Here is a 57,671-nt window from a genome sequence, read left to right as displayed (position 1 = left end):
CCGCCCGGCCCCGCTGATGCGGCTTCAGCGACGAGATCACCCGCCCGTCGAACTCGACCGTTCCCGTACAGCGGTTGTATCCGCTGATCGCGTCGAGCAGGGTGGTCTTCCCGGCACCGTTCGGGCCGATCACCCCGACGATCTCGCCCGAGCGCACGTCGAAGGACACCGAATCGACCGCCACCACGCCGCCGTAACGCACCCCGATGTCGCGCACCGACAGCACCACGTCGCCCGGAGCGGGAACCGGCGGGCGGGGGGACGGTGCCGTCCCGGTCGGAACATCGGCGTCCTGGCCGTCTGCGGTGTCGATGGCGGGCCGCCGCCGGCGCCGTAGCCCGTCCATCAGTTCGTGCGCCGGACCGACGATGCCTTCCGGGTTCGTGATCACGGTGAGCACCAGGCCGATGCCCATGATCACGCCATACCACTCCCCCATGGACAGTGCCCGGTCCAGCAGAACGGGCAGCACGCCTCCGGCCCCCATCACACCGGCCACGAGGCCGCCGGACAGCGCGGTGATGCCCGCCAGGTACGCGGTGGCGAACAAGCCCAGACCGCCGATCGCGGTGAACATCTGGGCGTCGGCGACGGTCTGCTGGTAGCCCAGCAGAGCACCCCCGAGCCCGGCGACGAACGCTCCGATCGCGAAGGCGATGATCTTCGTACGGGCGACGTCGATCCCCGCCGCGGCGGCCGACCGCTCGTTGGCACGCACGGCCAGCATCGCCGCACCGAGCCGGCTGCGGCGCAGCCACGCCACACCCAGGCCGACCAGCAACAGCACCACCAGGCACAGCAACGCGAACGGGATGCGCGGGTAGTCCTCGCCGGCACCGATGCCCAGGTCCATCCCGAACAGGTGTGGCGAGGGGACCTTCGAGCCGTCCATGCCGCCGTTGAGTTCGGTGTTGCGGAACCAGAAGGCCTCGAGAGCCACCGCCAGTGCGACCGTGACCACCGCTGCCGGCAGGCCGCGGATGCGCAGGGCGGGAAGCCCGATCACGACGCCGATCACCATCGCCACCACGGCCGCCAGCAGCGGCGCCAGCGGGAAGGGGACCCCCCACCCCGCACTCAGCTTGCTGAGGCTGAACGCACCGACCCCGGCCAGGGTCAGCTGGGCCAGGGAGATCTGGCCGGCGAACCCGGTGACGACCACCAGCGACAGTGAGACCACCGCCAGGGTCAGCGAGGTGATCACCGCGGCGCGGATGCTTCCGCGGGTGGCGAAGAGAACGACGACACCCAGGGCCGTGCTCACGACAGCCGGGACCAGGATGCGGTCGGGCCGCGGTGCGCGGCCCAACGCCTGCTGGACCAGCGAACCGCGGGTGGGCAGGGGTCTCCCGCGGACCACGAGGTAGGCCATGATGACGGCCAGCGGTACCAGTTCCGCCAAGCCGGTCTGAGGCAGCCACGACCACTTTCCCTGCACGAACTGCAGCTCCGACTGCAGCATCCCGATGACAAGGCCGGCTCCCACGGCCGGTAGCAGCGCGGTGAAGTTGCCGACCAGCGCCGCGGCGAGGGCCGGCACGATGAACAGGGTGTACGAGATAGGGACCAGGGGCACGATCGGTGCGATCAGAATGCCGGACAGGCCGGCGATGGCTGAACTCAGCGCCCAGTTCGCCACCGCGATCCGCTCCGGCGACAACCCGCTGACCAGTGCGCCCTTCTCCGATTCCGCCGCCGCCCTGGCCGCAAGGCCGAACCGGGTCAGCCGGAACACCAGCGCCAGCGCGACGGTCAGTACGACGATCACGGCCGCGAACCACAGCCGGTCGCCGGGAATACGCGACCCTCCCCATTCCACCGGGTCGTTCGGCAGGATGGCCCTGACGGACACCTGCGCCGTGCCCACCCGCGCGGCGAGCACGGCCTGGATCACCAGCATCACCCCGATCGAGGCGACGGCTTTCGCCACCGGCGGTGCGGACCGCAGCTGCCGGAAGACCAGCCCGTACAGCGCTGTTCCGAACACTGCGGCGAGCATCAGCGAGATCACCATGGACGGGACAAGCCCGAGCGGTCCGCCGGTCCCGACGGTTGTCGGCAGGCCCGGCAGCGGCACCAGTAGCTCACCCCGACGCAGGAACGCGTAGGTGTACGCGCTGTACAGGGCGATCGTCCCGGTGGCGAAGTTGACCACCCCGGAACTGCGGTAGGTCAGGACCAGTGCCAGCGCGAGCGCGCCGAACACCGCCCCACTCCCCAGTCCCAGCAACAGAAACACGACGTACTGGCTCATCGGAGAGACCGTCCCTTCCGGTTGTTCCGACTACCGCGCGAACAAGGGACTGGGATCGATGACCCGCACCTTCTCCAGCTTGCCGCCGGAGACCGTTCCGGTGATCAACTGCGCCGAGCAGGCCGCCTTCAGTCCCGGTACCGCCGAGGAGTCACAGGTGAACGTGGAGCCGTGGCCCGCGGGCAACACGACGTTCTTGGCCGAGCGCAGGGCCGTGGCGATCGTCTTGGGCGTGACCTCACCCGTCAGACCGTGCAGCGCACGCACCAGACCGAGCACGCCCTGGTACCCGACCGCCGCGTACCCCTGGGTCGGTGTGTCCGGGCTGTACCGCTTCATCACCTGCCGGTAGAGCTGCGCCTCGATGTCGTCACTGGCGGTGTCGAAGCCGCTGAAGACCTGCGTGCCGTCCATGCCCGCGCCTACGGCGTCGAGGACCTCAGGGGCCACACACGACTGGACGGTCATCCGCGGGGTGTCGCCGCCGAGCGTGCCCATCGCCTGGAGCACGGAGGTGCACACGGTCGACTCTCCGATGACGGCGACGGCATCGGGCTTGTTCCCAAGCGCGGCACTCACCTGAGGCGACGCGTCCGGCGTGCCCGCCGCTATCGCCACGATCTGCAGGCCGATGCCCGCCTTGACGAAGACCGGCTTGCCGATGGCCTCGACACCGCCGACCACGGCCGGCGCGTCGATCACGAACGCGGCGACCTTCTTGTACCCCTTCTCCTTCGCGTACGCGGCCATCGACGTCATGGTCGCCGGGAAACCGCCCGTCCAGGAGAAGGAGTCGGTGCTGGTGGCCTCAGCGTTGCTGGCGGCCACAGCACTCGTCCAGGGAATGCCGGCCTGGGTCACGATCGGCACCATGGAGTCACCCATGGCGCTGCTCGTCAGTACGACCGCGTCGACTTTCTGCTCGACCATCTGGTTCGCGCAGTCCCGTGCCGTCGCCGGTTCTTCCTTGGTCTTGCAGACCACGAACTTGATCGGTCTGCCCGCGATCCCGCCGAGGTTGTCATTGGCGTACTTCCGGGCCGCGTCGGCGGCCTCCCTGTTCTCGGGCTGGCTGGTGCTGGCGCCGCCCTCGTTGGTGATCAGGCCGATCCTCACCGGCGTACCGGTGGCTTTGCTGCCCGGGAACGCGCTCGCCAGCGCGGTCGGTATCGCCGTGCTGTCCGAGGTGACGGCACCACCACCGTCTCCGCATCCCGCAAGCAGGACCGCGGTCGACATCAGCGCGGCCGATGCCCGTGACCGGGGCGAGGAGAAGACTCGTCTGGCCGACTCAATCATGTTTGCTTCCCAAGGGGTCGGCGAGTGTCCGGCACTCGCTGCGATCAGCGACCGGCAGCGCCCCGGTTGGAGCCGCGGCTACGCTGCCGTCCGAGAAAGTGAAGAAGAGCCGCAGACGTATTTCGAAGGGCACGAAGGCCGGACGCCGCGGCAAACCATGCCGGCCGGGGTGGCGAGGACCTCACGACCGGCGATGAGTCCGACCTGCTCCCACTGGGCGGGTCACCCGATCCTCGCGATCGGTAACGGGTTCGTGGGCAAGGGGGCGGCGGGTCGGAGGGTCAGACCGCCGTCGGTCTTCGGTTGGACGAACTCCGGCACGGACATGCACCGCGGGACCTCCAGGGCCCGCACGCCCTCCATCGGTCGGTGCACTCCGACCGCCTCCTTGTCGACTTCGTTGAGATGCCGCCTGGGCAGGACACGGGCGTCGGGTGCGCGAGCGGAGTTCGGTCTTCCGAAGGGAAGGGGCAAGTGACGGCCGAACGTCACTCGACGGTGACTGCCTGCTCCAGGCAGGCCGTGGCGCCGAGGTTCTCAGGCCCGTCATGGGCCGCGGCCGGTAACTTCGAGAGAGCGACGCCCGTGTCGGCCGCAGTGGTCCGGCCGCTCGCCGGCAGCCGTTCCGGCATTGGCTCGCCGGTCTGCCCGGTGACGAGGAACCCGGCCGTTCCGGCAGAACTCGAACGTGAGGCGACGTCGCCGCCGGGCAGTGTGCCCATCTCCGCTCCTTCGCGACGAGATGCTGTGACACCGCAGGCCGAAGTTGTACGGTCACTCCATGTAGCCTCGGCGGCCCGCAAGGCAGAAGAGTATACGCATTTGCTTCCTACCGGAATGGGGTGCGCAGCCCCTGCGGTACGGCTCGCACGAACCCCGGCTGTTGCTACGCGGCCTTCGTTCGGCATCGCTGCCGCTCCAACCACCTGGACTGCGGCACGCCACAACTGGGCACCCACCCCTGGAATGAGGAGTCGGAATATATGGGGGCGGGCAGAGATCGGCCCTCGCCGGGACGCGCGAACGGTTGACAGGCAGATACGCGGGTGTGACTCTGATTAGAGGCTACTGATTACAAGCCAAATATGCCTATATCGGGCACACTTATCAGTGAAGTCTGATTCGAGGACACTTTCAGTACCCTGAATGGGAGGGTGGCAGCCGTGTTCACCAACCCGGCACGGGGTGCGTCGGCCATGCCGATGGAATCGATCATCGCCCCTCGGCGCTGCCCGGAACGTACCGTCCTCGGACGGGTCGCCTCGATCATGGAGGCCTTCAACACCGGTCAGCAGGTGCTGAGTCTGGGCGACCTCAGCGAGCGCACGGGGCTGCCGAAGTCGACCCTGCATCGCTTGGCCGACCAGCTCTGCGACATCGGATGGGTTGAACGCGACCCCGGCGGCTATCGCGTCGGCATGCGGCTGTTCGAGCTGGGGACCCTGGCGGTCGAGGGGAACCGGTTGCAGGAAGCCGCCTTCCCGCACCTGCAGTCCCTGGCGAACAAGACCGGAATGTCCGCGCAACTCGCCATCCTCGACGAGACGGAGGTCGTGTACCTCGATCGCATTGCGGTGGGCCCGTTCCGGCTGCCGACCCGGCGCGGTGGACGCAAGCCCGCCTACTGCACCGCGTTGGGCAAGGCGATGGCCGCGTTCGACGACGAAGCCATACGAGTGGTGACCTCCTCCCGGATGCCACGGAAGACGGCGAACACGATCACGGATCCTCTCGTCCTGCGGACGGAGCTCAACCGGGTTCGCGAGGTGGGAGTGGCGTTCGACCGGGGCGAGGCCTACGCGGAACTCGTCTGCGTCGCCGCGCCGATCCGCGGCTCGGGGTGTGCCGTCGGGGCGGTGTCCGTCACCGGGCCGGCCGGTCGGATGAGATGGAGCATGGCGAGCGAGGCCGTACACGACACGGCCGTCGCGATCTGGAACGCGAGTCTCAGGTTCAGGAGTGCCGGCCCCCGGACGTAGCGGCCGCTTCCTCCGTGTCGCCCGCGCGAGAGCACCTGCCGCCGCGACCGGTCAGTGACGGCGGTGGACCCAGCCCGCATCGTGCCAGTACGTCTCGAGGTTCTCCATCGGTTCGGGCCAGGTCTCGATGTAGGTGACGCCCTCGGGTCCGGCCGTCATGAGATAGGGAGTCCCGGCCTCGCTGATCCAGAATTCGCCCGGACCGACGGTCCGGCTGCCCTCCTCCCCGTCCTTGCCCCAGGCGACGTGGAACTGTCCGCCGAAAACGATGATCAACTCATCGAGGTTGTGGTGGTGGCGGGGCACCGGGAAGTTCGGGGCGCACCGCAGCCCGTTCACATTGAATGCCGCGTCCACCTTGGTCGAGAACCACATATTTCCTTTGAAGGTCTGCTCCATGTCGACCGGCGCATCGGCGAGGAGGCCACCTTCGTGCCACAAGTACGAGGGAGCGGACTGATCGACCGGCAACTCGATCCAGCCCTCATCGGACAGCAGACTGAAGAACTCGATTCCCATGCCCCTGATTCTGTGGAACGGGGTAGGGCGTGTCATCAGCAAATCCCGTTGGGCGGGACGGGAGTTGTGGTCAGGGACCAGGAGGTACGTCCCAATGAGCGGAACATACCGACGACACGACGGTCGGCCGCCCGTACGGTCGCGGTGTGACTCTTACTTTCGGTGATCTGGTGGAAGACGCGGACTGGGTCCCCATGGACCTGGACCAGCAGCAGCATCCGAATTACTTCTGGAAGGACGGTGGTCTGCTGCGGGACGCACCGGTGGACTTCCGGGCGACGTTCGACGGGGCGATGTGGGTGACCACCAAACCGATCGACATGCCGCGCTTCAACCGCAATCCCCTGCGCGTGCGCCCGAACTTCACGGTGCCCCGCCACCACCACAACGTGGACGAGATGCTCTTCGTCTTCGCGGGCGAGTACGACATCGAGCACTACGAGGCGGGCGAGCCGCAGACCGTGCGAGTGGGGCCGGGGGACTTCTTCCTCAGCCGTGCCGGCACGCCGTACACGATGACGGCCGGACCCGAGGGAGTCACCTATATCGAGACCTGGCCGAAGCCGGTGACCCACCTCGAAACGTATTGGCACGACGTCGGCTGGGTCCGGCGGTGAGCCTTTGATCGCCGGCCGGCGGCTCTTGTGGCGGACCGGCCAGTCGACGCCTCTGGGAGTCCGGCCTGGCCGATTGCCCGTCCAGGCCGGATCATCGGGATCTGAGTCCCGGCCGCTGAGGGCCGGGCCCGCGAGTCAGTCCGTCCAGAGGAACCGGTCGGCGACACGGTGGTGGTTGTAGATGGTCATCTCCTGCTCTTCGCTCAGCCGGTGCCCGTCGAAGCTGGGTGAGTGCATCCCCACGGTGACCTCCTTGGCGTTCATCAGATCCTGGGTGAAGATCTCGCCGAGGTCGGCGTCGCGGAAGTCCTCGAAGAACTGGGGCTGGAAGTCCCTCTTCTTGTCGTAGTCGGCGACGGGGACCTGGTCCAGGCTGAAGATCTCGAAGAGGCAGCTGTCCGGGTCGAGTCCGTTGGGCCGCGCCCGGTATCCGAACGCCGAACCCTGGTTGGGCAGCAGGATCGTGTTCGGGAACACGTTCCACGCCGTACCGGCCTCCGCCCACTGCTGGGGGGTGATGACCGGCCAGTCGTAACCCTCGGCGAGCGACAGCTCCCGGTACAGCTGGAGGAAGTACTCGCCGGCGGTCGCCCCCTCCGGTACGTCCGCGGTCTTGAGCGCCTCGGCGGCGCGCCAGCTCCGCTCGTTCTCGAGGCCGCGCATGTCGTCGGCGATGTACTGCACACTCAGTGCGACGCTGAGCCGCTCGTCGGTCACTCCCCCCGTGCCCCGGTTGGTCGGATCCTTGGCCGAGTTGTCGGCAGACGTCTCCTTCTTCTGACCGACGCTCGAGTAGTGCGCGTGCCGCTCGTACACGGTCGTGGGCGCCCATGCCCGCGCCTCGAGTTCCTTCATCGAGGCGATGTTCGTGTTCGACTTGTCGAACCTGTAGAGCTGCGGATGCGTCCCCGCCACGTGGTATGCCTCGAGGAATCCGTCCAACGCGGTCTTCCAGTTGCACGGCAGCAACACGCTCTTGTGCCACCGGTACCGCATGTTCTCGAACTGGAACGGCGCGAAAATCCTCGGGATCGGGTCGAGGTATTCGAGGAGCGGCTTGGCATGGGGGTCCATGGTGATGAACACGAACCCACCCCACTGCTCCGCCCGTACCTGGACCAGGCCCAGGTCGTCGTCCGAGCGGGGCACGAACTCCTCACGGTCGAGTACCAGCCTGATCGAGCCGTCAAGATTCCACCGCCAGCCGTGGAACGGACAGATGAGCGAACCGACGCGACCCCGTCCTCGCGCAAGGCGGGTACCGCGGTGCCGGCACGCGTTGTGATAGGCACGGATCGAGTTCTTGGCCTCTCGCACGACCAGGATCGAATGCCCACCGATCTCGTACTCGACGAAACATCCGACTCCCGGCAGTTCCTCGGTGCGGCAGGCCATGAGCCATGTGCGAGTGAACATCTTCTCGAGTTCCCACTTCAGGAACGCGGGGTCCAGGTACCGGCTCTTGGGTACGTAGGCACGGGAAAGCCGGTATTTCTCCGGAACCCTCTCGGCGGGGACATCGCCCTCGAACCAAGGAACTCGACGGTCCAGTTGGGGCTCGATTACCGCAGACACCGAAAACCACTCCTCCACTTGTCGTGCGCGTACGGCTCCAGGTGGGAGCAAGGTGATGTCAGCCCGCGTCAGGGCCCGCGACCTCGGCCCCGTCGTCGCGCCGCACCACGTGGATGCAGTTGCCCGGGCACTCGTCGGCGGCGTCGATCACGTCCAGGCGCAGTCCGTCCGAGACATCGGCCTGCGAGCCTTCCGACGTCAGCAGTTCCCCGTCGGCGGCACTCTTGACGTAGGCCAGCCCGTCGTCGCCGAACTCGAAGACGTCGGGCGCGTACTGGGTACACAGACCGTCACCGGTGCACAGTTTCTGGTCGATCCACACCCGTACTTCGTCGCTCATGAGCCTCGCCCTTCCTGGTCCCTGTGAAAGCCGCGCGTCATCGCCATTCGCCCATCAGCAGTGGCGGTGAAAACGACTCTCCACGCGGCGTCTCGGGTCGTCCACCGACCGTCCCATCAGACGGGACAAGAGCTGACGGCCCGGCTCCGGCGCGCCCTACACTCAACCGGCCCGCGTGGGTGACCGGCCATGCACCCGCGTCAGATACACATCCCCATCCCCATCCCTGGGGGCGGCAGCTCACGGTGCGCGACATGCCCGTTGACGGGACGCACCGTCCGTAGCCGGGCGAGGAGCCCCGCTGTCCACTCTCTCTCCATCACTCCCAGGAGGTCGGCCCGTGGCCGAGACCGTGACCACAGACATCCTCATCGTCGGCGCAGGCCCGATCGGGCTCTTCGGCGCCTACTGCGCGGGCTTCCGCGGGCTGCGGACCGTCCTGGTGGACGCGTTGCCGCAGTGCGGCGGCCAGATCACCGCGCTCTACCCGGAGAAGGAGATCCGGGACATCGCAGCCGTCCCCGGTGCCCGCGGTCGCGACGTCGTCACCGCCCTCAAGGACCAGGCCGACGCGTTCGACCCGACCTACCTGCTGGGCCGTCAGGCGGTCGATCTCAGCCACTCGCCCGACGGACGCCCGCAGGTCACCCTCTCCGACGGCACCACGGTCGACACCGGCGCGGTCGTACTGACCGCCGGGATAGGCACGTTCACCCCGCGCTCCCTCCCTGCCGGGGAGGAGTTCCTCGGCCGCGGGCTGAGCTACTTCGTCCCGGACCCGGCGGAGTACTCCGACCACGACGTCCTCGTCGTCGGCGGTGGGGACAGCGCGGTCGACTGGGCGTTGGCCCTGCACCCGATCGCCCGCTCGGTGACCCTCGTGCACCGCCGCGGCACGTTCCGGGCACACGCGGCGAGCGTGCGCGAGCTGCATGGATGCGGCGTCGGTATCGTCACCAACGCCAAGGTGGAAGCCCTGGCCGGCGACGACCGGCTGCGCCGGGCGCACCTCCGGGTCGACGGCGAGGACGAGTCCCGGGTGCTGAAGGTGGACGCGGTCGTGGCCGCGCTCGGCTTCGTCAGCAACCTCGGGCCACTGGCCGACTGGGGCGTCGAACTGGACCGGCGCACGATCGTCGTCGACACCCGGATGCGCACCACCGTCGACCGGATCTACGCCGCGGGCGATGTCACCGCGTACCCCGGCAAGGTCCGCCTGATGTCCGTCGGGTTCGGGGAGGTCGCGACCGCGGTCAACAACGCCGCGGTCGCCCTCGACCCCGCGCTGTCTCTCTTTCCCGGTCACTCGACCGAGTCCGCCTGATCGCCGACGCCCTCTCGAAGTGACTCTCCTCGAGAGGGCGTTGAGCGGACTTCGGCCTACGGGGTCTCGTCGGCCATGTCGAGGGCGGCGAGGTAGGAGAACGCCATGGACGAGCCCACGGGGCCTCCCGCGCCGGGGTAGATCCGGCCGGACATCGGCGCCATCGTGTTCCCCGATGCGTACAGGCCGGTGATGACCGAGCCGTCGGGCCTCAGGACGCGCGCGTGGTCGTCCGTCTTGAGGCCCCCCTTGGTCCCCAGGTCGGACAGTACGATCGTGGCCGCGTAGAACGGCGGCTTGTCGATCACGCCCAGGCAGGGGTTCGGCCCGTCGGTGTGGGCCCCCGCCATGTGCGTGATCATGAGGTCCCAGGGATCCTCACCGCGACCGAAGCGCTCGTCCTTGCCGCTGCGGGCGTAACCGTTGAACTGCTCGACGCTCTCGGTGAGGGCACCTGCGGGCAGGCCGATGAGTTGCGCGAGTTCCTCGAGCGTGTCGGCCCGCTTCAGCACACCCGCGTCGATGAATGTGTCGACGTCGAACCATCCGGGGACCTGCGGCGCGACGGGCAGCGCGGCGAAAGCCCTTTCGTTGTCGATCTGGCGCTGGTCGAACACCCAGTGTGTGGGAAGGTGCGACACGTCCGAGGATCTGTGCGCCCGGAGCATCTCGTGGCCGGCCCGGTCGTACGGGAGACGTTCGTTCATGTAGCGCTGTCCGGCGGCGTTGACCCAGATGCCGCTCCAGACCGACGTGTAGAACACCGGGCGCGTGTCGGGCACGACGAGGCCCGGCGCGAACCACGACTCCTCGAGCAGGTCGGTCGCCGCGCCGATGTCGATGCCCGCGGTGAGGGCATCGCCGGTGTTGCCCTCGCAGCCCTGGGTCCATTCGTCGGTGAGTTCGGGCTGGAACCGCTGACGGAGCGTGCCGTTCCGCTCGTAACCGCCTGCCGCGAGGAGTACGCCCCGGCCGGCGCGGAACGTCACCCTCTCTCCCTCGCTCAGGGCCTCGATCCCGACGACCGCTCCGTCCTCGACGATGAGGCGCTCCAGTCGGGTGTTCGTCCGCACGGTGCCGTTGCCTGTCTCCATGAACGCGAGCAGCGCGCGCCCGATGAGGGCCTGCCCGCCGATCATCACCGAGCCGGGATCGACACCCCAGCGCTCCGTCCACAGCGGCCTGCGCACCAGGGGCTCCAGATCGCCGAGTTCGGACCGGTCGAAGTCCTGAGGGAAGATGGTTCGTCCCTGGGGCAGGCTCCCCGGCCGGTCGGCGAAGTAGTCGGGCACCCCCTGCCAGATGAACTGGCCGAACCTCGGATTCTTCTCCAGTTCGTCGATCAGGGGAGGCCCCGCCTGAAGGAATGCCTCACGCAGTGAAGCCGCCGAGTCCTCGCCGACGATCGCGTCGAGGTAGGGACGTGCGGCGTCGGGACTGTCCTCAATCCCGGCTCGCTGCTCGGCCGCGTTGCCGGGCAGCCAGATTCCGGCACCGGAGTAGGCCGTGGTCCCGCCGACGTACTCGGTCTTCTCGATGACCAGCGTGCGCAGCCCGCGAGACGCCGCGGCGTAGGCGCCGACGAGCCCCGCTCCTGAGCCGACGACGATGACATCGTAGGAATCAGCTGTGCTTTCGCGGCTCATGATGGTTCCTCTCGGGATGTGTCGAGCATTGGACGGACACGGCCCGACTCACAACGGAGAGCGCCGTGCCGAAGGAAGCAGCGCCTCAGTCCCGGCCCGCGTTCGAGGCTGCTTCGAGCTGCGCGAACCCCTGGGCGGCGGCCTCGTCGAGCTCCATGATTTCGACGAAGTGACCCAGCTCGGCGGTCATGTCGAGATACCCGAAACGGATGGCTCCGCTGTCCCCGAACTGCTTCCAGGTCCTGCCGCTCGCGGCGACGATCGCGGACGCCTCGTCGAAGTCGTCGACGCGGAAGCCCAGATGATGCAGCGTCGCCGGCTCCCCGGGCCTGATGGCGTCCCGATAGAGGTCGACCATGCCGCCCACCGGACGAATGATCTCCAGATTGGTCGGACCGGCGTTGACCAGGGCGACGTCGATGACCCACTCGTCAGCAGGCTCACCGTCCACCACCACGAAGGTGGTTCGCGGGTCGCCGGCACCGGTCCGCGGACGGCCGCCGCCCAGCGACGACTTGAAGTGTCTGACGCACTCCACCGTCCCCACCTTCGACTCGAGGAACGACGCCGCGGCGTCGATGTCGTCCGTCACGTATCCGAGCTGCATGAAATTGCGGAAGAGGTCGCTCAAAGACCGCATTCCGCACCCCCCTTGCCGTGGTTGTTCCGGTTGTTCCGGCGAATGGTGCCGCGCGTCACTGCGGTGTGTCGGCACTGCAGACCAGCACGTGGCATGACTGTCCACCTGACATCCGCGGTCGTCCATCGGGTGTCCCATCAGACGGGATCGGCCACGACCGGCACGAGCCGGCTCCCCGATGCGCGACGGTCACAGATCACCCCAGGTGTGGCACGATGCGGCGATGACCACATCGAGTGAAGGGGCGGGGCAGCTGCGGGAAGCGGCGCGGGTGGCCGCGGCCCGCTCGGGAGACGGTCGACCGGTGCCCCCGGCCCTGGACCGGGCCTCGATCGAGCACAGGCTCATCACGATGCGCAAGTCGGTCGGGCAACTCGACTCCCTCGGACCGGTGGGCCGCGCGCGTCTGGAGAGCGATCCGGAAACCGGGCTCGTCGTCGAGCGGATCCTGGCGCTCCTGATCGACCTGGCCTTCGCGATCAACAGACACGTCTCCGCGGCGGTGCTGGGTGAAGAGCCGCGGACACCCGCCGCCTCGTTCGGCGCGGCCGAGAAGGCCGGCCTGATCGACGCCGAGCTGGCGACCCACCTCACGCCGCCGGACGGCCCGCACAACGTCCTCGTGCAGCTGTACCTGGACACCGAACCCGAGGAGGTCACCGCGGTCGTGTCCGCCGCGCGGTCCGGATACCGGGAGTACGTGCGGCAGGTGGCCGACTGGATCACGGCCCGTACCCCGGCGGGCTGAACTCCTTCGAGGAGAACGTGGTCGGGTCGGCCTCGCGCAGGGCGCGTGGCAAGCCGGGCACGCGTTCGGCGAGAAGGTCGATCACGGCCGGCTTCGACCAGCGAGGGTACCGCCGAGGCCAGTCGCACTACTGGGTGGCCGGCATCGTGTCCCAGAACGAGCACTGGTGTTCCGTTGAGAACCGGTCGTCGTCGATCAGGACACTCCTGCCTCCCGCCCGCAGCGACAGCGTCAGGCCCTTGCCGCTGTGGTAGCCGGGCCAGGCCGTCTGCCGGGCGGCGTCCGGGCGGCCGGTCTTCGTGAACGCGCCCCAGTACCGGGTCATCTCGCGGGCGAGCCGGCGCTCGTCGGCGTCGAACAGCGGGGCTATGGGTGTGCCGTTGTCGAAGCTGGGCCAGATGTAGGCGAGTTCCGCGGCGTGGCCGGCTCCCCAGACGTAGCCGGGGATCTGCGTCAGGCCGGGACCGGTCCGGTGGTCGAACCGGTACGCGTAGGTGGGGGTGTACCGCTCGAAGGTCCGGGTGAGCGAGCGGAGTTCGCACCCGCCGATCCCCGCGATCATCCCCGAGTCGGTCATGATCGCGCCGATGAGGTACGCCGCGGTGTAGCGGTCGGACGTCTCGGGCCAGGGGTAGCGGGCGAGGACCTCGTCGGCGCGGTCCCCTGCGGTGCCCTGGACGAAGGCGAGGTAGGCCTCCTTGCCCGCGCCTGTGTAGCCCGCGGAGAAGGTGCGGCCCTCGTCACGGGTGGCGCCGACGACCACGGGTACGCGGGCGAACCGCCCGCTGTCCAGCGCCTCACGTGCCGGGATCGGGAACGTCGGAGTGCCGTCCACGAAGCCGGACGAGAAGGTCCCGCTCGCGTCGAGGAGCGTGCCCGCCGAGGCGGACCGCAGGCAGTCGAGGACGGCAGCCCGGTCGGTGCCGTCGCAGCCCGCCGCCCGGGCGAAGGCCGTCCCGGCGGCCTCCGCCCGGGCCTGCGGACCGCTGGGACAGGACCCGCTCTGGATCATGGCGCGGGCGAACAGCCCGCGTGAGCCGGGCGACACCAGATGACCGCAGACGGACCAGCCGCCCGCGGACTCGCCGTCGATGGTGACCTCACGGGGGTTCCCGCCGAAGGCGGCGATGTTGCGCTGCACCCAGCGCAGCGCGGCCTGCTGGTCCATGAACCCGTAGTTGCCGGACTCGCCGCCCTCCTCGGTGAGCGCGGGCAGGCCGAGGAAGCCGAAGGCGCCGAGCCGGTAGTTGAGCGAGACGCCGATGACACCGGTCTCCCTGACGAGTTTCGACTCGTCGTTCTGCGAGCCGCTGCCGTTGGTCAGGCCACCGCCGTGGATGAACACGTGCACCGGAAGACGGGCGCCGGCCCGCACGCCCGAAGGCCGCCACACATTGACGTCGAGGCAGTCCTCGGTCTCGCTGCGTGGTCCGTTGCCGCTGGGCAGTACGGGGCAGGGGTCGCCGAAGTCGGTGGCCTCCCGTACGCCGGTCCACCGCGCCGGGGACTGCGGCGGCTTCCAGCGCAGGGAGCCCGTGGGCGCCGCCGCGTAGGGGATGCCGAGGAACCGCTCGACGCCGTACGCGGTGGCGCCGCGCACGGCGCCCTTGTCGGTGGACACCACGGCCGGCGCACTCGCGGACGCCGTCGCGGGCAGCAGCCCGACGACGGCGAGGCACAGGGCCGACGCGCCGCCCAGGACAGTACGGATCCTGCTGGCAGTCATGGGGACCTCTCTGGCCGGGTGCGGGCCGCAGCGGTAGGGCGGCCCGCACCCGTGGTGGTGGGGGGGGGCAGGTGCGGGACGGGCCGTCGTCAGCGGGTGACGTGGACGCTGCCGTGGAGAGGGAGCGTCCGCGACGAGGAGCCGACCCACACGTCCCGCTTCCCGGTGCCGAGCGCCCAGCCGTGGGAGGAGGTGTTCCAGTACTTCAACTGCTGGGCGTCGACCCGGATGCGTACGGTCTTGGACTGACCGGCGCGCAGATGCACCTTCTGGTAGCCGCCCAGCGAGCGCACCGCCTGCGGCGCGGTGGTCCTCGGGCTCGCACCGACGTAGACCTGGGCGACCTCGTCACCGTCGCGGGTGCCGGTGTTCTTCAGGGTGAACGAAACGGTCAGCTCGCCGTGACTCTGCCGTACCGCCAGGTCGCGGTAGGCGAAGGAGGTGTACGACAGGCCGTGGCCGAAGGGGAACAGCGGGGCCGCCTTCTCCTTGTCGTACCAGCGGTAGCCCACGTAGACGCCCTCGGAGTAGTTCTCCTGGTTGTCCACTCCCGGGTACCTGAGCGGGTCGCCGGCGACCGGTGTGACGGACTCACTCGCGGGGAACGTCTGGGAGAGCTTTCCCGACGGGTTCACGTCGCCGTAGAGCAGCCGGGCGGTGGCCTCGGCCCCGTTCTGCCCGGGGTAGTACATGTCGAGCACCGCCTTGACCTTGGGCAGCCACGGCATGGTGATCGACGATCCGGTGTTGAGGACGACGATCGTGTTCGGGTTGGCGTCGGCCACGGCGGAGATGAGCCCGTCCTGGTCGGCCGGCAGGGAGAGGTTCTTCCGGTCGAAGCCCTCGGTGCCGTCGTCGTAGGCGAAGACGATGGGGGTCTTCACCTGGCGGGCCAGGGCCACGGCCTGCTCCCGGGCGGCCTGCGCGGCCTGCGGGGTGACCCAGTTCAGCCGGATCTTCGTCGGTCCGCCCTGGATCGCGAGGGCGCCGGCGGCGAAGGTGTGCGTTCCCGCCGTGAGACGCACGGTGGCGCTGCTCGCGCCGAGGAAGCCGGTGATGACGCTGTTGCCGTCGATCTTCAGGATGCCGTACGCGGCGGGAAGGTCGTAGACGAAGGAGTAGTCGCCGTCGGCCGGCACGGTGAGGGTGCCGCTGTAGTCGAAGGCGGCGTCCGGTGTGACGGTGATCGTGCCGTCCGGGTCGACCGGCAGGGCGGGGCTGAGGACCGTCGCGGGGATGGGGGCGCCGGTGTGGTCGCCGCCGGCCGCGTAGCGCACCGTGGCATGACGGCCGGCCCGCTGCGTGATGGTGTCCAGCGGCGAGGCCGCGGAGTCCGGTACGACGTTGGAGCTGCCGCCGCCGGTGACCTTCGGTGTCTTCGCGGTCGGGCCGATGAGTCCGATGCTGGTGTCCTTACCGGTCAGCGGAAGCACGTTGCCGGTGTTCTTCAGCAGGACCGCGCCGGACTCGGCCACCTTCTGCGCGGCCTTGGCGCCGCCCTCGGGGTCGCGTGCGGGCCGCGGGCGCGCTGTGCCGTCGAGAAGGCCGAATTTCTTCATCTGGCCCAGAATGCGCGCGACCGAATCATTCAGCTCGGAAACCGGAATGGTGCCGTTCGTGATGGCGGTCCTCAGTTCTTCGCCGAGGAAGACGCCGGTCGGCATCTCCTGGTCGAGACCGTTCACGATGTCGGTCGTCGCATGGGTCGCGCCCCAGTCCGACATGACCCAGCCCTTGAAGCCCCACTGCTCTTTGAGGATCGAGTTGAGCAGTTCGTCGCTGCCGCAGCCGGGACTGCCGTTCACCGAGTTGTACGAGCACATCACCGCACCGGCGCCGGCCTTGACGGCGGCCTCGAAGGCGGGCAGCTCGATCTGACGCAGGGTCTGCTCGTCGACGGTGACGTTCACCCCCATGCGGTTGTCTTCCTGGTTGTTCTCCGCGTAGTGCTTGACGGTCGCGATCAGGCCCTGGCTCTGGATGCCCTCGATCTCCCCGGCCACCATGCGGGAGCTGAGCAGCGGGTCCTCGCTGAAGGTCTCGAAGTTCCGCCCCGCGTACGGCACCCGGATGATGTTCGTCATCGGGGAGAGCAGGACGTCCTGGCCGAGCGCCCGGCCGTCGTGTCCGACGGCCTCGCCGAACGTACGGGCCAGTCGGTCGTCGAAGGACGAGGCGAGCGCGACCGGCGCCGGCATCGCGGTGGCGTGCTCGTTGACCCGGATACCCGCGGGACCGTCGGTGAGCCGCAGTTCGGGGATGCCGAGGCGGGGCACCCCGGGTATGTATCCGGCCTGGCCCAGCGCCTGGGGATCGGTGCCTCCATGGACGAAGGACAACTTCTCGTCCAGCGTCATCCGGGCGATGAGGGCGGCGACGCGGGCGTCGCCGGTGCCCGAGGCGCCGGGAGCCACGGTCACGCCCCCGGCCAGGAGCGCCGAGCTCACTCCCGTGATCAGGGCGGTGCGGCGTAACGGGCGTCTGAGGCGGCGTCGTGCTGATGTCCGATTGAGCTCCATGCGGGCTCCTCACCACTGAAGTGCTCAACGATTTACGTCTCAGATGGACAGAATTCGCGTCAAAGCAGGTGGCCATGTAAAGGATCGAACGTTCAAGGAGATTAAATTCGTGTATCCAATGCGTCAACCCTCTGGACTTTCGTTCTTGTACGGCATAAATTGCCGCTCTTCGTATCCTCCAGCACGGGAGCGCGTCGCGGCCCGAGCTGGAGGCCCGGTCGACGGGCCCGCGAGCGCGGGCGTCATCGGCATACCGGGGCCGCTGGACATGAGCAGACGGGCGGTCGCCTCGCCCACCATCCGCTCCAACTGGTCCGGGCTCGACCTGGCAGGTAACTGAGCTCCCGGACGGGCCTTGTGGTCTCCCCCGACAACGACCGGCACCGGCACTGCCGCAAGCCGCGCCGTCCCGGGCCGGACGGCCGGCAGCGCGTGCGCGGAGGGCGCGGAGGGCGCGGAGCACCTGAGCGTTCGGCAAGCCCGCCCCGTGGCGTCCTACTGTGTGAGGGGTACCGTCCTGCATCCGACCGGCAAGGAGAGCCTGGCGTGAACGTGGAGATCCCCCCGGACGTACGCGACATCGCCGTCCAGCTCGGGGCCGGCGTTCCTTACGCGTTGAAGGCTGTGGCCGGCCAGCTGGTCGACGACCCCGACATGGGCCGGCCCTCGGGGCTGCCCGGCATCCTCACCGTGACGGTCGACGGCGACATGTTCGAGGAGTGCCCCGACCTGTCCGTCGGCTACATCCGCGAACCGGACCGGATCCGGATTCGCTACCTGAGCGCGGCCCCCTCCACAGACACCCATGACCAGCACCAAGAGCTGGGCCAGGAGCAGGGCCGGGAACAGGGCCGGGAACAGGATCCGCCTGCCGACACCGCCGTCGCCGCGATCACCGTACGGGAGGTCGCCGACGCCTGGCACCGCATCACCCGCCGGCTCCAGCGCGACGCCCCTGACTCCTGCGCCGCGCTCCGCGCCGGCGCAAGCGCTGCCGCCATCGCCGCCCTGGAAGACGACCTCGGCATGCGGATACCCGTCGAGCTGCACGTCCTGTGGCTGCTGACCGCGGGCGACGGCGGGGCCGACGGCTGGGGATGCCTGCCCGGCAACCGGGCTCTGATGACCCTGGACGCCGTGGCCGCCGTCTACCGGCTGAAGATGGACTCCCAGGCCAACCAGGACACCCTCAACACCGACCGCCCGGAAGAGGAGCGGATCACCGTGTGGAGGCCGACCTGGATTCCGGTTGTCGCCCACGGCCCGGCCGACATCACCTCGGGCCTGTACCTGGACGCCGCGACCGGCTACCTGGGCCGCTGGTCCCGCTACGACGAAGCCCCCGACGACGAACTCGACACGCTGGTCACCTACCTGGAGGAGGCTGCCGACATGCTCGGCGCCCCGGCCCTGGCCGCGCGGGACAAGCCCGGCCTGATCGGCGGGACGCTGGTGTGGCTCAGCAGCATCGACCCCGCGCGGGAAGACCGGTGGCGGCCCCTGACAGGCTGACGAGAGTGGCTCGGGTCGCCTCGGGCCCTCCTATAGGTTCGATCACATCCCGTCGGAGGACGGGCCCAGACCTGCGCGTGAGGGAGTTCGCATGGCCTTTGTCCACCGCACCACCATGACGCCCACCAAGCTGGAGCTGCTCACCGGCTGGCTGCCGAAGCAGAGCTGGTACGTGGGCGACGCGGACACGCCGGAACTGGTCAAGGCCGGTGGGTTCCGTCTGGACGATCCCGAGGGCGCGGTCGGCATCGAGTTCATGGTCGTGGTGGACACCACCGCGCAGGAACCGGTGGCGTATCTGGTGCCGATGGGCTACCGCGGTGCCGCGCTGGACGGCGTCCCCGGCGAGGCGTTGATCGGCACCTCCGAGCACGGGGTGCTCGGCACCCGGTGGATCTACGACGGCGTCCACGACCCGGTGGTGACGGCGCAGTTGGGTGCCCTTCTGCGCGGTGAGGCGGTGCCGCAGCACCAGAGCGAGAGCGACACCCCTGACCCGACCGTCACCGTGCACGGAACCGTCCCCGGCGACGGCCGCGGCGACGGCCCCGGCGTTCAGGTCAACCGCGTCCTGCGGCCGGCGGAGGCCGCCCAGGGGTCGTCCGGACACCTCGTCGCCGGGTGGACCTGGCCGGACGGCACGGCTGCACGGGGAGTACTCGCGACCGTCGCGCCACGGTAAGGCGGACGAAGTCGCGTCAGTGGTGGTGGCCCTGTCGGCCGAGGGTCTCCACGGGGGTCGCGCCGGGGCGGGTCCACTGCGGCACGGGCCGGCTGGTCGGGCCCCAGGTGGCGACGCCGTCCGCGTCCGAGCGCCAGTACCAGCAGGCCTGGCCACCCACGGACGGGTACCCCTCACGGACGTCGCCGATCACGGGCCGGCCCTCGGGGTTGTCCTCCCAGGCCTCGCCGCGGCCGTAGGGCGTCATGTCGAGCAGGCCGAGGGACCCGTTGACCGGCTCGTTGCCACGGCCCGTCGTGGAGTAGGTGAGGAACACCCGGTCGCCGTCGCGAAGGAAACAGGCGATGTGCCCCATCTCGCCGCCGACCGGCGCCTCCACGCCCCGTACCGAGTACCAGGGCTGGGTGTAACCCATGAACGCGACGTAGCGAGCCACCTCGTCCCACGGGCCCGAGGTCAGGACGGCGAACGAGACGCCCCGGGCGTTGAGGTAGACGGCGTCCTTCATGTGCCAGGCCGTGGTGGTGCAGCCCTCGCACTGCCCCTGGTGCGGTGCGCCGTCGTACCACATGTGCTGGTAGACCACGAGCTCGTCGCGCCCCTGGAACAGGTCCAGGAACGGGACCGGGCCGTCAGGTCCGACGACCTCGGCCGTCCCGTCGAGCTCCACCATCGGCAGCCGACGGCGGGCCGCGGCGATCGCGTCGCCCTCACGGGTGTGCGCCTTCTCGCGGACCAGCAGTTTCTCGCGCGCCGCCTGCCAGGTGGCCAGGTCGACGACCGGCGGCTTGCCGGAGAGGCTGCTGCTGGTGTTGCCGGGCGTGGTCGTCATGGTGTCCTCCGTTGTGTCTCCTGCCGGGCAGCGTCGTACGACGACGTCCTGCGCGACGCTCACCAGAACAGACTCGCGCGCCGGGCGGAACTCATCGCGGCAGGGGCCGCCGGGCTGCGCGTTACGCGGCCCGTGGAAGGGGAACCCGTGGTGCGAGGAGCAGCGCGCCGGGCGAAGGAGACCGCCGCCCGCACCGTGAACAAGGAGCGCCCGTTCCGGTGAGGCCACGAGTTCCAGCAGGACGTCCACGCGGGCGCTCGGCCGCTGATCACCTGCCGGTCCGGATGGTGTGAGGGCCGTCGACCTGGATACGCGGGCCCAAGGACTCTAGGCAGCCGAAATGCATCCGAAAGGTACACGCCATGGGGAGCCAGAACCACGACGACGTCATGGGCGACGAGGTCTACCAGCCCGATGGCCCCGACGACCGTGAGGACGAGGGCATCCTCGATCCGGAGGACACGCTCATCGACCGGGGCAGCGACCCCTACGAGGAAGGCTGGTCGCCGCCCGAGCGTCCGCTGGCGGTGGAGCACCAGGGGACGACCGCGCGTGAGCAGCGCGAGGGCGAGAGCCTGGACCAACGGCTGGCCGAGGAGCGTGCGGATCCCGCGCTGGAGGAGCCCGGCGTGGACGACGGCATGGATGACGGCGTGGGAGACCTCACGGGCGGGGCGGGCGAGCCGCTGGACGACGAGGTGGGGACGGACCGGGCCGGGCGCCTCGTGGCTCCGGACGAGGGCGCGCGCGAGGATGCCGAGAAGGACCTGCTCGCGGAGGACGTCGGCATCGACGGGGGCGCGGCCTCCGCGGAAGAGGCGGCCGTCCATCGGATCCCGGACGAGGACTACTACGACGACGACCTCTCGCCGTAGCGGCCTCCGGCCGCGTTCCCCGCCGTCGGCCCGGCCCGCGTTTTCGATCCGCATGGCCGGAAACCCGCCACCACATGGTGCACATCGGATACACAATGATGACGGAACAGGCTGGCCCCCGTGACCTGGTGGATCACGTCGTGCGCGCCGAGGGGGCGGGCTTCGACTTCTCGGTCACGTCGGACCACTACTTTCCCTGGCTGCGCTCCCAGGGGCACTCCCCGTACGCCTGGAGCGTCCTCGGCGCCGCGGCGCAGGCCACCACGCGCATTCCGCTGATGACCTACGTGACCTGCCCGAGCGTCCGCTACCACCCCGCGGTGGTGGCGCAGAAGGCGGCCACCATGGCTCTGCTGTCGGAGGGCAGGTTCCGGCTGGGGCTGGGGGCGGGCGAGAATCTCAACGAGCACGTGGTGGGCCGTGGCTGGCCCGCGGTGGACGTACGGCACGAGATGCTCGAGGAAGCGGTCGGGATCATCCGTGGGCTGTTCGGGGGCGGCCATGTGACGCGTCACGGCACGCACTTCCGCGTGGACTCGGCCCGGCTGTGGGACCTCCCCGACGCGCCGCCGCCGATCGGCATCGCCGTCTCGGGTGACCAGTCGTGCGAACTGGCGGGCCGTTTGGGGGACTTGGTCATCGCCACCGAACCCAGGAAGCCCCTCCTGGACGCCTTCGACCGATACGGCGGCACCGGAAAGCCCCGGGTGGGCCAGCTCCCCGTCAGCTTCGGAGCCGACCGTGACGCCGCTCTCCACCGCGCCCACGCGCAGTTCCGCTGGTTCGGGCTCGGCTGGAAGGTCAACTCCGAGCTTCCCCATCCGGACTCCTTCGAGGCCGCGACCCGGTTCGTGACGCCGGACGACGTGGCCGCGTCCATCCCCTGCGGCGACGACCCGGACGACTTCGTCGAGGCCGTACGCCCCTACGCCGAGGCCGGCTTCACCGAGGTCGCCCTCGTCCAGATCGGCGGCGACGAGCAACTGCCGTTCCTGGACTGGTCGGAGAAGACCCTGCTCCCCGCACTCCACAAGGCCTTCGGCTGAGGTCCGGGGCGGTCCGGCCGCCGGCCGCGCCACGACTCCCATGTCCTGTCAGGGGTTCCAGAAGACGGTGGTGAACGTGCGGTCGAAGCGTCCTGCGGCCAGGTCCGCGCGCTGGATCGCCCAGTGGACGGTGACGCCCTCCCTGCCCCGGATGCCTGGTGCCCAGTCGGCGAGCAGCACCCAGTCCGCGACGGCGTCCGACACCGCACCGCCTCCGCCCCAGGTGCCGTCAGCCGCCCCCCTCACCGCGCCGTGCACGGCGCCTGCGACCGGGTCGAGATGGACGGCCTCCTCGGAGGCGTAACCGCCGATCTGGAGGGGCCCCGGGGTGGCCGTGTCGTAGAGCGTGTTTCCCCACAGCCTGGCCAGTTCCTCGGAGCGGGGGTGCCCGGGCAGCGGCGCGCTCCAGGGGGCCTCGGGGAGTTCGACCGCGTAGTGGTGGGGCACGGAGACATCGGTCGTCGCCCGCAGCGGGCCCTCGGGAAACCGTTCGACGATCTCCTGGTACTCCTCGATGTCGAACCCGCCCCAGGCGTTCTTGTCCCGCCACCGAGCCGTTCGTCCTGGACGACGGGCACCTGGCCGTGCCGACCGGTCCGGGGATCGGGGCGGAGCCGCTGCCCGAGCGGCCGGCGGACGTCACCGTGTCGACGGAGTGGCTGCCCGCGCAGTTCGTCGCGGGGAATGAATCCGACGGGGATGTTCGTTCGGTATGACGAATGCCGCGGCCCTTCCCGTGGTTAGCGTCGGTCAGGTGGTGCTACCCCGAGTGAACTCACAGCCCCGTACCAGTCTCGGCCGACTGCTCGACGACCTCGGCACGACGCTGCTGCGGCTCACGTACGGCGAGCCCGATCCCGGCGGGCACATCGGCGGCGTCGTCATCCACGATCCGCTGGACGCCCCGGTGTTGCCGCCCCGGGCACTGGTGCTGGGCGTCGGGGTCCACCGGGCCGACGACGTCGTGGCGCTTCTCGACGCCCTCGGCGAGCAGGGCGCGGCCGGGCTGGTGCTCCGCGCGCCCGTACCGGCCGACGACGCGGTTCGGGCGGCGGCAGAGCGTTCCCGTGTCGCGGTGCTCGGTCTCACGTCGGGTGCGTCCTGGGCCCAACTGGCCGCGCTGCTGCGGTCCCTGCTGGCCGAGGGCGACATCGCCGACTGCGACGCCGCGACGCTCGGCGGCATCCCGTCCGGTGACCTGTTCACACTGGCCAACGCGATCGCGGCGCTGCTGGACGCGCCGGTGACCATCGAGGACCGCAGGTCCCGGGTGCTGGCGTTCTCCGGGCGGCAGGACGAGGCGGACACCGCGCGGGTCGAGGCCATCCTCGGCCGGCAGGTTCCCGAGCGCTACTCGCGGCTGCTCGCCGAGCGTGGCGTGTTCCAGCAGATCTACCGCGGCGACGACCCGGTGTTCATCCCTCCGCCGGGCGCTCCGTCCGGCGCTCCCTCCGACGACGAGCCGAGCGGCTTCTCGATTCCCCGGGTGGCCATGGCGGTGCGCGCGGGCGACGAGGTCCTCGGCTCGATCTGGGCCGCGGTCAAGGAACCCCTCTGCGCGGAACGGGCCCTGGCGCTGCGCGACGCCGCGAAGCTCGTCGCGCTGCACATGCTCCGCATCCGGGCCGGCGCCGACGTCGAACGCAGGCTGCGCGCCGATCTCGTCGGCACCGCGTTGGAGGGAGGCGCGGGTGCCCGGGGCGCGCTCGGCCGGCTCGGGCTGGCCGACCAGCCCGTGGTCGTCCTCGCGCTCGCCCTGGCCGACTCGGCGAGCGAACCGTCCCTCGGCGCCGACACCGTGCTGGCCGCCGAACGGCAGCGCGTCGCCGACGCGTTCACGATGCATGTGACCGCCGTCCATCCGCGCAGCGCCGCCGCACTCGTCGGCGACATCGCCTACGCGCTCGTCCCGACCGGGCGGGATGTCGAGGACGGGGAGGAGCGGGCGTTGCGGATCGCGGCGGACTTCGTCGACCGGATCGGCGACCGCGTCCCGGTCGTGGTCGGCGTCGGGGCGGTCGCGGGCGCACGTTCGGGCGGGGGTTCGGGTTCGGGTTCGGGCGGGGTCATCGACCTGGCTCAGGCGCGCGCCTTCGCCGACCGGGCGCTGCGCGTGCTGCGGTCCCGCCCCGGCGGAACCCGGGTGGCCCGGCTGCCCGACGTGCACGTGGAGTCGCTGATACTCGAACTCCGGGACATGGTGGCCGCGCGGGGCGACCGCCCCAGCGGGCCGGTGGCGCTGCTCCTCGCGTACGACGAGCAGCACCGCGCCAGTCTGGTGCAGACGCTGGGCGCCTGGCTGGACGCCTTCGGCGACGTCATCGCCGCGTCCGCGTCCGTCCACGTCCACCCCAACACCTTCCGCTACCGCCTGCGCCGGGTCGCCGAGGTCGGCGGCATCGACCTCACCGACCCGGAGGCCCGCTTCGCGGCGATGCTCCAACTGCGGCTGCACTCACTGTCGTAGCGCTCCCGAGGCGCGTGAGCGGTCAGTTCGGCGTCCTGCGCCCGGCCGTCGCCGCGGTGAGGACCTTCAGCGCCACCACGGGATGGAACAGCAGGGCCGGCGAGGACAGCATGTTCACCACCCGCACGAACCTCGCCCACACGGCCGCGTCCTTCACCGCCACATGGAAGAGACGCGTGTTGTACCAGTGGGCGAAGCGCGCGGCGGGCGGCTGACGTTCGGGGTTCCACATCAGGTCCGAGTTGGTGGACAGCGTCCAGGGGCCCAGCACCAGACGCCCCACCTTCTTCTGGAAGCCGGCGGCGAGGCCGTCCAGCCGCCCGGACCCGGCGCACCGGGCCAGCATGCCCTGGAGCAGTTCCGCCTCCATCGCGGCGACCGTCAGGCCCTGGCCGTAGACGGGGTTGAACACGCAGACGGCGTCGCCGACGGCGACGAGCCGGTCCGGCCAGTCCCTGACGGTGTGGTAGGGCCGCCACTGGTTGTCGGCGTTGGTGTAGCGGTGGATGGTCTCCTGGCCGGTGCGCCCGCCGAGGTGCTGGGCGAGGCGCGGGTTGTGCAGGCTCTCGGCGAACGCCAGGTAGCCCTCGTCGTCGGTGGGCGGCTGGTCCTGGAACCCGAACAGCGAGCACGTCCAGCGGTTGCGCTCCACGGCGAGCAGGACCCCGGCCCGGGGCACCCGGGGAGCGAACAGCATCTGGTAGGCGAGGTAGAAGTCCGGGTGGTCCGGGTGGCTCTCGTCGGGCCGGTCGAAGTTCATCGACGTGTACGTGACCTTCGCCTTCACGGTCCGCTTCGGCGGCACGGCGATCCCCATCCCGCCCAGCCAGTCCGGAAGGGAGCTGGACCGCCCGGAGGCGTCGACCACCAGGTCGGCGGCCAGCTCGAGGGGTTCCGCGTCCTGCGCCCGGCACGTCACCCCGCTCACCCGGCCCCCGGGGCCCCGGGTCAGCCCCGTGCAGTGGGTGGACGGCAGCAGGGTGACCTCGGGGAGCGCGAGCACCTTGCGGCGCAGCCGGCGCTCCAGTTCGTCACGGGTGAAGGTCTGGATCCGGACGCCCGTGCGCTGCCGGGGTGCGAAACCGACGGGCAGCAGGAAGTCGATGCCCTCCCCGTAGTCGAAGACCGGCGCACCCGCTCCTTTCAGCTCCTCGCGCAGCCCGGGGAACAGCCGCTCCAGGATCTCCCCGCCCTTGGCCAGCATTGCGTGCGCGTGGTAGCCCTGCGGGGCGCCCGGGTGGACGCCGGTGTCCTCGTCGACGGCGTCCCGCTCGACGAGGACGACCTCCGCGAAGAAGTCGGCCAGCACCCTCGCGGTCACCAGTCCCGCGTAGCTGCCGCCGATGACAACGGCCTTGCCCCAAGGGCGATCTGCACTCATGTCCTCTCAAACGACACCGTCGAAACGGGCGACACGGGGCTTGGGAAGCACTCGGGGAGCGCATGGGGAACCAACAGGCCATTGAGGGATTGATTCAACACCTCTAGCATTTCTCGATGACTTCAATCACCCATGGCTCCCTCACGTCTCTCCTCAGACGGGTGGCTCTGCCGCTGGCCCTCGCCCTGGGCCTGACCACCCCCGTCGCGCCGCCGGCCGCCGCCGCGCCGGCGCTTCCCCAGGTATGGCCGACCCCGCGCCACATGGAGGTGAGCGGTCGTCAACTCGCCGTCCCTGACCGGGTGGTGGAGGTCGTCGGGCCGAACACCGATCCCTCCGCCCGCCGGGTCGTCGAGGGCGCGCTGCGGGCCGCCGGGGCGGACCGGATCGTCACCGCGCGGTCCGGCGAACGGCCGCCGCCCGCCGCCGGGCTCACGGTCTACCTCGGCGGCCCCGGCGAAAACCCCGCCACGGACGGCGCGTTGAGGAAGCTGGGCGTCAAGTCACCGGCCGGGCTGCCCCCGGAGGGATACGTGCTGGCCTCCGGCCGCCGCGCCGGACGCGCCCTGCTCGCCCTCTCCGGCGTCGACACCACCGGCACGTTCTACGCCGCCCAGACCCTCCGTCAGCTCCTCACCGGCCCGCGCCTGCCCGAGGTGACGATCCGCGACCGGCCGACCGCCGCGCTGCGCGGGGTAGTCGAGGGCTTCTACGGCACACCCTGGACACACGCCGAACGACTGAGCCAACTCGACTTCTACGGCCGCACCAAGCAGAACGTGTACGTCTACTCGCCCAAGGACGACCCCTACCTGAGGGAACGCTGGCGCGACGAGTACCCGGCCGCCGAACTGGGGCAGTTGCGCGAACTCGTCGACCGGGCCGTCGACAACCACGTCCGCTTCACCTACGCCCTCTCCCCCGGCCTCTCCGTCTGCTACTCCTCGGACGCCGACATCGCCGCGCTGGTCCGCAAGTTCGCCTCGCTGTACGACATCGGCGTGCGCGACTTCGCGGTCCCGCTGGACGACATCAGCTACACGAAGTGGAACTGCCCCGCCGACGAGGCGGAGTTCGGCAGCGGGGGCGGGGCCGCCGGAACCGCCCAGGCCCACCTGCTGAACCGGGTGTGGCAGGAGTTCTCGGCCGGCCGCAGCGGTCTGAGGCCGCTGGAGATGGTCCCCACCGAGTACTCCGACCTCGCCGACACCCCGTACAAGACGGCGCTGCGCGAGCGGCTGGACCCGGACGTGGTCGTCGAGTGGACCGGCGTCGGTGTGATCGCGCCGACGGTCACCGCCGCGCAGGTGCGGCAGGCCCGCGCGGTCTACGGGCACCCGATCCTGGTCTGGGACAACTACCCGGTCAACGACTACGTCACCAGCAGGCTGCTGCTCGGCCCCTACACGGGCCGGGAGGCGGACGTGGCCCGCGAGGCGGTCGGCGTCACCGCCAACCCGATGGTCCAGGGCGAGGCGAGCAGAATCGCGCTGTTCACCTCGGCGGCCTATCTGTGGAACCCGGACGCCTACGACCCCCGGGCCGCCTTCCTCGCCTCCGTCCGCGATCTCGCGGGAACGGCACCGGTCGCGAAATGGCTGCGGATCTTCGCCGAGAACAGCTACTCCTCCCAGCTCGACGCCACCGAGTCCCCGACGCTGACCAAGCTCATCGCCGACTTCCGCACGGCGTACGAGGAGGACAGCGGGCTCGCCCGGGCCACGGCCGCCCTCCGCTCCTACTTCTCCGACATGGCCGCCACGCCCGCGCAGTTGCGCGCGGGCCTCGCCAACCCCGGCTTCCTGGAGGAGACCTCGCCCTGGCTGGACAAGCTCGGCTCCTACGGCAGCGCCGGACTCACCGCCGTGGACCTGCTCCTCGCCGGCAAGCGCGCAGACACCGGGGCCGTGTCGACGTACTGGAACCGGCTGCGGGGCGAGCGCAAGGCGCTGGACGTGATCCCGCAGCAGGTGGCGCCCGGCGTGATGGACGACTTCCTGTACCGGGCGATGCTCCAGCACGTCCCCGACCCCGGCGTGGACCCGTCCTTCTCGCCCGGCTCGCTGTCCCTGAAGCCCGGAGCGAGCGCCACGGTCACACTCACCCTCGCCGACGACCGCTCCACCGCGGCTCAGTCCGTCGGCTGGCGGCTCACCGTGCCCGCCGGCGTCACCGCGTCCCCCGACAGTGGCACGGTCACCGTCCCGGCGGGCGGCAGCGCCTCCGCCACGGTCACCTTCACGGCCGCCGAGCACGCCTCGGCGGGGGTCCGCTCGGTCGTCGTGTCGGGTGACGGGCTGCTCAGCCGGGCGATCCCCGTGCGGGTGACCGACGGGACGGGGACACCCCGGGCGCTCACCGCCAACTTCAGCGGCGCGTCGGTCAGTTCCGTCGACCTCGTCTCGGGCGCGAGCACCGAGATCAAGGTGGGGGCCAACCCGGGCGAGGTGGTCGTGAGCGCCGACGGCCGGACGGCGTACGCCGCCAACCAGGGGGCGAACTCGGTCAGCGTGATCGACGTGGCGAGCGGGACGGTCACCGGTACGGTCGCGGTGGGCCGCGTCCCCGCCGGGCTCGCCCTCACACCGGACGGCGGCACGCTCTGGGTCGCCAACTACACGGACGGCACCGTGCAGCCCGTCGACACCGGCACGCTGACGGCGGGCACGGCCGTTCCCGTGGGCGGCGGTCCGGAGAACATGGCGGTCACCCCCGACGGTTCCACCCTGTACGTGGCCGACATCCACGACGCCACGGTCACCCCGGTGGACCTCGCGACCCGTACGGCCGAAGCCGCGATACCGGTGGGGCCGTCGCCGTTCAACGTGGTCGCGGCGCCGGACGGACGGACCGTGTACGTGTCCAACTCCGGTGGTTCGACAGTGACTCCGATCGACACCGCGACGAACGACACCGAGCCGACGCTCCTGGTCACCGGCCAGGCCTACGGCCTGGCGCTCTCCCCCGACGGCCGCACCCTGTGGGTCAGCCCCAGCACCGGCGACACCGTCACACCGGTCGACACGGTGACCGGCGCCCCGGGAACACCGGTCACGGTGGGCAGATCGGCCTTCGACGTGGCCCTGAACTGGAACGGCACCACGGCATACGTCACCACAGCCGACGCAAACGCCTTGGTACCGATCGACACCGCATCGGGGAAGACCGGAACCCCCTTCCCGACCGGCGCCTATCCACTAGCGGTAACGCTAACCCCCTAAGGGGCGCGGGGCTGTGCCGAATGTGCGGCTACCGCCGCGTGGGCGCGACCAGCCCCCACCGGCCCGCAGGTAAATCACCGCACAACCAGCGGAGCTAACTGGCGGTGCGCCGGATCCGTCCGGCGTACCGCCGCTCCAGTTCCAGGTTGCTCTCGAAGCCGCCGGGCACGTTGGCGGAGACGTAGACCGGGGGGCGGTCACCGGAGGCGAGGAGCTGGGCGGCGGCCTCGGCGACCGTCATCTGCACCAGCAGCGCACCGGTGAGCGTGGACAGGGCGCAGACCGCGCCGCCGGCGGGAAGCGGGAGGAGGGCGTCGCCGGGCGGGGCCGCGTTGTCGAGGGCGACGTCGGCGAGGTCGACGAGCTTCTTGCCGCTGGGGTGGGTGGCCGGCACGGCCGCGGTGTGGGCGAGGGAGGTGATGGCGAGGAGGCGGTGCCCCTGCTCCTTGGCGTGCAGGGCCATCTCGACGATGACGCTGTTGACGCCGGAGTTGGAGATGACGACGAAGAGGTCCTGGGGGCGGGGGGCGGCGAGTTCGTAGAGGCGCAGCGCGATGCCGGGCTTCCGTTCGAGGAGCGGGTCGTCGAGGACGCCGGGGTGGTCGCCGCCGTGGAGGACGAGGTCGGCCATCTGGAGGCGGTTGGTGGGCACCAGTCCGCCGGCCCGTCCGGCCAGTTCGAGGACGAGGGCCTGGGAGTGGCCGGTGCCGAAGGCCTGCACCACGCCGTCCTCGCGGACACAGTCGGCGATCAGCCCGGCGGCGGCGCTCACGTCGGCGCGCGTGGACTCGGTGAGGCGGGTCAGGACGGCCAGGCTCTCGCGCGCGAAGGTCTCGGCGCTCACGGACTCGACGGTCACGTCACACTCCCCACTGGTGGATTGAACCACCCCATAATCACCTATCGATGAATCAATAAATCACAGCCCGGGGGCCGCGGGCAACGGGCCCGGCCAGGTCGGCCAACCGCCCCTGACCATCGGTCCTGGTATTCAAGGCTCGCGAGAACGGGTGGCTGATACCTTCTCTGCATGCCCTCGACCGATGTCACCACCCTGATCCGCACCGAGCTGCCCCGGCTGGCCGGCTCGTTGCGGAAGGTCGGCGAGCTGATCCTGGAGGATCCGGCCGCCGTCACCCACTGCTCGGCCGCGGAGCTGGGCCGTCGCACCGGCACCTCCCAGGCCACCGTCACCCGGTTCTGCCGGGCCATCGGCCTCGACTCCTACCAGCATCTGCTGATCGAGCTGGCCCAGGAGCGGGGCCGGGGGGAGTCCTCCGACTGGGGCAGCGCCGAGATCGGCCCGGACATCTCCCCCGACGACAGCCTGGAGCGGGTCGTGCAGGTCGTCGGCACCGCCGATCTGCGGGCCATCCAGCAGACCATCGACCGGGTGGACCTCGACGCGATCGAGCGCGCGGCCCAGGCCGTGGCCCGCGCCCGGCGGGTGGACGTCTACGGCGTCGGCGGCAGCGGCGCGGTCGCCCAGGAGACGGAGACCCGGCTGTTCCGCATCGGCTGCGCGGTGCGCGGCTGGACCGAGGTGCACGGGGCCACCACCTCGGCCGCCCTGCTCACCCCGGCGGACGTGGCGATCGGCATCTCCCACTCGGGTGCCACCCGGGAGACGATCGAGCCGTTCGAGCTGGCCAAGGAACGCGGCGCCACGACCGTCGCGCTGACGGCCGACCCGCGCTCACCGCTGGCCCGCGCCGCCGACGTGCGGCTGATCTCCTCGTCCTCGGAGACCAGCTTCCGCACCGGCAGCATCGGCGCCCGCCACTCGGTGCTGATGCTCATCGACTGTCTGTACGTCCGGGTCGGGCAGCTCTCCTACCAGCGGGCGAGCGCCTCCCTTGCGCTGACCGACCACATCGCGGGCGCGCACTCCGTGAAGTCACGCCGGGCCCGCTGAACCGACCGGTAATGCATGATTGAACCAACCAGAACAGCAAGACATGGTTGATTGAACCACCCCCGCGATGCCAGGATGGGGCTCCCCCGCGCACTCCTAGGAGCCCCATGCGTGTCATCTCTGTCGAGTCGACCGAGCTCTTCACGGGCACGGAGGACCAGCCGCACCAGGTGGTCGCCGTCCAGGTCGAACACGATCCGGGCCGGCCGGTCCGGCTGAGCGTGGCGGGCCCGGGCGTCCGCGGCGTCGGGGACACGGTCGTCACCGTCGGCGAGGACGGCACCGTACGCGCCGAGATACCCGTGGCGGCCGAGGGGCTCGCACCCGGCGACCGCCGGGAGATCACGGTCACCGCCGCCGATGGGACCCGACTGGCGAAGCACACCGCCGAGTTCACGGCCGCCGAGCCCGGCTGGACCATGTTCATGGTCAGCCACTTCCACTACGACCCGGTGTGGTGGAACACCCAGGCCGCCTACACCGAGACCTGGGACGTCGCCGACGACCCGGCCCTGACCGGCCTGGCCGCCCGCACCTTCGACTCGCGCGGCCAGTCCGGTATGAGCCTGGTGCGGGCCCACTGCGACCTGGCCCGGCGCGACCCGGCGTACACCTTCGTGCTCGCCGAGGTCGACTACCTCAAGCCGTACTGGGACTCCTTCCCGGAGGAGCGGGCCTTCCTGCGCCAGTTGATGCGCACCGGCCGGGTCGAGATCATGGGCGGCACCTACAACGAACCCAACACCAACCTCACCGGCGCCGAGGCGACCGTACGCAACGCGCTGTACGGCGACGGCTACCAGCGCGGGATCCTCGGGGCGGCGCCGGAGACGGCCTGGCAGCTGGACGCGTTCGGGCACGACCCGCAGTTCCCGGGGCTGATGGCGGACGCGGGCATCTCCTCCAGCTCCTGGGCGCGCGGCCCCTTCCACCAGTGGGGGCCCACCCTGTCCGTCTTCGGCGAGGAGCCGCGCGACCCGCAGCGCATGCAGTTCCCGGCCGAGTTCAGCTGGATCGCACCCTCCGGACGCGGGCTGCTGACCGCCTACATGGTCAACCACTACGGCGCCGGCTGGGCCATCGACAACGCGCCCACGCTCCCCGAGGCGGAGGCGGCGGCGCTCAAGCTCTTCAAGGGCCTGAAGAAGGTCGCACTCACCCGCAACGTCCTGCTGCCCGTCGGCGGCGACTACGCCCCGCCCTGCCGCTGGGTGATGGGCATCCACCGCGACTGGAACGAGCGTTACGTCTGGCCGCGCTTCGTCAGCGGCATCCCCAGGGACTTCTTCACCGCCGTACGCGCCGAACTGGAGCGGGAGGGGCGCACGGCGTCCCCGCAGACCCGGGACATGAACCCGGTCTACACCGGCAAGGACGTCTCCTACATCGACACCAAGCAGGCCCAGCGGTACGGCGAGACCCTCCTCGCCGACGCCGAGGCCTGGGCGACCCTCGCCTCCCTCGTCGCCGGGCACCCCTACCCGGACGCGGCCCTGGACAAGGCCTGGCGGCAGCTGGTCTACGGCGCCCACCACGACGCGATCACCGGCTCGGAGTCGGACCAGGTCTACATCGACCTGCTCACCGGCTGGCGGGAGCTGTCCGATCTGGCGCAGGCCGTGCACGCGGACGCGACCGAGGCCCTGGCCCGCCGGGTGGTCACGCTGCCCGGCGGCGCTCCCGACCTGGTCGTCTTCAACTCCGCGACCTGGCAGCGCCGGGACGTGCTGACCGTCGCCGACCCGGGCCTGGTCCCGCTGGACGTCACCGGGCTGCCGCTGCCGGCCGTGCGCGAGGACGGCGCCCTGAAGGTCGTCGTACCGGACGTGCCCGGCATGGGCCTCAAGGCGCTCTCCCTCGCGGAGGGCCAGGTGTCCGGCTGGACGGCCGGCGAGGGCACGACCATCCGCAACGAGTTCTACGAGGTGACGGTCGACCCCGGTCGCGGCGGCGCCGTCAGCGGTCTGCGCACGCTCGGCGAGGGCGGCCGGGAGCTGCTGCGCCCCGGCGACATCGGCAACGAGCTGGTCGTACAGGAGGAGTACCCGCGCCATCCCCGCTTCGGTGAGGGCCCCTGGCACCTCACCCCGACCGGCACCACCGCCGCCCGCAGCCGTGATGTGCGCGCGGACATCGATGTCGAGCACTCCCCGGCCGGCTCCCGTATCACCGTCCGCGCCGACCTGGGACTCTTCCGCTACACCCAGCGGCTCACCCTCTGGGCGGGCGTGGACCGGCTGGACGTGACGACGACCGTCGACGGCTACGACGGCGCCGACCGGCTGATCCGGGTGCGCTGGCCCTCCGACGTGCGCGGCGGACTGCCGGTGCACGAGGTCGCGGACGCGGTGATCGGGCGCGGCTTCGGGTTCGTGGAGGTGGACAGCGAGGAGTTCCCGTGGACGCTGGACAACCCGGCCAACACCTGGTTCGGGCTCGGCTCCACGGCCCGGGTCGCCGTCCACGACGGCACCGGCGCGCTGCTCGGACACCGGTCGATCGGCGTCGCCGAGCTGGTGTTCGCCGACTGGTCCACGGCCGGTGAGCTGGGCACTCCGCTGGCTGCCGCCCTGGTGCGGGCGGGGGTCACGGCCACCTCGACGATCGCGGGCGGCCCGCGCTACGGCGACCTGGAGGTCGACTCCAATCTGCCCGACATCCGGATCGCCGTCGGCGCCCCGGAACGCAACCCCGTGGTCGCCGAGGCCCTCGGCTGGGACCCGGCGGCGGCCCGCGAGCTGCGCCGGCAGCTCGCCGAGGACGGCCTGGCCTCCGTATGGGTGGCGCCGCGCGCCTCGCTGCGCGAGGAGTGGGTGCCGGGGGCCGATCTGCGCGATCTGGAGCGGCTGCCGCTGCTCGTGGTGGCGGGCGCCCGCGCCGAGGACGACGCGAAGGCCGTGGACGCGCTGGTCGCCGACCTGGACGACGCGACCGTACGGGCTGTCGCGGCCGGCGGCGGCGAGGCGCTGCCGCCGGGCGACGCCTGGGACGGACGGGGCTTCGCGGTGCTCAACCGGGGCACACCGGGCTGTGTCGTCACCTCCTCCGGCGACCTCTACATGTCCCTCATGCGCTCCTGCACCGGCTGGCCCTCCGGTATCTGGGTCGACCCGCCCCGGCGCACCGCCCCGGACGGCTCCGCCTTCCAGCTGCAACGCTGGTCGCACACCTTCGAGTACGCGGTCGTCGCGGGCGAGGGCGACTGGCGCGAGCTGGGCTGGCCGCGCGCCGGACACGCCTTCAACCATCCGCTCACCGCACGGCTCAGGTCGCCCGGCGAGACACCGGGCGACCTGCCGAGGAGCGCGGCCCTGTTGAGACTCGAGCCGGAGGGACGGGTGCTGCTGGACGCGCTGAAGCCGGCGGGGTCCCCGCTGGCCCGGGGCGGCAGCGCCCCGGTGGACCCCGCGCGGGGAGTCGTCGTACGGGCGCACGAGGTCGACGGACGGCCGGTGCGGGCTCGGGTCACGGGACCCTCGGCGTGGACGGAGGGCGCGCGGGCCGACGTACTGGAACGGCCCGGCGAACCCCTGGCCCCCGGCCCGGACGGCGCGCTGGAACTGGACCTGACGGGCTTCGAGGTGGCCACGGTCCTGGCTTCACCGCAGAACGCGCTGCGGGGTGAGGGTCCCGGTGTCGACGCGCACGAACCGGCCCAGCCGGTGGCCACCCGCTACTGGCTGCACAACTCCGGCCCGGCGCCACGCGGGAACCTGCCCGTGGCCGTCTACCTGTCGCCGTCCGCGCTCACCGCGGACGGCCCGGTCACCGCGTCGGTCCGGGTCTCCTCCGAGCTGACCGACGCGCCGGTGTCGGGCACGGTGGCGTTCGAGGCGCCGCCCGGCTGGACCGTCGAGCCACCCGAACTCCCCTACGCCCTCGGCCCGGGCGGCTTCACCCTCACCGAGGTGACCGTCGCGCCCCCGCCGGACCCCGCGCCCGGCCGGTACCGGCTCGCCGCGCGGCTGACGCACGGTGGGCAGACGTACGAGGACGTGGTCGCCCTGGACGTGCCCGGCGCGGCGGCGGCCGGTGAGCCGGACGGACGGACCGGGCCGAGTCTGGTGCTGGAACTGGGCGCCGGGCGGGTCGAGGTACGGCGGGGAGAGCGGGCGTACGTACCGCTGACGGTACGCAACACCACACGGGGGCCGGTGGACGGAACCCTGTGGGCGGTGTCGTCCTGGGGCACCTGGACCGGTGTCGGACCGGGCTGCCAGGGGTTCACCCTGGACGCCGGGGAGAGCGCGGTGTGCCGGGTGGAGGTGGACGCCTCGACGGTGCCCCCGGGGTCGTACTGGCTGCTGGCAAAGGCCGGCTGGCACGGCTCGGTCGCCTACACGGAGGCGATCGTCCTGGAGGTGACGCCATGAACACGAGAGCCGACCACACACCGGTGACCCCGAGACCGGGGTCACCGGGCGAACACACGGCGACTGCGGTGCCGGTGAAACCCCCGAACGAACACACGGCAGCGGCGGTGCCCGTGAAACCCCCGAACGAACACACGAAACCCCCGAACGAACACACGGCGGCGGCAGGCGCCCGGGGAGGCGCCGTGAGCGCACCCGCGGCGGCGGCAGGCGGGGGCGCGGCCCCGGTGCCCTCGGCACATCCGCCGAGCGGCAACGCGGCGCCGGTCGCCCGGGCGCACGCCGCGAGCCTTCCCGCGGCGCCGCCCGACGGGCGTACCGCCCCGGCAACCCCACCCCACCACCCGCACCGCCACGCGACGCCGGCCGGCCGGAGCACAGCCCCGGCAACCCCGCCGACCGACCCCCACCGCCACACGGCATCGGCCACCACAAGCGCAGACCCAACAGCCCCACCCGAACACCCCCACCCCCACCCCCACCACGCGGCGACCGTCGGTGGGAAAGCGGTTCCCGCGGCCCGTGTCGACGCGCTGCTCGTGGCGGTGCCGGCCCGGGACCGGGAGACACGGCCGGAGGCGCTCGCCCGGGCGGAGCGGCAGCGCAGGCGGTGGGCCACGCAGATCGTGGTCACCGACGAACTCGCCCGCCGGGCCTGCGCCGAGCGCGGGCTCGCGCCGCCGCCCGAGGTGGCGCCGGCGAGGGCACTGGCGGTGTCCGGGACGGATGTCGCGGACCTCGGCAGCATCGTGGCGGTGGCGCTGGCCCACTCCCCCGCCGCGCGGGCCCTGCTGGCCGCCCTGGAGGCCGAGCAGCGGGTCCCGCCGCGCGCCGTACGGGACTACTACCGCCGCAACCGCGACCGCTACCTCACCCCGGAGGCGCTGCGTAGCGGCGTCGACCCCTACGGCCGCACGGCGGGTCCCGGCGACTTCCTGCCGTACGCCGAGGCCCGCGAGGACATCGCGCGGGGGTTGCGGCGGGCGATGGCACGGCAGGCGTTCTTCGACTGGCTGGACCGGGCCCGGGCCGACGTGGAGTTCACAGCCGGGCACGAGCACCCCGGCGACCCCTCCCACCCGGACCACGAGCACCGGCACTGAACGCGCCGGTAACGGGACGGAACCGAAAAGCAACACGGCAAGCCATTGACCTCCGATGAATTCTGGTCCACCTTTTCATCAATCGGAGTCCAAGTTGGTGATTTGAACCAGCAACAGACCAGCAGCAGGAGGCACCATGCGCGCGAGCAGACTGACCGGAACCGTGGCGGGCGTCATAGCCCTCGCCCTCACCGCCGCCGGCTGCGGCCTGTCGGGGGGCTCCGACAGCGGGGACGCCACGGCCGGCGGCTGCAAGGTCGACAAGGGCAACGTCGGCACCGGGAAGCTCACCGGGGACATCAAGGGAAAGATCACCTTCCAGACGACGAATCTGAAGAAAGACTTCGGTGATTTCTTCAACGGAGTGATCAAGGACTTCGAGAAGGCCCACCCCGACGCCTCGGTCAAGTGGATCGACGACCCCGGCGACAACACCTTCACCCAGCGCACGGTCGCCGACGCCCAGGCCTGCACCCTGCCGGACGTGCTCAACCTCAACGCCGAGACCGCGACGGCTCTCACCAAGTCCGGCTACCTGCTCAACGTGGGTGTGAAGGACCCCGACGCCTCCAAGCCCTTCGTGCCGGCCTTCTGGAACTCCAGCACCTTCAAGGACGCCTCGGGCATGCCGGCGCACACCGCGCTCCCCTGGTACACCGGCGGCATCGTCCTGACGTACAACACCGACCTGCTGAAGCAGGCCGGGATCGACCCCGAGAAGCCGCCGACGACCCTGTTCGGGCTGTTCGCCGACTACGAGAAGATCGCCAAGGCGTCCGACGGCAAGTACTACGCGACGATGGCCAACCCGGTCTGGCGGATCCCGGCCGACTTCGACCAGATGAACATCAAGATGCTCACCGACAACGGCAAGGCCGCCATCTTCGGCGACGACCCGAGGACCACGCAGTGGGTCGCCTGGATGGCGAAGCTGTACAAGGAGGGCGCGATGCCGAAGGACTCGCTGTCCTCCAACAACGACCCCTCCACGCTGTACAGCCAGGGCAAGGTCGCCTACGGCTCGACGAACCCGAGTTTCGTGCGCTTCGTCAAGCAGAACAGCCCGTCGGTGTACGCCAAGACCGGCGTCGGCCAGCAGCCCTTCGACAAGCTCGGCCACACCACCGGCGCCCCGCAGTACATCTCGGTCGCGGCGACCAGCAAGAACGCCCCCGCCTCCCTCGCGTTCGCCGAGTTCCTCACCAACGCCGAGAACCAGACGGCCTGGTGCAAGGACCCGGCCGTCGTCATCTTCCCGACGACCACGACCTCGCTGAACGACCCGTTCTTCCAGAACGTCACCGGCAGCGACCCGTTCTCCCAGGCCCGCAAGCTCGTCGCCGAGCAGCTGAAGACCACCACCGCCTACCAGACCATCCTCTCCCCGGCCGTGCAGAACGCCATCGTGGCCCAGGTGCAGCTGGCCATGCAGGGCAAGAAGACCCCCGCACAGGCCGTCAAGGACGCCCAGGACAAGGCCAACGAGCTGCTGAAGCAGGCGGGCTGATCGTGGCGACGCAAACCATGAAGCCGGTGTCCGTGCCCGGTGCGGAGCGTACTGACGCCGCACCGGGCCCGGCCCCGTCCCGTGTCCGCCGACTGGGCCGGGCGCTGCTGCCCGGCCCGGCGCCGGGCGCCAACGGCGCCGCGCTGTACCGCCGTTGGTGGCTGCCCTGGCTGTGGACCGCGCCCGCGATCGCCTGCGCGGTGATCTTCGGGGTGTTCCCCTTCCTCAACACCCTCCTGCTGTCGTTCACCGACGCCAAGCCGCTCGGCGGTGCCGCGTCCTTCGTGGGCTTCGACAACTACAGCCGGATGCTGGGCGACTCCGACTTCTGGCTCGCCACCCGCAACAGCGTGCTGTACGCGGTGATCGTGGTCCCGCTGATGGTGCTGCTGCCGCTGATGCTGGCCGTCCTGGTGGAGAAGAACCTCCCGGGCATCGGCTTCTTCCGGTCGGCCTTCTACACGCCGGTGCTGGCCTCCAGCGTGGTCGTGGGCCTGAGCTGGCAGTGGCTCCTTGCCGACGACGGACTGATCAACACCTGGCTGGAGAAGGCCCATCTGATCAGGGACGCCATTCCGTTCCTGTCCGACTCCTGGCTGATCCTGCTGTCCGCGATGGGCCTCACGCTGTGGAAGGGGCTCGGCTGGTACATGGTGTTCTACCTGGCCGCGCTCGGGAACGTGCCCAAGGAACTGCACGAGGCGGCCTCCATGGACGGCGCCGGCGCGGTCCGGCGCTTCTGGCACATCACCATGCCCGGCGTACGGCAGGCCATGATGCTCGTCGGCACGCTCACCGGCATCGGCTCACTGCGGGTGTTCACCGAGATCTACATGCTGGGCGGCTCCACCGGCGGCCCCGGCGGCGCCGACCGCACCCTGCCCTTCTACATCCGGGACGTCGGCCTGGACCCGCTGACCGGCAACGCCGGTTACGGCTCGGCGGTCAGCGTGGCCCTGTTCCTGCTGACCCTGGGTCTGACCCTGCTGGCCCAGCGCCTGACCAAGGAGGACGAGTCGTGACGACCGCAGTCGAGAAGCCCCGGCGCCTGATGCCGCGCTGGCGGGACTACGGCCGCCCCCGCGAACTGGTCGTCCGCTACCTGCTGCTGCTCCTCGTGCTCGGCCTGACCGTCGGCCCCCTGGTCTGGCAGCTCCTGGCCTCGCTGAAGAGCACGAGCGAGGACGTCTTCGGCGCGAACGCCACCCTGCTGCCGCACGACCCGACGCTGCGGGCCTACCGGCAGGTCTTCGATCAGGTGCCGGTCGCCACGTACATCAGGAACAGCACCATCGTGGTGGTCCTGTCGATCACCAGTCAGCTGCTGTTCTCCACCACCGCCGGCTACATGCTCTCCAAGCCCGGCTGGAAGGGCCGCAAGGCGGTCTGGGTGGTGCTGGTCGCCTCGATGATGTTCCCCTTCGAGTCGATCATGGTGTCGCTGTTCCTGAGCATCCGTGACCTGGGCCTGGTCGACAACCTGGCGGGCGTGTGGCTGCCCGGGTTCGTCGGCGCCATCAACGTCCTGCTGATGCGCGGCGCGTTCCTTGCGGTGCCCCGCGAGATCGAGGACTCGGCGATGCTCGACGGGGCGGGTGAGTGGCAGCGGTTCCGCTACCTGTATCTGCCCTCCGCGTGGGGCGCGATCATGGTGGTCGTCATCAACACCTTCATCAGCGCCTGGGACGACTTCCTGTGGCCGCTGATCGTGCTGCGCTCGGAGGACCACATGACGCTGACGCTGGGGCTGTCCCGGCTGCAGAGCTCGTCGTTCGGCTACGACCAGCGGGTGGTCATGGCAGGGTCGGTGATCTCCGTCGTACCGGTGCTGGTGCTGTTCGTGATCACGCAGCGGTGGTTCTACAAGGGCGTCTCGTCGGGCGCCGTGAAGCTCTGATCCGTCTTGAGGGGGGTCGCGGCGAGCGCCTCGCGCGCCGAGGCGGCGACCCGGACCTCGACGGCGCCACTGACGGCGGTGAGCCGTACGGCGACGGTACGGCACTCCCCGGGAGCGAGCGTGACACCCTCGAACGCGCACAGTTCGAGGGTGCGCGGCCAGACGGGGGTGCGCAGCCGGCGGACGTAGACCTGGACGACCGTACGCCCGTGCCGGCCGCCGGTGTTGGTGACGTCGACCTCGACGACGTCGCGCCCGGGCAGCCGCGGCTCGCCGTACTCGAAGGTCGTGTACGACAGCCCGTGCCCGAAGGAGAACAGCGGCTCGGCGCTCTCGTCGGCGTAGGAGCGGTACTCGGTGTCCTTGTGGTTGTAGTAGACGGGGAGCTGGGCCGCCGAGCGCGGTACGGAGACGGGGAGACGGCCGGCGGGTTCGGTGATCCCGAGGAGCACCTCGGCGACCGCCTCGCCGCCCCACGGGCCCGGATACCACGCGGTGAGCAGCGCGTCCGCCCGCTCGACCGCCTCGGGCACGGCGTGCGGGCGGCCCTGCACCAGGACGACCGCGGTGGGTGTGCCGGTGGCCGCGACCGCGTCCAGGAGCGCGTACTGCGCCTCCCCCAGCCGCAGCCCGGCGAGGTCCACACCCTCACCGCAGGTCATCTCGGACACGACCGTCCGCGCGGCGCCGTTGGCGTCGAACTCCGTGCCGGGGGTACGGGCGCTGCTGCCGCCCAGCACCAGGACGGCCAGGTCGGAGGCGGCCGCCGCGGCGACCGCCTCGGGGATACCGGCGCGATCGTCACCGGTGAGGGCGCAGCCACGGGCGTGCCGGACCTCGACCCCGGTCGGGGCGAGCCTTCGCAGACCGTCGAGGACACTGGCGCCGGTCCCGGGGCGCTGGGGTGCGGTGTAGTCGCCGAGCTGGTGGGCGGTGGTACCGGCGTGCGGGCCGAGCACCGCGATACGGCGTACGGCGGGCCCGACGGGGAGCACTCCGGCGCGGTTCTGGAGGAGGGTGACACAGGCCCGGGCGAGGCCCAGACTCAGCTCCCGTCCGGCGTCGGGGCTCGGGGCGCGCGGGGCACGCGGAGGCTGCTCCGAGGCGCCCGCCGCAGGCATCGGCGCCCGCCCAGCGTGCGGGAACTCGGCCGCACCGCCCGTGGCACCCTGCACACGCCCGGCGTTCGGGAACGCGGAGGCGCCCGCCGCAAGCCCCGGCACGCGCCCGGCGTGCGGGAACTCGGCCGCACCGCCCGTGGCACCCTGCACACGCCCGGCGTTCGGGAACGCGGAGGCGCCCGCCGCAAGCCCCGGCGCACGCCCGGTGTGCGGGAACTCGGGCACGCCGCCCGTGGCACCCTGCGCGCGCCCCGTGTACGGGTGTTCGAAGAGGCCGAGGCGGAACTTCAGGCGTAGGACGCGGGTGACGGCGGTGTCCAGGGCGGTCTCGCTCACCAGGCCCCGCTCCACCGCCTCCGCCAGGTGGGTGAAGCCGTCGTCCCACAGGCTCAGGTCGACCCCCGCGTCGAGCGCGAGGGCCCCCGCCGACACCGTGTCGCCGGTGATACGGGCCAGCCGGTCCACGGCGAGGCCGTCGGCCATCACCAGCCCCTGAAAGCCCCAGCGGTCCCGCAGCAGGCCGGTGAGCAGGGCGCGGTTGCCGGAGCAGGGCAGCCCGTCGACCTCGTTGTACGCGGCCATCAGGGCGGCGGCCCCGGCGCGGACGCCGGCCCGGGCGGCGGGAAGATGGATCTCGTGCAGTTCGCGGGGGCCGAGCTCCGACTCGGCGGAGTTGCGGCCGCCGACGGTGGCGCCCTGCCCGGCGAAGTGTTTGAGGACGACGGCTGCCCGGTCGGCGGCGAAGTACTCGGCGATCTCCCCCTGCATGCCGCGCACCAGCGCCTCGGTGAGCCGGGCGGCCAGGTGGGGGTCCTCGCCGTAACACTCCTCGGTGCGGCCCCAGCGCGGGTCCCGGGCGATGTCCAGCGCGGAGACGAGGGCGACATGCCCGCCCCGGGCGCGCAGCTCGGCGGCGGCGTGCGCGGCGGCCCGCTCGTACAGGGCGGGGTCCCAGGTGGCGCCGACGGCCAGGTTGACGGGGAGGACCGTGCCGTCGAGGGCCATGAGGCCGTGCGGGACCTCCTCCACGAACAGGGCGGGGATGCCGAGCCGGCTGCGGTCGAGGACGTGCCGTTGCACCAGGTCGGCGAGGCCGGCGCTGTCCTCGGCGCCGGGGCCGTTGTCGTGGTCGACGCCGGACCAGGCGTCCGCGCGCATCAGGCCGTAGAGGGCGCCGAGCCCGCCGAAGCGCTCGGTCTCGGCGTACAGGGCCTCGGTGAGTGCGAAGCCGCCGCCGGGGGTGCGGCGGTAGGCGTCCCAGCCGTACATCCGCTGGTTGAGCTGGCCGGCCTTCTCGCGCAGCGTCATCCGCGAGAGGAGGTCGGCGACGCGTGTGTCGAGGGGGACTGCGGGGTCGAGGTACGGATGCGCGGGCATGGGGTGTCCTTGTCCGGGGCCGGGGCGAGGTCGTCGTACGGCGGCGTCAGCGTCCGGTGCCGTGGGCCAGGCGGGCCAGGGCGACGGCTCCCGGGGAGCCGTCCGACACCGGGGTGACCTCGAGCGCGAGGTGCGCCAGACGGTCGGTGAGGGGCGTCAGCAGGGGGCCGTGGGGGGCCAGGAGGCCACCGGTGACGACCAGGGGTTCGCCCGGGCGCGGGGCGAGGGCGCTCACGGTCTCGACGAGGCTGCCGACGGCCTCCCGCAGGATCTCCCCGGCGACGCCGTCCTTCTCCTCGGCCGCCCGGACGACCAGCGGCGCGTGGTCGGCCAGCCGGACCGGCGGCCGGTCCATCACGGCGGGCAGCAGGTGCGCGCGGTAGGCCGTGCGCAGGACCGCGCTCCAGGCGACGCCGTCCGCGACGCCGTAGGACTCCGGGGGCAGGACGCCCGGCGGCAGCCCCAGCTCCCGGCCGACCGCGCGGGCGAGGACGGTGGGCGCGCCCCGGCCGTCGGCCGCCCGCAGGGCCGAGCGCACCGCCGAGCGGCCGATCCAGAAGCCGCTGCCGTCGTCGCCGAGGAGCCAGCCGTCGCCACCGGAGGTCGCGGCCGGCACCCGCGCGGCGATCCGGGCCGCGACCGCGCCCGTTCCGGCCACCAGGACCAGCCCGTCGGCGGGGTTGCCGCGGGCGGTGGCGAACGTGGTCTCGATGTCGCTGTGCACGCCGACGGTGGTGGCGGCGATGCCCAGCCGGGCGAGCGCGGCGGACAGCGCCGTACGGGCCCGCACCCGTCCGGGCTCGTCGGCGCCCTGGGCCTGGTGGCCGGCGCCGGCGAATCCGCCCGCCACCGCCGTCACCCGCCCGCGCGCGCCCTCGGGCACGGCGCGCGCGAGTGCCTCGGCGAGGTGGTCGACCAGCTCAGGACCGGGCACGGTGAGCGCGTTGCCCGGTCCGGAGGTGCCGTCGCCCAGGGGGCGGCCGTCCGCGAGATCCGCCAGGACGGCGCGGGTCCGGGTGCCGCCGGCGTCGAGGCCGACCACCAGACCCTCGCGACCTTGGTTCAAATCACTATTCATCGCTCCCCATGGTGGTTGATACATTCGCCGCACACAAGGTCCGTCTCGCGAGGAGGACACCATCGACACGCCCGCACTCCGCTTCGGGGTCAACTACACCCCACGCCGCGGCTGGTTCCACGCCTGGCACGACTTCGATCCCGGGCTCGCGCGCGAGGACCTGGCGCAGATCGCCGGTCTGGGCCTGGACCACATCCGGGTCTTCCACCTGTGGCCGCTGCTCCAGCCCAACCGCACCCTGGTCCGCGCCTCGGCCGTGGACCAGCTGGTCCGCCTGGTGGACCTGGCGGGCGAGTGCGGACTGGACGTCATGGTGGACGGCGTTCAGGGCCATCTGTCGAGCTTCGACTTCTACCCGGAGTGGACGCGCAGCTGGCACCACCGCAACGTGTTCACCGACCCCGAGGCGATCGAGGCGCAGGCGGTGCTGCTGCGCACGCTGGGCGGCGCCCTGTCCGGCCATCCGCACCTCATCGGCCTCCAGCTCGGCAACGAGCTGAACAACCTGGTCGAGCACAACCCGGTGTCCCCGGCCGAGGTGGACCACTATCTGGACACGCTGCTCGCCGCCGCGCGGGACGGCCTGGGCGAGGGCGCGGGCCTGGTCACGCACTCGGCCTACGACGCCGCCTGGTACGGCGACGACCACCCCTTCACCCCCGAGGCCTCGGCCCGCAAGGGTGATCTGACCACCGTCCACCCCTGGGTGTTCTCCGCCGGCTGTGCCCAGCGCTACGGCCCGCGCTCGCCGCAGGTGAACCATCTCGCAGAGTACGGCACGGAGCTGGCGGCGGCCTACGCCACCGACCCGGACCGACCGGTCTGGGTCCAGGAGACCGGGGCGCCCGAGCCGCACATCCCGGCGGCCGACGCCCCGGACTTCGCCCGCGCGACGCTCCGCAACGCGGCCGGCTGCGCCCGGCTGTGGGGCGTCACCTGGTGGTGCTCCCACGACGTGGACCGCGCGCTGGCCGACTTCCCGGAGCTGGAGTACACCCTGGGCCTGTTCGACTCCTCGGGCCGTCCCAAGCCGATCGCGGGCGCCCTGTCGGAGACGGTGGCCGAACTGCGCGCGGCCCCCGCTCCTCCCGCGCCGCGCACCACGGCCCTGGTCCTGGACTGCACCCCGTCCACCCGCTCGGTCTCCGGCCCGGGCGGTGCGTTCTTCGACGCCTGGATGCGCCTGCGTCAGGAGGGTCTCCGCCCGGCGGTGGTCCTGGCGGAGCGGGCACAGGACCCGGCGTACCTGGCGGCACGCGGGATCACGGAACTCGTCGACGCGAAGTGAGCGCCTCCGCGACGGCCCGCAGGTTCACCCGCCCCCTGCCGTACGAGCACACCGCGCTGTCCGCCTCCGGGAGCCCGGTGGAGACGAGCAGCGCGTCGGGGCGCGCGGCCAGCAGCGCGTCCCGCAGGCGCCGCTGCCAGGGATACAGCTCGCTGTCGCACACGGCGACGACCAGGGGCCGCCCCTGAGCCGCCCGCAGTACCCGCCCTACGACGTCCTCGGCGGCCTCGGTGTTCTCAGCGGTCCCCGGTTCCCCGGCGACCGGGGTCCCGGTGGCCGTCGGGTCGAGGGCGCGCAGCTCGGTCAGGAGGTCCTCGCCGCCCCAATTGAGGGCGGGGTGCGGGGGCGGGAAGCAGTCGACGACATGGGCGCCGTGCACCGGCTCGGGCAACCGCCCCCCGGCCCGCACGGCCCGCCGAGCCGCCGTCAGCCCCGCCTCCGCGTCCCACCCGGAGACCTCGCCCGGCACCGCGTACCGGCCCGCGAGCCGCCGTACCCGCCCCGCCGCCCCGGTCACCCGCTCCTCGGCCAGCTCGCCCGAGCGCAGGGCGTCGAGCACGGCGTCCCGGCAGGCGAGGGAGACGTCCAGGTCCGGTACGGCGACGATGACCTGGTCCGCTCCGGCGGCGAGGGCGAGACGCGCGCCGGCCGCCTCGCCGTAGCGGTCGGCGATGGCCTTCATCTCCAGCGCGTCGCTCACCAGGACGCCGTCGAAGCCGAGCTCGCCGCGCAGCAGGTCGGAGAGGATGCGCGGGCTGAGGGTGGCGGGCCGCTCCGGGTCGAGGGCCGGGAAGACGACATGGGCGCTCATCAGCATGGGCACGCCCGCGTCGACGGCAGCCCGGAAGGGCCCGAGGTCGAGTTCGTCGTACGGGCGGGGATCGACCGCGAGTTCGTGGTGGCTGTCGGTGACGGTGCCGCCGTGGCCCGGGAAGTGCTTGGCGCAGGAGGCCACGCCGCGTGCCTCGGTGGCCGCGATCCAGGCGCGCAGGTGCCGGGCGACCAGTCCGGGGTCGGAGCCGAAGGCGCGGGTGCGCACGATCGGGTTCTCGGGGCGGCTCTGGACGTCGGCGACGGGGGCGTAGGAGGCGGTGATGCCGAGGGAGAGCAGATGTCCGGCGAGCGCGTCGGCGCAGGCGGCGGTGAGCGCGGGGTCGTCGGCGACGCCGAGCGCCCACGAGCCGGGCACCTCGGGGGCGCCCGCGGCCACCAGATGACCGATGCCGCCGCCCTCGTTGTCGATGGCGATCAGCAGGTCGGGGCGCAACGCCCTGAGCGTGCCGGTGAGTTCACGGAGCTGGTCGGCGTCGCGGACGTTGCGGGTGAACAGGATGACCCCGCCGAGACCGCGGTCGACGAGGCGTTTGAGGGGGTCGGGGACGGACGTCGTACCGTCGAAGCCCGCGACGAGGCAGCGGTGTGCTGCCTCGTCGACGGCGGCGGGGAGGGCCGGCTGGAAATGCGTCACCTCCGGAATCCTCTGGCTCACCAAGCCGGAAGTCAACAGGCTGGTGGATGATTGATTCACCCCAGGTGACTCACCCCAGGTGACTCACCCCAGGTGACTCACCCCAGGTGACTCACCCAAGGTGCACCCCCAGGTGATTCACCCCTGACGGACGCGCTCGCGATCGGTTCACTCACGCAGCAGCAGGTCGAGCAGACCGGGGAAGCGGGCCTCGAACTCCTCACGGCGCAGGCGGTTGACCCGCCGGGGGCCCTGGTCGCGCTGTTCGACGAGGCCCGCGCCGCGCAGGACCGAGAAGTGATGGCTGAGCGCCGCCTTGCCCACGGGTACGTCGAAGCTGCCGCAGCTGCGCGACCAGTCGTCGGAGCCCGCCAGCTCGCGGATGAGCTGGAGACGCACGGGATCGGCGACAGCGGACAGCGCGGTCAGGACGGACACCTCCGCGGGATCCGTGTGCACCGGCGCCGCACGGTGACCGCCGCCCCCGGACTCGTTCGGCATGCCCCGGCCCTCCCACGCGCACCCCGGCACCCTGCCGAGTGTTCGACGGATATCTTACGGTCCCGGTGTTCGCGTCACCTCGATCACCCGGCGAGGTGCCGGGCGACGGCCCCGAGGAGGTCGTCGATGTCGGCGTCCCTGGTGGCGAAGGACGTGACGAAGCGGACGACGCCCGGTTCCCAGCGGTCGTGGTAGAAGGCGTAGCCCTCGGCCAGGAGCGCCTGAGTGACCTGTTCGGGCAGGCGGCAGAAGACGATGTTGGCGTCGGTGGCGCCGAGCAGCCCGACGTCGGGTATCGCCTTCAGCCCCTCCGTCAGACGGGCGGCCATGGCGTTGGCGCGGGCGGCGTTGCGCAGCCAGAGGCCGTCGGTGAGGTAGGCGTCCAGCTGGGCCGCGTGGAAGCGTGTCTTGGCGGCGAGCTGGCCCGCGCGCTTGGCGCGGAAGGCGAGTTCGGGGGTGAGGGAGCGGTCGAAGACCACGATCGCGTCGGCGGTCATCGTGCCGTTCTTGGTGGCCCCGAACGACAGCAGGTCGACCCCGGCCCGCCAGCTCAGTTCGGCGGGGGTACGGCCGAGCGCGGCGACGGCCCCGGCGAAGCGCGCGCCGTCCATGTGCAGCCGCAGCCCCGCCTCCCCGGTGATCGCGCCCAGCGTGCCGAGTTCGTCGAGGGTGAGGACCGCCCCGGTCTCGGTGGCCTGGGTGACGCTCACCACGGAGGGCTCCACGCTGTGCACGTCCCCGGCCTTGTGCCGTACGGCAGCCCGGAGTTCCGCGGGGTCGATCTTCGCGTCCCGGCCGCCGAGCGGGACCAGCTTCGCGCCGCCCGTGTAGAACTCGGGCGCTCCGCACTCGTCGTTGTTGACGTGGCTGTCGCGGTGGCACAGCACGCTCCCCCACGGCGGGGTCAGCGCCGCGAGGCTCAGGGCGTTGGCGGCGGAGCCGGTGGACACCACCAGGAGGTCGACCTCGCGCTCGAAGATCTCGCCCAGCCGGCGCCGGACACCGGCGGTGATGTCGTCGGCGCCGTACGGCAGGGCAGGCCCTGCGGCGGCCCGGGCGACGGCCTCGACGATCTCTGGGGAGGCCCCTGCGGTGTTGTCGCTGCTGAAGATGCGCGTGAGCGGCGGCGTGGTGGTGGTCATGGTCGTGGCGTGTCCTTCTCTTCCGGGTGGGGGCGGTGGCGCGGGTCAGAACTGCCGACGGGTGACCGGTGCCGGGTCGGCCGCGCGGATGAGCTGGCGCAGTGCGCCGTAGTAGACCTCGTGGTCGGTGACGGCGGGCACGATCACGGCCAACTGGCCGGTCAGCGCCGGGAACTCGGCCGGGTCGAGCGCGGCGAGCGCGGTGCGGGTGGCCGCCTGCGCGGACCTCGGATCGCGGTGGTCGACGAAGCCCGCGCTGCCGAGGGTGAGCAGGTACATCCGCCGGTACGCGGCGATCGCCCCCTCGGGTGTCATTCCGGCGGCGACGCTGTGGGCGAGCTGCGGCTCGGCCAGCCGGGCCAGCAGGTGGGGGCCGAGCCAGGGCCGGGTGCCGCGCAGGGCGAGGAGTCCCGGATGCGCCGCCAGCAACTGGTACAGCGCGGTGAACCGGGTCTCGGTGGCCGTCGCCCAGTCGGCGTCCGGCCCGGCCTCGGGCAGCCGGGCGGCCAGCCGGTCGACGCACAGGTCGAGGAGTCCGGCCAGGTCGGTGCACCGGCGCTGGAGGGAGGCGAGGGAGATCTCCAGCCGCGCGGCCAGCGCCCGGAAGGTCAGCGCCTCGGGGCCGTCCTCGTCGATCACGCGGAGGGCGGTCTCGGCGATGCGGTCCGGGGTGGCGCGGTCCAACGAGGGCGAATGACGGGGCATACGGGTCATCGTACGGTACGGCGTATCGAAAAAGTTCGTATCGAAAAACCGCGCACAGCCCGGCGCCCGGTGGCTGCGGGAGTCGTGTCAGGCCGGCTCAGCCGTGGTGCCGCGCGGCACGAGCCGTGGGGGCAGGACGACCTCGCGGGGCTCGGAACGGCCCTCGTCGAGGCGTTCCACGGCGGCGATCACCGCGTGCCGGGCCTGTTCCCGCGCGCTCTGGCTGACGGTGGTCAGGTTGAAGCAGCTCAGCCGGGAGAGCGCGTCGTCGTCGTAGCCGGCCACCGACACCTCGCCGGGGACCGGCACCCCCGCCCGGGCCAGCGCGGCCAGCACCCCGATCGCGCACTGGTCGTTGAAGGCCACGACCGCCGTGGGCAGCCGCGCACCCGCGAGGAGCTGCCGCGCCGCGCGCTCCCCGGACGCCTCGGTCGGATCACCGGCCAGCACCCGCACCTCGTCGTCCAGACCGTGCCGGCGCATCGCGGCCCGGTAACCCCGGCGCCGGTCGGTGGCGATCACGCCCCTGCCGCCGTCGACGTAGACGATCTCGCGGTGCCCGAGCCCGGCCAGATGGTCCACGATCTGCCCCACCCCGTCGTCGTCCGCCGTCCGTACGACGTCCAGCGCGGCGTCGGCGATCCGCCGGCCGACCGCCACCACCGGGGCCTTGCCGTCGAACGCGGCGAGCGTGTCCGCGGGCGCGGTCGGACCGAGCAGGATCAGCGCCTCGCTGCGGAACGCCAGCAGGGTGTCCACGGCGGTGGTCTCGTCGCGGGTACGGGTCGTGGTGCTCAGCACGAGGTCGTAGCCGACCTCCTCGGCCGCGGTGTGCAGGTGCTCGACCAGCTCGGCATGGAAGGGGCTGCGGATGTCCACCATCACGCCCAGCAGCCGACTGCGCCGGCTCGCCAGCGAGCTCGCCGTACGGTCCACCCGGTACCCCAGATCGGCCGCCGCCTTCAGCACCCGCTCCCGCGTCCGCTCACTCGGACCGGGCACCCCGCGCAGCACCAACGACACCGACGCCGTGGACACACCCACCCGTGCCGCCACGTCCTCCAGCCGGGGGCGCCTGGCCGCCGCGCCCTGCCGCCGCCCCGCGGAACCCTCGTCACCCACTCGTGCCTCCCGCGCCGCGACTCTCCGACACCCCCACGGACAAGGCAGATGGTAACAGAACTTAAAACGCTTTAAGAATGCGGGCCCGCAGGCGCCCTGCAGGCAGGGCCCGCCCCGACGCGGATGGTGGGCGGGCCCTGCCACCGGACCGATTCTCCCGAGGCGTGGCGCGAGAGGCCCATGGGTGCGCGGACGGCTTCCGTGGTGAACGGCGCCCACGGTGTGCGGGCCGCGCACACCCCGTACGAATCGGGGCTCGCGCGATGCTTGACGACGGGCGCGGGCGGGAAGGCGCACTTCAACCGAAAACACCACGACACCCAGTTTTCCGTCGGCCGCCGCCCCCGTGATCAACCACACCCCGCGGCGGGCGATACTGGGCCTCCATACATCACACCCGCCACCTTCACGAACGGACTCATGCACATCTCGTCGACCGTCCCGCCCTCGACGCCGTCCACCGTGTGGTCGGCCCGGGGCCGCCACACGGGCCCCGCCGCGCCGGACGTCCTGCGCAAGAACCTCCAGTCACTCAAGGACAGCGGGGCCGTCCAGGACTTCCTGGAACTGCCCGACACCGAGACCGCCGAGGGCGAGTCCGCCTTCGAGGCCCGCTGGCAGGTGCCGGAGGAGGTGACCGTGCGCGCCCGGCTGAAACTCTCGGAGTGGTCGGGCCGGGGCCAGGAGTGGACGCTGGTCGCGGAGGCGGAACAGCCCTGGGACCTGCGGTGGCCGTCGCCCGCCGAGAAGTTCTGGCCGTGGGACACGGATGACGCGTGGGGCCAGGAGACCGTCACCGGGCTGCGCTTCCTCGAAACCAACCCGCTGCCCGCCGACGACAAGGAACTGCGCCGCGCGCTCCGGGACGCCCTGCGCGACTCCTGGACCATGCACGTCGTCGTCCACGAGGCGATGACCCCCGACGAGTCGGGCCGTCTTCCGCTGGTGCGGCTGCTGCCGCCCGGCCTCCACCACCGTGTGCTGGAGCACCGGGCGGCCCCGCACCAGCTGCGGACCGTCAACTGGGCCCTCAAGGACTTCGGCGTGGAGGTACCGCGCGGCGGCGCGCTGGTGCTGCCGGGCACACCGGCCCCGGAAGGCTACGACGCCGGTGACTTCTCGGTGCGCAGCGTGTTCCTGGACGGCTCGCACCCGACGGAACTGCTGGACGCGGTACACCGGTTCGCGGCCCTGCCCCGGGCACTGCCGGAGGGCGGCGACGCCGCGCTCACCCTGCTGCGGGAGAAGTGGCGGCTGCTGACCCTGGAGGAGGAACTCGCCAGGGAACGCGAACTGGTCGCGATGTACAAGGGGGCCCTGGAGGCGATGACCGAGTCCCGGGACCTGTACCGCGAGGCCGCCGAGCAGGCCCACGAGGCACTGGTCGCCTTCCGGGAGGCGGCCCCCGAGCCGAGCGAGCCGCCCCAGCCGCCGGCCAGGAAGGCCGGCTCGCCCTTCCAGCAGCTGGGCCGCACCCTGGAACGCCTCAGGGAGACGACCAAGGGGCTGCGCCCCGGGGCGGGTTCGAGCCCGGAACCGGAGACCGGTACGCCGAGCGCGGCGGAGGCGCCCACACAGGACACCCCGGAGCCGACCGACCGCTGACCACACCCCGCCGCCGCACAACTGGGGTCGTATACCGCGTCTCGCCACCCGGACGCAGCAACCACGCGCGCCTTCAGGGCGTCAATCACGTCGGAATCGGGCGTTCGGTCCGCAGAATCGGGGCATTCGAAACAGAGGACGGAACTCCGACGAAACGCCGTACGACGCACGCGAAGGGAGGCCCGTGGACAGGACCACCACTGTGGTCGTGATCGTCGTGGCGGTGCTGGCCACCGCTCTGTTCGCCGCGGCCGTGACGGTACTGGTGAAGCTGGTCCGGACCCGTCGCGGCCTCAGACGCGCCGGACTGCCGACCGGGCCGCGCTGGGTGTTCTGGGGCGCGGTCCTGTACCTCGTCCTGCCGACCGACATACTGCCCGATCCGGTCTATCTCGACGACATCGGCGTCCTTCTGTTTGCCCTGCGTACCCTGCGTCGTGCCCCTGAGGCCCTCGACGCCGGGGCCCCAACTGACCGTATTTGAAGACGTTTTCACCCCCCGTTCGTCACATCTCCCCTGCTCCGCGCCCTGTTGGGGGCCCAACTCCGCGAAGATCACGCAGAGTAAGGAAACCAACCACTCGTTCGATTCGTATAAGTGACTGAGGGTCGCACCAATGCAGCGGGCCCGAGTGACGTCGCACAGCGGCACCGCTTGATCGAGGCAGTACCGACGAGGGAGAGAACATGCAACCGTTCGCGCTCAACTACGCACGCCCTGCGGCGGAGTTGGAGTTCGACACTCCATACGCCTACGACTCCGGACTGCAGTTGAACGTACTCCTCGACGGCCGTGTCGCCGCTCGTGACCACGCACTGCTCAGAGAACTGGCGACAACGACGTCAACGGCGGGGTCCAAGACCCACTTCGACGACTGAGCACGGGCCGAGAAAATGACCGTGCTCATCCTGACCTGCGAAGAGGACGTCACGGCGGACATGGTGGTCGTGCACCTGAACGCCGCGGGCGTCCCGGTCGTCCGGCTCGATCCGGCCGATCTGACCAGCACCGTGGCCCTCTCGGGCGAGTACGTCCACGGTGCCTTCCGTGGCCATCTGTCGTCCGCCGGCCGGCTGCTGAGCCTCGACGGGCTGCGGTCCGTGTGGGTCCGCCGGCCGGGCACCGCGGCGGCCCGGGCGGCCGAACCGTCCCCGTGGCTCACGGAGGAGGCCTCGCAGGCGCTCTACGGCATGCTCCGGGGCACCGGGGCGCGCTGGATGAACCATCCCGACGCGGCGATGCGCGCCCGGCACAAGCCGTGGCAGCTGCGCCAGGCACAGCTGAGCGGGCTGCCCGTGCCCGCGACCCTCATCACGAGCTTCCCGCAGGCCGCGCGGGACTTCGCGGAGCGCTATCCGGACCTGGTGGTCAAGCCGGTGTCCGGGGCGCATCCGCAGGATCCGCCCCGGGCGGTGCCCACCACCCGGGTCCCGCCCGGCGCCGACTTCGCCGCCGTCGCCTACGGCCCGACCCTGCTGCAGCGCCGGGTCGCCAAGCGGGCCGACATCCGGCTGACGGCGGTGGGCGCGAGGATGCTGGCCGCCCGGAAGGAGACCGTTCCGGGCGACGATCCCGAGGTGGTGGACGTGCGGTTCGCGTCCTCCTCCTCACCGTGGCGCCCGGCCGATGTCCCGCCGCGCCTGGGCGAGGCCGTACAGGCGTATCTGCGCGAGGCACAACTGTCGTACGGGGCCTTCGACTTCGCCGAGGACGCCGACGGGACCTGGTGGTTCCTGGAGTGCAACCAGTCGGGGCAGTTCGGCTTCGTGGAGGTGGACACCGGTCAGCCGATCGCCCGCACCATCGCGGAGTGGCTGGCCGGGCCGGGTACCGAGCGCGCCCGGAACGCCGACCGCTGCGGAACGACGGCCTCCTGAACAGGACTTCCTGAACAGGGCTTTTCGAACAGGACTTGCCGAACAGGGGCTGAACGCGGTGGGGCCGCTCCCGGTTGCCGGGAGCGGCCCCACCGCGTTCCGGCCTGTTTCACACGGCGAGCGGCAGATCCCCGCCCGTCGCCCCGTCCCGGGGCTCGAGCAGGGCGTCCGCCGCGGCGACCGCCTCCCGGACGTCGGACGTCCCCATCAGCACGCACAACGTGTACGCCACGTCCTGCAGCGCGCGGGCGGTCTCCGGCCGCTCCCGCTCCGACTGAGCGATCCTCAGCGTCGCATAGCGGGTCAGCAGCGTCCTGGCGACCTTCGGGTCCGGAACGATCACGAGCGCCCCTCTCTACGGTTGTTGCGCTGCGTGTGCCCGGACCTGGGCGATTCATGCGCAGCGGAGAGACATGTCACCCTCCAGGGGCATGATCGCGCCACGGGTGCCCGGACGGTTCACGACACGAGCGAGTACTGTGCGTGACCATTGCCCGCGCTGTGCGCCGCCCGAGATCTCACTGTGCGTGACGGTCCTTTACCATCCCGTGGGTTACGAGCCTCCGAGGAGTACGCCCGACATGAACGACGTGACCCTGCGCGCCCTGCTGGCCTTCGAGGACGGCGACGCGCTGCGGCTGCTGTGCGCGCCCGCCGAGGAGGACGCCCCGGTGCGGCGGATCGCGGTCGGCCTGGACGACCTGGGCTCGGGTGCGGAGGACGCCCTGCTGCTGGCCGTGGGGGCGGACCCGGTCGCGGGTACCGTCCGGGAGGCCGCCCGGCGCGGCGCCCGCGCCGTCGTCCTCGCCGGCGCCCTCGCGGAGCCGGACGAGGATCTCGTGGCGGTCGCCCGGGAGACCGGCGTCGCCCTGCTCACCCGCGCCGAGGGAGCCGACTGGGCGCAGACCGCCGCGTTCCTGCGGTCCGCCCTCACCTACCTCGGCACCGTTCGGGACGACGACGCGCCGGCCACGTCGTCCCTCTCCGTCCTGGCGGCGCGCGTCGCGGCGTCCGTGAACGGCTCCATCACCGTCGAGGACGCCCAGCTGAGGGTCCTGGCCCACTCCGCGACGGGTCCCGGCGCGGACGCGCTGCGCCGCACCGTCATCCTGGGCGGCCGGGTACCCGACTGGCGGGTCGCCGAGCTGCGCCGCAGCGGTCTGCTGCGGGCGCTGTGGACCTCGCCGGACGTCATCCACCGGGCCGCCGACGACGAGAACCCCGAGCGGCTGGTCGTCGCCGTGCGCAGCGGCCGTGAGGTGCTCGGGTCGATCTGGGCCGCCGCGGACGGCACGGCGCTGGCCCCGGACGCGGCCCGGCATCTGCGCACCGCCGCCGGGCTCGCCGCGCCGCTGCTGGTGCGCGAGCGGCTGCGCGAGAGCGGTACGGCGCACCGGCGGGAGGCCGCGGTGCGCGGTCTGCTGTACGGGCTCGGGGACCGGCGCACCCACGCCTGGGCGCTGGGTCTCGCGCCGGACGCGCCGTGCGCGGTGGTGGTGGCCGAGCGCCTCCCCACCGGCCGGGCCGACGACCGGTCCCTGGACGTCCTCGCGCTGGAGATCTCGGCCCACCGCCCCGGCTCGGGCGTCCTGCGCGACGGCGACCGACTGACCCTGCTGCTGACCGGTGAGGGCCCGGCGGCGGACCACGAGACCGCCGTACGGGCCGCCGTACGCGACCTCGAAGGGGTCGTGTCGTCGGCGCCGGGCACGGTGTGGCTGGGGATCGGGCCGGTCGTGCGGCCGGCGGAGGCAGACCGGTCGCACGAGCGTGCCGTGCTGGTGGTGCGGGCGTTGCGGGAGCGGGAGACGCGGGCGTCGGCCGCGGGGCAGCCGCGTCCGGCGCGCTGGTCCGACGCGGCCGGGGTGGCGGGGCCGCTGGAGGCGCTGCGGGTGCTGGACGCGGTGCGTCCGGTCTGGGAGTCCGGCGCGGGTCCGGTGCACGATCTGGTCCGCGCGGACCTCGCGGCGGGCGGCGAGCTCGTACGGACCCTGGCGGCGTACTTCGACGCCGGGTGCGACGTACCGGAGGCCGCCCGGCGGCTCGTCGTGCACTCCAACACGCTCCGGTACCGCCTGGGCCGGATCCGGGAGCGGCACGGTGTGGACCTGGACGACCCGGACACCCGGCTGCTGCTGTCCCTCGCGGTACGGCTGGCGCCCTGACGTTGTGCTCGGACACAAAGGTTCCGGTTGCCTTTGGGCAGGACGCCGAAGACGTACGGCCGGTGCGGGGTGACCCTGGAAGTGTCCCGCAGGGCACCGCACCGCACTCCAGCCGAGGAGAACACGACGTGTCGTCCGCCAGGCCCACCAGGCCCACCGAGCTCCCTGAGTCCCCCGAGCTCCCCAACGACCGGCTCGCGCTCGCCGTCCGCCAGGCCGTCGCCGACGGGCTCGTCGGGGAGGACCGGCCGCTGGCCGGCTTCATCGACGTCCGGGGCGTACGGGAGAGCGCCGCCGCGCTGCACGAGGCGTTCGGCCGGGTGCCGGACGTGCTGCACGCCTTCGCGGCCAAGGCCTGCTCCCTCGTGCCGGTGCTGCGGCTGCTGGCCGACGCCGGCATGGGCTGCGAGGTGGCGAGCCGGGGCGAGCTGCGGCTGGCGCTGGACGCCGGGTTCGCCCCGGCCCGTATCGTGCTGGACTCCCCGGCCAAGACCCGGGGCGAACTCCGTGAGGCCCTCGCTCTCGGCGTCGCCGTCAACGCCGACAACCTGGCCGAACTCGACCGGATCGACGCCCTGCGCGCGGACGACTGCGCCTCCGTCATCGGGCTGCGGGTCAATCCCCAGGTCGGCGGCGGCTCCATCGGCGCGATGAGCACCGCGACCGCGCACTCCAAGTTCGGTGTGGCGCTGCGGGATCCGGCGGCCCGCACGCGCGTGATCGAGGCGTTCGCCCGCCGCCCCTGGCTGACCCGGCTGCACGCGCACGTCGGCTCGCAGGGCTGCCCGCTGCCCCTGATCGCGGAGGGGCTCGCGGCGACGTACCGGCTCGCCGAGGAGATCAACGCGTTCCTCGGCCGCCGCCAGGTCACCAGCCTCGACCTGGGCGGCGGACTGCCGGTGAACTTCGCCGACGACTGTGTGACGCCCACCTACGCCGAGTACGTCGCCGTCCTGACGGCCACCGAGCCGGGCCTGCTCGACGGCCGCTACCAGGTGGTCACCGAGTTCGGCCGCTCCCTGCTGGCCAAGAACGGCTTCACGGCCGCGTTCGTCGAATACGTCAAGGAGGCGGGCGGGCGGCGGATCGCCCTCACCCACGCGGGCGCCCACATCGCCACCCGTACGGTGTTCATGCCGGAGGCCTGGCCGCTGCGGGTCTCGGCGTACGGCCCCGACGGCACGCCCAAGAAGACACCCTCCGTGCCCCAGGACATCGCGGGTCCGCTGTGCTTCGCCGGGGACGTCGTCGCGCACGAACGCGAACTGCCCGAACTCGCCGAGGGGGACGTGGTCGTCCTGCACGACACGGGCGCGTACTACTTCTCGGCGCACTGGGCGTACAACAGCCTGCCGAGGCCCGCCGTGTACGGCTACCTGGTCGAGGGGGACGGCCGGGTCGGGTTCACCACGGTCCGGGAGGCGCAGACGCCTCGGGAGATCTCCGAGGAGAGCGGCCTGTCCCGGGCGGACGCCCTGCTCACGGGGTTCGCCGCGCCCTCCCTCCACTGAGGGAGGGGGGTGCCGCCGGACGGCATCCGTGTGCGAGGCTCGACCGGCACCGGGATTTCACGACAGCAGGGAGAGTCAGCGGTCATGCGGATAGGTCTGCTCGGCACCGGCCCCTGGGCGCAGATGGTCTACGCCCCCGTCCTCGCCGCCCACGAGGACGTCGACTTCGTCGGCGTGTGGGGCCGCCGCCCGGAGGCCGCCGGGGAAGTGGCGGACCGGCACGGCACCCGGGCCTACGTCGACGTCGACGCCCTGCTCGCCGACGTCGACGCGGTCGCGGTGGCGCTGCCGCCGGACGTCCAGGCGGACCTCGCGGCGCGGGCGGCACGGGCCGGCCGCCATGTGCTGCTCGACAAGCCCGTCGCCACGACGGTGGCCGGCGGCCGGGCCCTGGTGGAGGCCGTCGAGGAGGCGAAGGTCGCCTCCGTGGTCTTCTTCACCACCCGCTTCCTGCCCGAGGCCGCCGCCTGGATCGCCGAACAGACGGCCGCCGAGGGGTGGTTCACGGGGCACGCCCAGTGGCTGGGGTCGGTGTTCACCGAAGAGGGCGACAGCCCGTTCGCCACGCCCTGGCGGCGCGAGAAGGGCGCCCTGTGGGACGTCGGCCCGCACGCCCTGTCGGTGCTGCTGCCGGTCCTGGGCGACGTCCGCCGGGTGGCGGCAGCGGCGTCCGGGCCCGGCGACACCGTGCACGCGGTGCTGGAGCACACCGG

The 57,671-nt window shown here is 71.7% G+C and carries 46 protein-coding genes (2 of these 46 running past the window's edge); 24 read left to right on the top strand and 22 right to left on the bottom strand.

The window, feature by feature from the left end:
* The 3 genes from ACFPIH_RS18915 to ACFPIH_RS18905 all read right to left on the bottom strand — a co-directional run.
* A protein-coding gene (locus tag ACFPIH_RS18915) for an ABC transporter permease subunit (protein ID WP_381163537.1) crosses the window boundary here: on the bottom strand, window positions 1–2,254 show its 5' portion. 533 nt of this gene lie to the left of the window's left edge; 2,254 of the gene's 2,787 nt are visible here — the first part of the coding sequence; the start codon lies at window positions 2,252–2,254; the stop codon falls past the left edge of the window.
* A gap of 30 nt (window positions 2,255–2,284) precedes the next feature.
* The gene (locus tag ACFPIH_RS18910; RefSeq protein WP_381163540.1) at window positions 2,285–3,493 is read right to left on the bottom strand and encodes an ABC transporter substrate-binding protein; all 1,209 of its coding nucleotides are present in this window, start codon (window positions 3,491–3,493) and stop codon (window positions 2,285–2,287) included.
* 548 nt (window positions 3,494–4,041) lie between these two features.
* Window positions 4,042–4,275, bottom strand: coding sequence for a hypothetical protein (locus ACFPIH_RS18905; RefSeq protein WP_381163543.1), 234 nt, complete (start codon window positions 4,273–4,275; stop codon window positions 4,042–4,044).
* Window positions 4,276–4,707: 432 nt separating this feature from the next.
* Between ACFPIH_RS18905 and ACFPIH_RS18900 the strand changes: the two genes are divergently transcribed.
* Window positions 4,708–5,532 carry an IclR family transcriptional regulator gene (locus ACFPIH_RS18900; protein ID WP_381163546.1) on the top strand — a complete coding sequence of 275 codons (825 nt, stop codon included), beginning with the start codon at window positions 4,708–4,710 and terminating at the stop codon, window positions 5,530–5,532.
* A gap of 51 nt (window positions 5,533–5,583) precedes the next feature.
* Here the strand turns inward: ACFPIH_RS18900 and ACFPIH_RS18895 are convergent, their stop codons facing one another.
* A complete protein-coding gene (locus ACFPIH_RS18895) occupies window positions 5,584–6,051 on the bottom strand; it encodes a cupin domain-containing protein (RefSeq protein ID WP_381163549.1) in 468 nt (155 codons plus the stop codon).
* Window positions 6,052–6,197: 146 nt separating this feature from the next.
* Between ACFPIH_RS18895 and ACFPIH_RS18890 the strand changes: the two genes are divergently transcribed.
* Window positions 6,198–6,668 (top strand): cupin domain-containing protein, encoded by a 471-nt coding sequence (locus ACFPIH_RS18890; protein ID WP_381163552.1) that lies wholly within the window; start codon window positions 6,198–6,200, stop codon window positions 6,666–6,668.
* 135 nt (window positions 6,669–6,803) lie between these two features.
* On the opposite strand, the gene ACFPIH_RS18885 is transcribed toward ACFPIH_RS18890, so the two are convergent.
* Window positions 6,804–8,243: an aromatic ring-hydroxylating oxygenase subunit alpha gene (locus ACFPIH_RS18885; protein ID WP_381163555.1), complete on the bottom strand. Its 1,440-nt coding sequence runs from the start codon at window positions 8,241–8,243 to the stop codon at window positions 6,804–6,806.
* 58 nt (window positions 8,244–8,301) lie between these two features.
* Window positions 8,302–8,583 (bottom strand): ferredoxin, encoded by a 282-nt coding sequence (locus ACFPIH_RS18880; RefSeq protein ID WP_381163558.1) that lies wholly within the window; start codon window positions 8,581–8,583, stop codon window positions 8,302–8,304.
* Window positions 8,584–8,923: 340 nt separating this feature from the next.
* Between ACFPIH_RS18880 and ACFPIH_RS18875 the strand changes: the two genes are divergently transcribed.
* A complete protein-coding gene (locus ACFPIH_RS18875; protein ID WP_381163561.1) occupies window positions 8,924–9,907 on the top strand; it encodes an NAD(P)/FAD-dependent oxidoreductase in 984 nt (327 codons plus the stop codon).
* A 56-nt stretch (window positions 9,908–9,963) separates the two neighbouring features.
* Here the strand turns inward: ACFPIH_RS18875 and ACFPIH_RS18870 are convergent, their stop codons facing one another.
* Together ACFPIH_RS18870 and ACFPIH_RS18865 are read right to left on the bottom strand one after the other, a co-directional pair.
* A complete protein-coding gene (locus ACFPIH_RS18870; protein ID WP_381163564.1) occupies window positions 9,964–11,553 on the bottom strand; it encodes an FAD-dependent oxidoreductase in 1,590 nt (529 codons plus the stop codon).
* Window positions 11,554–11,638: 85 nt separating this feature from the next.
* Complete coding sequence (locus tag ACFPIH_RS18865) at window positions 11,639–12,193, bottom strand: VOC family protein (RefSeq protein WP_381163567.1); 555 nt, start codon at window positions 12,191–12,193, stop codon at window positions 11,639–11,641.
* 223 nt (window positions 12,194–12,416) lie between these two features.
* Here ACFPIH_RS18865 and ACFPIH_RS18860 point away from each other — a divergent pair, with 223 nt between their 5' ends.
* Window positions 12,417–12,941 (top strand): DUF86 domain-containing protein, encoded by a 525-nt coding sequence (locus tag ACFPIH_RS18860; RefSeq protein WP_381163570.1) that lies wholly within the window; start codon window positions 12,417–12,419, stop codon window positions 12,939–12,941.
* A 127-nt stretch (window positions 12,942–13,068) separates the two neighbouring features.
* Here ACFPIH_RS18860 and ACFPIH_RS18855 read toward each other — a convergent pair whose 3' ends face one another.
* Together ACFPIH_RS18855 and ACFPIH_RS18850 are read right to left on the bottom strand one after the other, a co-directional pair.
* Window positions 13,069–14,667, bottom strand: coding sequence for a carboxylesterase/lipase family protein (locus tag ACFPIH_RS18855; protein WP_381163573.1), 1,599 nt, complete (start codon window positions 14,665–14,667; stop codon window positions 13,069–13,071).
* An 89-nt stretch (window positions 14,668–14,756) separates the two neighbouring features.
* Entirely contained in the window at window positions 14,757–17,186 is a 2,430-nt protein-coding gene (locus ACFPIH_RS18850; protein ID WP_381163576.1) for a glycoside hydrolase family 3 C-terminal domain-containing protein, read from the bottom strand.
* 546 nt (window positions 17,187–17,732) lie between these two features.
* On the opposite strand from ACFPIH_RS18850, the gene ACFPIH_RS18845 reads away from it, so the two are divergent.
* A complete protein-coding gene (locus ACFPIH_RS18845; protein ID WP_381163579.1) occupies window positions 17,733–18,698 on the top strand; it encodes an SMI1/KNR4 family protein in 966 nt (321 codons plus the stop codon).
* 91 nt (window positions 18,699–18,789) lie between these two features.
* Window positions 18,790–19,380: a maltokinase N-terminal cap-like domain-containing protein gene (locus ACFPIH_RS18840; protein WP_381163582.1), complete on the top strand. Its 591-nt coding sequence runs from the start codon at window positions 18,790–18,792 to the stop codon at window positions 19,378–19,380.
* Window positions 19,381–19,396: 16 nt separating this feature from the next.
* Here ACFPIH_RS18840 and ACFPIH_RS18835 read toward each other — a convergent pair whose 3' ends face one another.
* Window positions 19,397–20,212, bottom strand: coding sequence for a DUF899 domain-containing protein (locus ACFPIH_RS18835; protein ID WP_381163585.1), 816 nt, complete (start codon window positions 20,210–20,212; stop codon window positions 19,397–19,399).
* Window positions 20,213–20,574: 362 nt separating this feature from the next.
* On the opposite strand from ACFPIH_RS18835, the gene ACFPIH_RS18830 reads away from it, so the two are divergent.
* Both ACFPIH_RS18830 and ACFPIH_RS18825 read left to right on the top strand, forming a co-directional pair.
* Window positions 20,575–21,087, top strand: coding sequence for a DUF5709 domain-containing protein (locus ACFPIH_RS18830; RefSeq protein ID WP_381163588.1), 513 nt, complete (start codon window positions 20,575–20,577; stop codon window positions 21,085–21,087).
* A 74-nt stretch (window positions 21,088–21,161) separates the two neighbouring features.
* Window positions 21,162–22,133 (top strand): LLM class F420-dependent oxidoreductase, encoded by a 972-nt coding sequence (locus ACFPIH_RS18825; protein WP_381163591.1) that lies wholly within the window; start codon window positions 21,162–21,164, stop codon window positions 22,131–22,133.
* 48 nt (window positions 22,134–22,181) lie between these two features.
* Here the strand turns inward: ACFPIH_RS18825 and ACFPIH_RS18820 are convergent, their stop codons facing one another.
* Complete coding sequence (locus ACFPIH_RS18820) at window positions 22,182–22,580, bottom strand: hypothetical protein (RefSeq protein ID WP_381163594.1); 399 nt, start codon at window positions 22,578–22,580, stop codon at window positions 22,182–22,184.
* Between the two features lie 322 nt (window positions 22,581–22,902).
* Between ACFPIH_RS18820 and ACFPIH_RS18815 the strand changes: the two genes are divergently transcribed.
* A complete protein-coding gene (locus ACFPIH_RS18815; protein ID WP_381163597.1) occupies window positions 22,903–24,600 on the top strand; it encodes a PucR family transcriptional regulator in 1,698 nt (565 codons plus the stop codon).
* A gap of 22 nt (window positions 24,601–24,622) precedes the next feature.
* Here ACFPIH_RS18815 and ACFPIH_RS18810 read toward each other — a convergent pair whose 3' ends face one another.
* Entirely contained in the window at window positions 24,623–25,981 is a 1,359-nt protein-coding gene (locus ACFPIH_RS18810; RefSeq protein ID WP_381163600.1) for an FAD-dependent oxidoreductase, read from the bottom strand.
* Between the two features lie 116 nt (window positions 25,982–26,097).
* Here ACFPIH_RS18810 and ACFPIH_RS18805 point away from each other — a divergent pair, with 116 nt between their 5' ends.
* Window positions 26,098–29,202 (top strand): beta-N-acetylglucosaminidase domain-containing protein, encoded by a 3,105-nt coding sequence (locus ACFPIH_RS18805; RefSeq protein ID WP_381163603.1) that lies wholly within the window; start codon window positions 26,098–26,100, stop codon window positions 29,200–29,202.
* 94 nt (window positions 29,203–29,296) lie between these two features.
* On the opposite strand, the gene ACFPIH_RS18800 is transcribed toward ACFPIH_RS18805, so the two are convergent.
* Entirely contained in the window at window positions 29,297–30,061 is a 765-nt protein-coding gene (locus tag ACFPIH_RS18800) for a sugar isomerase domain-containing protein (RefSeq protein WP_381163606.1), read from the bottom strand.
* 171 nt (window positions 30,062–30,232) lie between these two features.
* Between ACFPIH_RS18800 and ACFPIH_RS18795 the strand changes: the two genes are divergently transcribed.
* The 6 genes from ACFPIH_RS18795 to ACFPIH_RS18770 all read left to right on the top strand — a co-directional run bounded on the left by ACFPIH_RS18795 (window position 30,233) and on the right by ACFPIH_RS18770 (window position 39,997).
* Window positions 30,233–31,117 (top strand): MurR/RpiR family transcriptional regulator, encoded by an 885-nt coding sequence (locus ACFPIH_RS18795; protein WP_381163609.1) that lies wholly within the window; start codon window positions 30,233–30,235, stop codon window positions 31,115–31,117.
* Window positions 31,118–31,224: 107 nt separating this feature from the next.
* Window positions 31,225–35,490: a glycoside hydrolase family 38 N-terminal domain-containing protein gene (locus ACFPIH_RS18790; RefSeq protein WP_381163612.1), complete on the top strand. Its 4,266-nt coding sequence runs from the start codon at window positions 31,225–31,227 to the stop codon at window positions 35,488–35,490.
* A gap of 533 nt (window positions 35,491–36,023) precedes the next feature.
* Window positions 36,024–36,593: a peptidyl-prolyl cis-trans isomerase gene (locus ACFPIH_RS18785; protein WP_381164585.1), complete on the top strand. Its 570-nt coding sequence runs from the start codon at window positions 36,024–36,026 to the stop codon at window positions 36,591–36,593.
* A gap of 136 nt (window positions 36,594–36,729) precedes the next feature.
* Window positions 36,730–38,100: an extracellular solute-binding protein gene (locus tag ACFPIH_RS18780; protein ID WP_381163615.1), complete on the top strand. Its 1,371-nt coding sequence runs from the start codon at window positions 36,730–36,732 to the stop codon at window positions 38,098–38,100.
* 17 nt (window positions 38,101–38,117) lie between these two features.
* Window positions 38,118–39,122, top strand: a complete 1,005-nt coding sequence (locus tag ACFPIH_RS18775; protein ID WP_381164588.1) for a carbohydrate ABC transporter permease — start codon at window positions 38,118–38,120, stop codon at window positions 39,120–39,122.
* A gap of 29 nt (window positions 39,123–39,151) precedes the next feature.
* A complete protein-coding gene (locus ACFPIH_RS18770) occupies window positions 39,152–39,997 on the top strand; it encodes a carbohydrate ABC transporter permease (protein ID WP_381164592.1) in 846 nt (281 codons plus the stop codon).
* Here the strand turns inward: ACFPIH_RS18770 and ACFPIH_RS18765 are convergent.
* Together ACFPIH_RS18765 and ACFPIH_RS18760 are read right to left on the bottom strand one after the other, a co-directional pair.
* On the bottom strand, window positions 39,961–42,495 hold the full coding sequence (locus ACFPIH_RS18765; protein WP_381163618.1) for a glycoside hydrolase family 3 N-terminal domain-containing protein: 2,535 nt from the start codon (window positions 42,493–42,495) through the stop codon (window positions 39,961–39,963). The two genes, ACFPIH_RS18770 and ACFPIH_RS18765, sit on opposite strands and share 37 nt — an antisense overlap.
* 46 nt (window positions 42,496–42,541) lie before the next feature.
* Window positions 42,542–43,573, bottom strand: a complete 1,032-nt coding sequence (locus tag ACFPIH_RS18760) for an N-acetylglucosamine kinase (protein ID WP_381163621.1) — start codon at window positions 43,571–43,573, stop codon at window positions 42,542–42,544.
* A 22-nt stretch (window positions 43,574–43,595) separates the two neighbouring features.
* Here ACFPIH_RS18760 and ACFPIH_RS18755 point away from each other — a divergent pair, with 22 nt between their 5' ends.
* The gene (locus ACFPIH_RS18755; protein ID WP_381164595.1) at window positions 43,596–44,861 is read left to right on the top strand and encodes a glycoside hydrolase 5 family protein; all 1,266 of its coding nucleotides are present in this window, start codon (window positions 43,596–43,598) and stop codon (window positions 44,859–44,861) included.
* Here ACFPIH_RS18755 and ACFPIH_RS18750 read toward each other — a convergent pair.
* From ACFPIH_RS18750 to ACFPIH_RS18730, 5 genes are all read right to left on the bottom strand, one after another.
* Window positions 44,836–46,329, bottom strand: coding sequence for a glycoside hydrolase family 3 N-terminal domain-containing protein (locus ACFPIH_RS18750; protein WP_381163624.1), 1,494 nt, complete (start codon window positions 46,327–46,329; stop codon window positions 44,836–44,838). The two genes, ACFPIH_RS18755 and ACFPIH_RS18750, sit on opposite strands and share 26 nt — an antisense overlap.
* 168 nt (window positions 46,330–46,497) lie before the next feature.
* Window positions 46,498–46,830 (bottom strand): ArsR/SmtB family transcription factor, encoded by a 333-nt coding sequence (locus tag ACFPIH_RS18745; protein WP_381163627.1) that lies wholly within the window; start codon window positions 46,828–46,830, stop codon window positions 46,498–46,500.
* An 83-nt stretch (window positions 46,831–46,913) separates the two neighbouring features.
* The gene (locus tag ACFPIH_RS18740; RefSeq protein ID WP_381163630.1) at window positions 46,914–47,972 is read right to left on the bottom strand and encodes a threonine aldolase family protein; all 1,059 of its coding nucleotides are present in this window, start codon (window positions 47,970–47,972) and stop codon (window positions 46,914–46,916) included.
* A 45-nt stretch (window positions 47,973–48,017) separates the two neighbouring features.
* On the bottom strand, window positions 48,018–48,677 hold the full coding sequence (locus ACFPIH_RS18735; protein WP_381163633.1) for a TetR/AcrR family transcriptional regulator: 660 nt from the start codon (window positions 48,675–48,677) through the stop codon (window positions 48,018–48,020).
* 87 nt (window positions 48,678–48,764) lie between these two features.
* Window positions 48,765–49,799, bottom strand: coding sequence for a LacI family DNA-binding transcriptional regulator (locus ACFPIH_RS18730; protein WP_381163636.1), 1,035 nt, complete (start codon window positions 49,797–49,799; stop codon window positions 48,765–48,767).
* Between the two features lie 420 nt (window positions 49,800–50,219).
* Here ACFPIH_RS18730 and ACFPIH_RS18725 point away from each other — a divergent pair, with 420 nt between their 5' ends.
* From ACFPIH_RS18725 to tgmB, 4 genes are all read left to right on the top strand, one after another.
* A complete protein-coding gene (locus ACFPIH_RS18725) occupies window positions 50,220–51,404 on the top strand; it encodes a hypothetical protein (protein ID WP_381163639.1) in 1,185 nt (394 codons plus the stop codon).
* A 184-nt stretch (window positions 51,405–51,588) separates the two neighbouring features.
* Window positions 51,589–51,888, top strand: a complete 300-nt coding sequence (locus tag ACFPIH_RS18720; protein WP_381163642.1) for a YkvA family protein — start codon at window positions 51,589–51,591, stop codon at window positions 51,886–51,888.
* Between the two features lie 203 nt (window positions 51,889–52,091).
* Window positions 52,092–52,283: a putative ATP-grasp-modified RiPP gene (gene tgmA / locus ACFPIH_RS18715; protein WP_381163645.1), complete on the top strand. Its 192-nt coding sequence runs from the start codon at window positions 52,092–52,094 to the stop codon at window positions 52,281–52,283.
* A gap of 15 nt (window positions 52,284–52,298) precedes the next feature.
* Window positions 52,299–53,282 (top strand): ATP-grasp ribosomal peptide maturase, encoded by a 984-nt coding sequence (gene tgmB, locus ACFPIH_RS18710; RefSeq protein ID WP_381163648.1) that lies wholly within the window; start codon window positions 52,299–52,301, stop codon window positions 53,280–53,282.
* A gap of 109 nt (window positions 53,283–53,391) precedes the next feature.
* Here the strand turns inward: tgmB and ACFPIH_RS18705 are convergent, their stop codons facing one another.
* Window positions 53,392–53,625, bottom strand: a complete 234-nt coding sequence (locus ACFPIH_RS18705; RefSeq protein ID WP_381163651.1) for a DUF5133 domain-containing protein — start codon at window positions 53,623–53,625, stop codon at window positions 53,392–53,394.
* Window positions 53,626–53,863: 238 nt separating this feature from the next.
* On the opposite strand from ACFPIH_RS18705, the gene ACFPIH_RS18700 reads away from it, so the two are divergent.
* From ACFPIH_RS18700 to ACFPIH_RS18690, 3 genes are all read left to right on the top strand, one after another.
* Window positions 53,864–55,447: a PucR family transcriptional regulator gene (locus tag ACFPIH_RS18700; protein ID WP_381163654.1), complete on the top strand. Its 1,584-nt coding sequence runs from the start codon at window positions 53,864–53,866 to the stop codon at window positions 55,445–55,447.
* Window positions 55,448–55,575: 128 nt separating this feature from the next.
* Window positions 55,576–56,958, top strand: a complete 1,383-nt coding sequence (locus tag ACFPIH_RS18695) for a type III PLP-dependent enzyme domain-containing protein (RefSeq protein WP_381163657.1) — start codon at window positions 55,576–55,578, stop codon at window positions 56,956–56,958.
* Between the two features lie 84 nt (window positions 56,959–57,042).
* Window positions 57,043–57,671, top strand: the 5' portion of a protein-coding gene (locus tag ACFPIH_RS18690) for a Gfo/Idh/MocA family protein (protein WP_381163660.1). The gene runs 247 nt beyond the window's last position; 629 of the gene's 876 nt are visible here — the first part of the coding sequence; it begins with the start codon at window positions 57,043–57,045; its stop codon lies off the right edge, out of view.

Origin of the sequence: Streptomyces vulcanius (genome assembly GCF_042653945.1) — a bacterium.
Lineage (GTDB): Bacteria > Actinomycetota > Actinomycetes > Streptomycetales > Streptomycetaceae > Streptomyces > Streptomyces mangrovi.
This window is presented reverse-complemented; position numbering and strand designations above follow the sequence as displayed.

Coding starts and splice junctions, on each gene's coding strand:
- ACFPIH_RS18910 (WP_381163540.1), bottom strand. CDS start 3,493: ATGTCGACCGCGGTCCTGCTTGCGGGATGCGGAGACGGTGGTGGTGCC.
- ACFPIH_RS18905 (WP_381163543.1), bottom strand. CDS start 4,275: ATGGGCACACTGCCCGGCGGCGACGTCGCCTCACGTTCGAGTTCTGCC.
- ACFPIH_RS18895 (WP_381163549.1), bottom strand. CDS start 6,051: ATGGGAATCGAGTTCTTCAGTCTGCTGTCCGATGAGGGCTGGATCGAG.
- ACFPIH_RS18880 (WP_381163558.1), bottom strand. CDS start 8,583: ATGAGCGACGAAGTACGGGTGTGGATCGACCAGAAACTGTGCACCGGT.
- ACFPIH_RS18870 (WP_381163564.1), bottom strand. CDS start 11,553: ATGAGCCGCGAAAGCACAGCTGATTCCTACGATGTCATCGTCGTCGGC.
- ACFPIH_RS18865 (WP_381163567.1), bottom strand. CDS start 12,193: ATGCGGTCTTTGAGCGACCTCTTCCGCAATTTCATGCAGCTCGGATAC.
- ACFPIH_RS18860 (WP_381163570.1), top strand. CDS start 12,417: ATGACCACATCGAGTGAAGGGGCGGGGCAGCTGCGGGAAGCGGCGCGG.
- ACFPIH_RS18855 (WP_381163573.1), bottom strand. CDS start 14,667: ATGACTGCCAGCAGGATCCGTACTGTCCTGGGCGGCGCGTCGGCCCTG.
- ACFPIH_RS18850 (WP_381163576.1), bottom strand. CDS start 17,186: ATGGAGCTCAATCGGACATCAGCACGACGCCGCCTCAGACGCCCGTTA.
- ACFPIH_RS18840 (WP_381163582.1), top strand. CDS start 18,790: ATGGCCTTTGTCCACCGCACCACCATGACGCCCACCAAGCTGGAGCTG.
- ACFPIH_RS18835 (WP_381163585.1), bottom strand. CDS start 20,212: ATGACGACCACGCCCGGCAACACCAGCAGCAGCCTCTCCGGCAAGCCG.
- ACFPIH_RS18830 (WP_381163588.1), top strand. CDS start 20,575: ATGGGGAGCCAGAACCACGACGACGTCATGGGCGACGAGGTCTACCAG.
- ACFPIH_RS18825 (WP_381163591.1), top strand. CDS start 21,162: ATGGTGCACATCGGATACACAATGATGACGGAACAGGCTGGCCCCCGT.
- ACFPIH_RS18810 (WP_381163600.1), bottom strand. CDS start 25,981: ATGAGTGCAGATCGCCCTTGGGGCAAGGCCGTTGTCATCGGCGGCAGC.
- ACFPIH_RS18805 (WP_381163603.1), top strand. CDS start 26,098: ATGACTTCAATCACCCATGGCTCCCTCACGTCTCTCCTCAGACGGGTG.
- ACFPIH_RS18795 (WP_381163609.1), top strand. CDS start 30,233: ATGCCCTCGACCGATGTCACCACCCTGATCCGCACCGAGCTGCCCCGG.
- ACFPIH_RS18790 (WP_381163612.1), top strand. CDS start 31,225: ATGCGTGTCATCTCTGTCGAGTCGACCGAGCTCTTCACGGGCACGGAG.
- ACFPIH_RS18780 (WP_381163615.1), top strand. CDS start 36,730: ATGCGCGCGAGCAGACTGACCGGAACCGTGGCGGGCGTCATAGCCCTC.
- ACFPIH_RS18775 (WP_381164588.1), top strand. CDS start 38,118: ATGAAGCCGGTGTCCGTGCCCGGTGCGGAGCGTACTGACGCCGCACCG.
- ACFPIH_RS18770 (WP_381164592.1), top strand. CDS start 39,152: ATGCCGCGCTGGCGGGACTACGGCCGCCCCCGCGAACTGGTCGTCCGC.
- ACFPIH_RS18765 (WP_381163618.1), bottom strand. CDS start 42,495: ATGCCCGCGCATCCGTACCTCGACCCCGCAGTCCCCCTCGACACACGC.
- ACFPIH_RS18760 (WP_381163621.1), bottom strand. CDS start 43,573: ATGAATAGTGATTTGAACCAAGGTCGCGAGGGTCTGGTGGTCGGCCTC.
- ACFPIH_RS18745 (WP_381163627.1), bottom strand. CDS start 46,830: ATGCCGAACGAGTCCGGGGGCGGCGGTCACCGTGCGGCGCCGGTGCAC.
- ACFPIH_RS18740 (WP_381163630.1), bottom strand. CDS start 47,972: ATGACCACCACCACGCCGCCGCTCACGCGCATCTTCAGCAGCGACAAC.
- ACFPIH_RS18735 (WP_381163633.1), bottom strand. CDS start 48,677: ATGCCCCGTCATTCGCCCTCGTTGGACCGCGCCACCCCGGACCGCATC.
- ACFPIH_RS18725 (WP_381163639.1), top strand. CDS start 50,220: ATGCACATCTCGTCGACCGTCCCGCCCTCGACGCCGTCCACCGTGTGG.
- tgmA (WP_381163645.1), top strand. CDS start 52,092: ATGCAACCGTTCGCGCTCAACTACGCACGCCCTGCGGCGGAGTTGGAG.
- tgmB (WP_381163648.1), top strand. CDS start 52,299: ATGACCGTGCTCATCCTGACCTGCGAAGAGGACGTCACGGCGGACATG.
- ACFPIH_RS18700 (WP_381163654.1), top strand. CDS start 53,864: ATGAACGACGTGACCCTGCGCGCCCTGCTGGCCTTCGAGGACGGCGAC.